This is a genomic window from Bacillus sp. FSL R9-9834, from assembly GCF_038006905.1.
Taxonomy (GTDB): Bacteria; Bacillota; Bacilli; order Bacillales; family Bacillaceae_G; genus Bacillus_A; species Bacillus_A pacificus.
Map to the genome: position 1 here is coordinate 1,727,917 of NZ_JBBOWD010000001.1, position 57,671 is coordinate 1,785,587.

Annotated in this window: 51 protein-coding genes (2 of these 51 only partly in view); 34 read left to right on the forward strand and 17 right to left on the reverse strand. The window is 34.2% G+C overall.

Annotation, left to right across the window (positions count from 1 at the left end; genetic code table 11):
• Positions 1–180: the beginning of a MarR family winged helix-turn-helix transcriptional regulator gene (locus tag MKY00_RS09090; protein WP_016717103.1), read on the reverse strand. 231 nt of this gene lie to the left of the window's left edge; the window shows 180 of its 411 coding nt (coding positions 1–180); its start codon is at positions 178–180; the stop codon falls past the left edge of the window.
• 121 nt (positions 181–301) lie between these two features.
• On the opposite strand from MKY00_RS09090, the gene MKY00_RS09095 reads away from it, so the two are divergent.
• A complete protein-coding gene (locus tag MKY00_RS09095; protein WP_016717104.1) occupies positions 302–1,129 on the forward strand; it encodes a protein phosphatase 2C domain-containing protein in 828 nt (275 codons plus the stop codon).
• Between the two features lie 42 nt (positions 1,130–1,171).
• On the opposite strand, the gene asnB is transcribed toward MKY00_RS09095, so the two are convergent.
• Entirely contained in the window at positions 1,172–2,995 is a 1,824-nt protein-coding gene (gene asnB / locus MKY00_RS09100) for an asparagine synthase (glutamine-hydrolyzing) (protein ID WP_074585823.1), read from the reverse strand.
• A 264-nt stretch (positions 2,996–3,259) separates the two neighbouring features.
• Between asnB and MKY00_RS09105 the strand changes: the two genes are divergently transcribed.
• Both MKY00_RS09105 and MKY00_RS09110 read left to right on the forward strand, forming a co-directional pair.
• Complete coding sequence (locus MKY00_RS09105; protein WP_016717105.1) at positions 3,260–3,826, forward strand: sigma-70 family RNA polymerase sigma factor; 567 nt, start codon at positions 3,260–3,262, stop codon at positions 3,824–3,826.
• Complete coding sequence (locus tag MKY00_RS09110; RefSeq protein ID WP_016717106.1) at positions 3,823–4,923, forward strand: DUF4179 domain-containing protein; 1,101 nt, start codon at positions 3,823–3,825, stop codon at positions 4,921–4,923. Before MKY00_RS09105 ends, MKY00_RS09110 begins: the two co-directional genes overlap by 4 nt.
• Positions 4,924–4,963: 40 nt before the next feature.
• Here the strand turns inward: MKY00_RS09110 and MKY00_RS09115 are convergent, their stop codons facing one another.
• Complete coding sequence (locus MKY00_RS09115) at positions 4,964–6,037, reverse strand: WD40/YVTN/BNR-like repeat-containing protein (RefSeq protein WP_016717107.1); 1,074 nt, start codon at positions 6,035–6,037, stop codon at positions 4,964–4,966.
• Positions 6,038–6,226: 189 nt separating this feature from the next.
• Here MKY00_RS09115 and MKY00_RS09120 point away from each other — a divergent pair, with 189 nt between their 5' ends.
• Positions 6,227–7,126, forward strand: a complete 900-nt coding sequence (locus MKY00_RS09120) for a cation diffusion facilitator family transporter (RefSeq protein WP_074585822.1) — start codon at positions 6,227–6,229, stop codon at positions 7,124–7,126.
• A 193-nt stretch (positions 7,127–7,319) separates the two neighbouring features.
• Positions 7,320–7,490, forward strand: coding sequence for a Fur-regulated basic protein FbpA (gene fbpA, locus MKY00_RS09125; protein ID WP_000098301.1), 171 nt, complete (start codon positions 7,320–7,322; stop codon positions 7,488–7,490).
• 56 nt (positions 7,491–7,546) lie between these two features.
• Here fbpA and MKY00_RS09130 read toward each other — a convergent pair whose 3' ends face one another.
• The 3 genes from MKY00_RS09130 to MKY00_RS09140 form a co-directional block, all read right to left on the reverse strand.
• The gene (locus MKY00_RS09130; RefSeq protein ID WP_029141097.1) at positions 7,547–8,218 is read right to left on the reverse strand and encodes a GntR family transcriptional regulator; all 672 of its coding nucleotides are present in this window, start codon (positions 8,216–8,218) and stop codon (positions 7,547–7,549) included.
• A gap of 16 nt (positions 8,219–8,234) precedes the next feature.
• Positions 8,235–9,200, reverse strand: coding sequence for a DMT family transporter (locus tag MKY00_RS09135; RefSeq protein WP_029141098.1), 966 nt, complete (start codon positions 9,198–9,200; stop codon positions 8,235–8,237).
• A 185-nt stretch (positions 9,201–9,385) separates the two neighbouring features.
• Complete coding sequence (locus tag MKY00_RS09140) at positions 9,386–10,573, reverse strand: GTP-binding protein (RefSeq protein ID WP_000757655.1); 1,188 nt, start codon at positions 10,571–10,573, stop codon at positions 9,386–9,388.
• 183 nt (positions 10,574–10,756) lie between these two features.
• Here MKY00_RS09140 and MKY00_RS09145 point away from each other — a divergent pair, with 183 nt between their 5' ends.
• The 5 genes from MKY00_RS09145 to fumC all read left to right on the forward strand — a co-directional run bounded on the left by MKY00_RS09145 (position 10,757) and on the right by fumC (position 16,884).
• On the forward strand, positions 10,757–11,734 hold the full coding sequence (locus MKY00_RS09145; protein WP_074585821.1) for a permease: 978 nt from the start codon (positions 10,757–10,759) through the stop codon (positions 11,732–11,734).
• Between the two features lie 12 nt (positions 11,735–11,746).
• Positions 11,747–12,619 carry a TIGR03943 family putative permease subunit gene (locus tag MKY00_RS09150; RefSeq protein ID WP_016717110.1) on the forward strand — a complete coding sequence of 291 codons (873 nt, stop codon included), beginning with the start codon at positions 11,747–11,749 and terminating at the stop codon, positions 12,617–12,619.
• A 111-nt stretch (positions 12,620–12,730) separates the two neighbouring features.
• Entirely contained in the window at positions 12,731–13,390 is a 660-nt protein-coding gene (locus tag MKY00_RS09155; RefSeq protein WP_016717111.1) for a class I SAM-dependent methyltransferase, read from the forward strand.
• A 332-nt stretch (positions 13,391–13,722) separates the two neighbouring features.
• Positions 13,723–15,126: a Na+/H+ antiporter NhaC gene (gene nhaC, locus MKY00_RS09160; protein ID WP_000843989.1), complete on the forward strand. Its 1,404-nt coding sequence runs from the start codon at positions 13,723–13,725 to the stop codon at positions 15,124–15,126.
• A 369-nt stretch (positions 15,127–15,495) separates the two neighbouring features.
• The gene (fumC, locus tag MKY00_RS09165) at positions 15,496–16,884 is read left to right on the forward strand and encodes a class II fumarate hydratase (protein WP_000456602.1); all 1,389 of its coding nucleotides are present in this window, start codon (positions 15,496–15,498) and stop codon (positions 16,882–16,884) included.
• 65 nt (positions 16,885–16,949) lie between these two features.
• On the opposite strand, the gene MKY00_RS09170 is transcribed toward fumC, so the two are convergent.
• Positions 16,950–17,372, reverse strand: a complete 423-nt coding sequence (locus MKY00_RS09170) for a PH domain-containing protein (RefSeq protein WP_000669080.1) — start codon at positions 17,370–17,372, stop codon at positions 16,950–16,952.
• Between the two features lie 163 nt (positions 17,373–17,535).
• Here MKY00_RS09170 and MKY00_RS09175 point away from each other — a divergent pair, with 163 nt between their 5' ends.
• Entirely contained in the window at positions 17,536–17,697 is a 162-nt protein-coding gene (locus tag MKY00_RS09175) for a hypothetical protein (protein ID WP_033678361.1), read from the forward strand.
• Positions 17,698–17,733: 36 nt separating this feature from the next.
• On the opposite strand, the gene MKY00_RS09180 is transcribed toward MKY00_RS09175, so the two are convergent.
• Positions 17,734–18,519 carry an MBL fold metallo-hydrolase gene (locus MKY00_RS09180; RefSeq protein ID WP_016717112.1) on the reverse strand — a complete coding sequence of 262 codons (786 nt, stop codon included), beginning with the start codon at positions 18,517–18,519 and terminating at the stop codon, positions 17,734–17,736.
• Between the two features lie 224 nt (positions 18,520–18,743).
• On the opposite strand from MKY00_RS09180, the gene MKY00_RS09185 reads away from it, so the two are divergent.
• Complete coding sequence (locus tag MKY00_RS09185) at positions 18,744–19,508, forward strand: DUF2087 domain-containing protein (RefSeq protein ID WP_016717113.1); 765 nt, start codon at positions 18,744–18,746, stop codon at positions 19,506–19,508.
• A 99-nt stretch (positions 19,509–19,607) separates the two neighbouring features.
• Positions 19,608–21,017 (forward strand): MATE family efflux transporter, encoded by a 1,410-nt coding sequence (locus MKY00_RS09190; protein WP_000804169.1) that lies wholly within the window; start codon positions 19,608–19,610, stop codon positions 21,015–21,017.
• Positions 21,018–21,073: 56 nt separating this feature from the next.
• Here the strand turns inward: MKY00_RS09190 and MKY00_RS09195 are convergent, their stop codons facing one another.
• The gene (locus MKY00_RS09195; RefSeq protein ID WP_000762133.1) at positions 21,074–21,772 is read right to left on the reverse strand and encodes a peptidase E; all 699 of its coding nucleotides are present in this window, start codon (positions 21,770–21,772) and stop codon (positions 21,074–21,076) included.
• A 495-nt stretch (positions 21,773–22,267) separates the two neighbouring features.
• On the opposite strand from MKY00_RS09195, the gene MKY00_RS09200 reads away from it, so the two are divergent.
• From MKY00_RS09200 to MKY00_RS09220, 5 genes are all read left to right on the forward strand, one after another.
• Positions 22,268–22,666: a DUF3942 family protein gene (locus MKY00_RS09200; RefSeq protein WP_014893865.1), complete on the forward strand. Its 399-nt coding sequence runs from the start codon at positions 22,268–22,270 to the stop codon at positions 22,664–22,666.
• A 93-nt stretch (positions 22,667–22,759) separates the two neighbouring features.
• Positions 22,760–23,173 (forward strand): BlaI/MecI/CopY family transcriptional regulator, encoded by a 414-nt coding sequence (locus tag MKY00_RS09205; protein WP_016717115.1) that lies wholly within the window; start codon positions 22,760–22,762, stop codon positions 23,171–23,173.
• Between the two features lie 4 nt (positions 23,174–23,177).
• Entirely contained in the window at positions 23,178–23,990 is an 813-nt protein-coding gene (locus MKY00_RS09210; RefSeq protein WP_014893864.1) for a M56 family metallopeptidase, read from the forward strand.
• 56 nt (positions 23,991–24,046) lie between these two features.
• Positions 24,047–24,601: a TlpA family protein disulfide reductase gene (locus MKY00_RS09215; RefSeq protein ID WP_000734019.1), complete on the forward strand. Its 555-nt coding sequence runs from the start codon at positions 24,047–24,049 to the stop codon at positions 24,599–24,601.
• 18 nt (positions 24,602–24,619) lie between these two features.
• Entirely contained in the window at positions 24,620–25,300 is a 681-nt protein-coding gene (locus MKY00_RS09220) for a prolipoprotein diacylglyceryl transferase family protein (protein ID WP_000454859.1), read from the forward strand.
• A 50-nt stretch (positions 25,301–25,350) separates the two neighbouring features.
• Here MKY00_RS09220 and MKY00_RS09225 read toward each other — a convergent pair whose 3' ends face one another.
• Positions 25,351–25,896 carry a helix-turn-helix domain-containing protein gene (locus tag MKY00_RS09225; RefSeq protein WP_000427640.1) on the reverse strand — a complete coding sequence of 182 codons (546 nt, stop codon included), beginning with the start codon at positions 25,894–25,896 and terminating at the stop codon, positions 25,351–25,353.
• Between the two features lie 265 nt (positions 25,897–26,161).
• Here MKY00_RS09225 and MKY00_RS09230 point away from each other — a divergent pair, with 265 nt between their 5' ends.
• Together MKY00_RS09230 and dsdA are read left to right on the forward strand one after the other, a co-directional pair.
• Positions 26,162–27,715, forward strand: a complete 1,554-nt coding sequence (locus MKY00_RS09230) for an IS200/IS605 family accessory protein TnpB-related protein (RefSeq protein WP_080495925.1) — start codon at positions 26,162–26,164, stop codon at positions 27,713–27,715.
• Between the two features lie 247 nt (positions 27,716–27,962).
• Complete coding sequence (gene dsdA, locus MKY00_RS09235) at positions 27,963–29,303, forward strand: D-serine ammonia-lyase (RefSeq protein WP_016717118.1); 1,341 nt, start codon at positions 27,963–27,965, stop codon at positions 29,301–29,303.
• A gap of 24 nt (positions 29,304–29,327) precedes the next feature.
• Here dsdA and MKY00_RS09240 read toward each other — a convergent pair whose 3' ends face one another.
• Positions 29,328–30,032, reverse strand: a complete 705-nt coding sequence (locus tag MKY00_RS09240) for a CPBP family intramembrane glutamic endopeptidase (RefSeq protein WP_016717119.1) — start codon at positions 30,030–30,032, stop codon at positions 29,328–29,330.
• Between the two features lie 252 nt (positions 30,033–30,284).
• Between MKY00_RS09240 and MKY00_RS09245 the strand changes: the two genes are divergently transcribed.
• Entirely contained in the window at positions 30,285–31,532 is a 1,248-nt protein-coding gene (locus MKY00_RS09245; RefSeq protein WP_016717120.1) for a DUF445 domain-containing protein, read from the forward strand.
• A gap of 31 nt (positions 31,533–31,563) precedes the next feature.
• Here the strand turns inward: MKY00_RS09245 and exsE are convergent, their stop codons facing one another.
• The 4 genes from exsE to MKY00_RS09265 are packed head-to-tail and all read right to left on the reverse strand — an operon-like array spanning position 31,564 to position 34,502.
• Positions 31,564–32,520, reverse strand: a complete 957-nt coding sequence (gene exsE / locus MKY00_RS09250; protein WP_016717121.1) for an exosporium protein ExsE — start codon at positions 32,518–32,520, stop codon at positions 31,564–31,566.
• Positions 32,517–33,587, reverse strand: coding sequence for a hypothetical protein (locus MKY00_RS09255; protein WP_001039094.1), 1,071 nt, complete (start codon positions 33,585–33,587; stop codon positions 32,517–32,519). Before MKY00_RS09255 ends, exsE begins: the two co-directional genes overlap by 4 nt.
• Positions 33,580–34,023 carry a hypothetical protein gene (locus MKY00_RS09260; RefSeq protein WP_016717122.1) on the reverse strand — a complete coding sequence of 148 codons (444 nt, stop codon included), beginning with the start codon at positions 34,021–34,023 and terminating at the stop codon, positions 33,580–33,582. Before MKY00_RS09260 ends, MKY00_RS09255 begins: the two co-directional genes overlap by 8 nt.
• Entirely contained in the window at positions 34,020–34,502 is a 483-nt protein-coding gene (locus MKY00_RS09265; protein ID WP_016717123.1) for an RNA polymerase sigma factor, read from the reverse strand. Before MKY00_RS09265 ends, MKY00_RS09260 begins: the two co-directional genes overlap by 4 nt.
• 283 nt (positions 34,503–34,785) lie before the next feature.
• Between MKY00_RS09265 and MKY00_RS09270 the strand changes: the two genes are divergently transcribed.
• The 5 genes from MKY00_RS09270 to MKY00_RS09290 all read left to right on the forward strand — a co-directional run bounded on the left by MKY00_RS09270 (position 34,786) and on the right by MKY00_RS09290 (position 39,885).
• Positions 34,786–35,424, forward strand: a complete 639-nt coding sequence (locus tag MKY00_RS09270; RefSeq protein WP_000694106.1) for a response regulator transcription factor — start codon at positions 34,786–34,788, stop codon at positions 35,422–35,424.
• Between the two features lie 4 nt (positions 35,425–35,428).
• Positions 35,429–36,529, forward strand: a complete 1,101-nt coding sequence (locus tag MKY00_RS09275) for a sensor histidine kinase (protein WP_016717125.1) — start codon at positions 35,429–35,431, stop codon at positions 36,527–36,529.
• Positions 36,530–36,652: 123 nt separating this feature from the next.
• Positions 36,653–37,591 (forward strand): ABC transporter ATP-binding protein, encoded by a 939-nt coding sequence (locus MKY00_RS09280; RefSeq protein WP_001093843.1) that lies wholly within the window; start codon positions 36,653–36,655, stop codon positions 37,589–37,591.
• Between the two features lie 37 nt (positions 37,592–37,628).
• Positions 37,629–38,738, forward strand: coding sequence for an ABC transporter permease (locus MKY00_RS09285; RefSeq protein WP_016717126.1), 1,110 nt, complete (start codon positions 37,629–37,631; stop codon positions 38,736–38,738).
• Between the two features lies 1 nt (position 38,739).
• On the forward strand, positions 38,740–39,885 hold the full coding sequence (locus MKY00_RS09290; protein WP_016717127.1) for an ABC transporter permease: 1,146 nt from the start codon (positions 38,740–38,742) through the stop codon (positions 39,883–39,885).
• A gap of 44 nt (positions 39,886–39,929) precedes the next feature.
• On the opposite strand, the gene MKY00_RS09295 is transcribed toward MKY00_RS09290, so the two are convergent.
• Entirely contained in the window at positions 39,930–40,868 is a 939-nt protein-coding gene (locus tag MKY00_RS09295; protein WP_016717128.1) for an esterase/lipase family protein, read from the reverse strand.
• Between the two features lie 118 nt (positions 40,869–40,986).
• On the opposite strand from MKY00_RS09295, the gene cls reads away from it, so the two are divergent.
• Positions 40,987–42,198 (forward strand): cardiolipin synthase, encoded by a 1,212-nt coding sequence (gene cls / locus MKY00_RS09300; protein ID WP_016717129.1) that lies wholly within the window; start codon positions 40,987–40,989, stop codon positions 42,196–42,198.
• A gap of 55 nt (positions 42,199–42,253) precedes the next feature.
• Here the strand turns inward: cls and pyrH are convergent, their stop codons facing one another.
• Positions 42,254–42,997 carry a UMP kinase gene (gene pyrH, locus MKY00_RS09305; protein ID WP_001248062.1) on the reverse strand — a complete coding sequence of 248 codons (744 nt, stop codon included), beginning with the start codon at positions 42,995–42,997 and terminating at the stop codon, positions 42,254–42,256.
• Between the two features lie 376 nt (positions 42,998–43,373).
• Here pyrH and MKY00_RS09310 point away from each other — a divergent pair, with 376 nt between their 5' ends.
• The 7 genes from MKY00_RS09310 to MKY00_RS09340 form a co-directional block, all read left to right on the forward strand.
• Positions 43,374–44,645, forward strand: coding sequence for a cation:dicarboxylate symporter family transporter (locus MKY00_RS09310; protein ID WP_000713289.1), 1,272 nt, complete (start codon positions 43,374–43,376; stop codon positions 44,643–44,645).
• A gap of 24 nt (positions 44,646–44,669) precedes the next feature.
• The gene (aspA, locus tag MKY00_RS09315; RefSeq protein WP_016717130.1) at positions 44,670–46,109 is read left to right on the forward strand and encodes an aspartate ammonia-lyase; all 1,440 of its coding nucleotides are present in this window, start codon (positions 44,670–44,672) and stop codon (positions 46,107–46,109) included.
• Between the two features lie 75 nt (positions 46,110–46,184).
• Positions 46,185–47,906, forward strand: coding sequence for an oxaloacetate-decarboxylating malate dehydrogenase (gene malS, locus MKY00_RS09320; RefSeq protein WP_029141100.1), 1,722 nt, complete (start codon positions 46,185–46,187; stop codon positions 47,904–47,906).
• Positions 47,907–47,971: 65 nt separating this feature from the next.
• The gene (locus MKY00_RS09325; protein ID WP_074585764.1) at positions 47,972–49,270 is read left to right on the forward strand and encodes a sensor histidine kinase; all 1,299 of its coding nucleotides are present in this window, start codon (positions 47,972–47,974) and stop codon (positions 49,268–49,270) included.
• Positions 49,271–49,272: 2 nt separating this feature from the next.
• On the forward strand, positions 49,273–50,205 hold the full coding sequence (locus MKY00_RS09330) for a response regulator (RefSeq protein ID WP_016717133.1): 933 nt from the start codon (positions 49,273–49,275) through the stop codon (positions 50,203–50,205).
• A 223-nt stretch (positions 50,206–50,428) separates the two neighbouring features.
• On the forward strand, positions 50,429–54,361 hold the full coding sequence (locus MKY00_RS09335; protein WP_016717134.1) for a choice-of-anchor L domain-containing protein: 3,933 nt from the start codon (positions 50,429–50,431) through the stop codon (positions 54,359–54,361).
• Between the two features lie 50 nt (positions 54,362–54,411).
• Positions 54,412–57,671 carry the 5' portion of an S-layer homology domain-containing protein gene (locus MKY00_RS09340; RefSeq protein ID WP_016717135.1) on the forward strand. The gene runs 370 nt beyond the window's last position, so 3,260 of the gene's 3,630 nt are visible here — the first part of the coding sequence; it begins with the start codon at positions 54,412–54,414; the stop codon falls past the right edge of the window.

Consider the following 57,671-nt stretch of genomic DNA (forward strand, 5'->3'; position numbering starts at 1 on the left):
TACGTGTTCAGATGCTGTGTTATGAGAGAGAGTAAGCTCAGTAGCGACTTTTCCAATTGTTATATCTTTCTCACGAGAAATGATTTGTAAAATACGAATGGCTTGGTGAGAAAGGTTGTCTTCATATTCATATCGTAAGTGATAATAAATGCTCTCCCAATGCTGATTGATGTCTTTCATAATAAATCCTCCTGTTTTTATATCGTATAATAAGATATATTCGTTATTGCAGAAGTAAAATCCTTTTATTTGGATAAAAAATGTTGAAAAAGTTTATTTTTATTGAAATATAAGGTAATCTATGTGTAAAGGTATACATTCAGCAAGAGAGAGGATGATAGCTGTGAATACATTCAAATGGATGAGTCATGAACAGATGTATGTAGATGAAATACATGTTGAAAAATGTGGTCCTCTTTCAGTCGGCGTATATGGGGGAAATCAAGAGAGTGATGCATATGAACGAGGAGATGCGGTGCTTGCTTGGTGGGATCCGGAATTACAATTTGAATTTGTTATGATTTTTGATACACACCACAAAACAAAAAATATTGATTATATAATAGAAGCCATTTCAGAAAGAAAAGAGAAACTAAAGGAGTTATTTTCCTACCCGATACATTTAGCTTTTCATCATACACATATGTACTTATTAGCATTATTTACAGATGAGTTGTTTATTGAAAAATGTGATCAAGATGATGAGGAACTTGCATGCTTAATTTGTTTGCGAAAAGGTGAATTTTTATATTGGTTATCAGTCGGTGATTGTTTCGCATATTTATTCCATTCTGAGAAAACGAAAAATGGTAAAGGGCGATTAAATAAGCGGAAGAATTACGAATATATTGGTAGGAAAAATATTTTTGCAGCAAATACACCTTGTTTTACGTCAGGCGTAAGAGGATTAGAAAAAGGAATGAATCACATCGTAATGGCAACGGACGGTATTTTAGAGTGTGATAAACGAAGGTTTGATGATGACCAATCTTTAATAGAAATATTACACGACGGAAGTTGCTTACAGATTGAGCCAGTATTAACAAATGTATTGCAGTGGAAAGGTAGAGATTGTGCCACAATTATTGGATGGTCCATTGACACTGAAAATAAACGATGTGCTAATTAATATAAAAGGAGTTCAAGGTTTTTATCCTTGAGCTCCTTTTTGTTAAGCAATATGGATGTGATACGTTTTTAACCACTCATTTACTTGAAGCATGTATTCCATAGCACTTCTTGCTTCGAAATTGTTAATTTCTTTATTACTTTGATCGGCAATAGCAAGTAATGTGGAATGATTAATAAGAGAGAAAATAGGATTGTTTTTATTACTACACATGTCGAGTGACAAATGACGGATTGTTTGTAAATAATGTGGGTCTTGTGAAGTTGGATAAGCACTTTTTCTTCTATTCCGTACATCATCAGGTAAAGCAGGCTTTAATGCTCTACGTAAAATGCCTTTTTCAATATTATCAATGCTTTTTATGTTGAAAGGAACGTTCCATAAATATTCAACTAATCTATAATCGCAAAACGGTACACGAACTTCAAATCCTACGGCCATACTCATACGGTCTTTACGGTCAAGTAAGAACGGAAGAAATCTCGTTAAAAATAAATAAAACATTTGACGTTGTTTCGCGGATTTTTTACTTTCGCCTTCAAGAGTAGGTACTTCAAGTATCGCTTCTTGGAATCGTGTATCAATATATTCTTCTAGATTACATTGGTTACTTACTTCATGTAGTAGAAGAGGAGATGTATTTTTCCAATTTGTTAGCCAAGGAAACTTATCTACATATAGTAATTCTTCTTGATGAAACCAAGGGTATCCACCGAATACTTCATCAGCAGATTCGCCAGATAAAGCTACGGTCGCATCTTTTTTCATTTCGCAAAATAGTAAATATAGTGAAGTTTCCATTTCACCAGCACTCGGTAAATCTTTTGCACGGAGAGGAACGAATAAGTGATTTGCTAATTCTTCAGCATTCACAATAATATCATGATGAGATGTCCCTACATGTTCAGAAACGCGTTTTACCCAAGGAGCGTCTAAACCAGTGCGAGCAAATGTCAGTTCGAAATCTTTTGCGCTATTTACAAAGTCAATGGAATACGTATGAAGTGTTTTATTTTCAGCAGCAAATTCTTTTCCCGCTAGTGCAGTAATACCGCTAGAATCTAATCCTCCTGATAACATGCAAACGAGAGGGACATCGGCAATTAATTGTCTTTTTACTGTATCTTGTAAAATAGATAAAATATGTGATGATGTATCTTCTATAGAATCTGTATGGACCTTACTTTTTAAATTCCAATACTTCGTAATTACTTTTTTATCACGTGTAAATGTTATAGAATGTCCGGCACGCACTTCTTTAATATGTTTAAAGATGCCACACCCTGGAGTTCGAAATAAGCCTAATCCAAATATTTCATTTATGCCACCCGCATCAATTTCAGCGGGGACAGATGGATGCGCTAATAATGCTTTTATTTCAGATCCGAAAATAATGCTGTCATTTCTTTCTGTGTAAAAGAGTGGCTTTACGCCTAAATGATCACGTGCTAAAAATAATTGTTGCTTCTGATCATCCCATAAGGCAAAAGCGAAAATTCCATTCAAATGTTGTACGCAGTCTTCTTTCCATTCTAAATAAGCATGTAGTAACACTTCTGTATCTGAATGCGTTTCAAATGTATGACCACATTTCCTAAGTTGCTCTCTAAGCTCACGGAAATTATAAATTTCTCCATTATAAGTAAGAGCATACGTATAATCACCAGTACGAAATGTCTTCGGCTGTGTTCCGCCTTCTGGATCAATTACAATTAAACGCCGGTGTGCAAAGGCCGCACGAGGCGAAAACCAAAATCCTTCAGCATCAGGACCACGATGCTGAATACTATGTGCCATCTTTTCTAAAATAACATGTTCATTGGAAAGGTCCTTATTCCAATTTACCCAACCTGTAATTCCACACATACACATCTCATCTCCTAATTTAAAATAGTAGATTAATGAAATAAAATGTACACTAAGTTAAAGAGTGACTATATAAATAGTGTACTACATGAATCAAATTGCAGACTTGAGAAAATTTTCTTTGAGTGCATAGTTATGTGAGACAATGGCTAAGGGAAAGTATTCCATTACATACAAAAAATAATAAAAAGATGAGAGAAAATATTTTTTTAGACGTTATATAGGGTGTAAAAGCTTTTACAAAAAAATAAGGGGAATCGCTACATGAAATCAAATGAGAAAAATTATATAAAAAGATTACAGAGACAAAAAGAAGATGCGCTAGAATTTGTTGTCGATACATATTTACCACTCATCAAGGGAATCACGCATAAAGTTCTTTTTCCAGTTCAAAATGATGGACTTATAGAGGAATGTGTAAATGATATTTTCCTATCCATTTGGAATAACGCAAATAAGTTTCATGGAGAGCCGAGTGATTTTAAAAAATGGATTGCAGCGATTGCGAAGTTTAAAGCAATTGATTATTACCGGAAGGCAACTAAAAAAGTAGAAATTATTTCGGATGAGTTTCATATTAGTACGGAAAAGTCAGCGGAAGATGAATTAATTGTTATGGAAGATAGAGAAGAATTATTGAAGCTTATTAATCAATTAGAACCGCTAGATCAAAAAGTATTCATTATGAAATATTTACTCGGTATGAAGACAGAGGAAATAGGTGACAAGTTAGGGTTAACCCGGGCAGCGATCGATAATCGAGTGTACCGGGGGAAAAAGAAACTACAACAAAATGCTACGAATATTAGTTTTGGAGGTAGTGCAATATGAAAGACATTTATGAACTATTAAATGATATTGATATAGATGAAAAAGAAATTGAGGAAATTGAGGCTTCTGAAATTGAAAAAGAAAAAGTGAAGCGCAACTTAAAACAATCTATTCGTACGAAGAAAAAGATGAAAAGTTGGAAAAAAGGCGTTGCTGCTGCATCTATTTTAGTAGGATTATCAGTTGCAACGCTCGGTATTGGATTTCCTACATATGCAGGGGGATTGCCAATTGTAGGTGATATATTCCGATTTTTAGATAATGGTAGAACAGGGCTATATGAAAATTATAAAGAGTTTTCGACTGAGTTGAATATGACGCGGGAGAGTAATGGGGTTAAGGTTACCATTAATGATGTAATTTCTGATGGCAGAACATTATCTATAACGTATTCACTGGAAAGTGAGCAAGACTTAGGAGATGATCCTATCATATTAGGCGGATTGGATATAATGGACGCTCATGGTAGTTCAGGAAGTGGAAAAATGACTAAAGTTACTGAAAAAAAGTATGTAGGTATGGTAACAACGACGCACCATGATAGTAATCAAAAGGACAAAGTAAACTTTAGATGGAATATAGAGGGAATAGAGATGCCAGATAGGAAAAAATCAATACAAGGTAATTGGAATTTCGCGTTAACTGTAAAATCAGTGGATAGTAAAGAGAGAACAATTGGTGGGAGTTCGGAAAAAGAAGGTATAAAAGCAAATATGGAAAAGGTCGCAATGTCTCCGGTTTCATTTATTCTTTATTACAATCAAGAAGTTTCTAAGGACGCGAGGAAAGAATGGGATAGTGTAGATGTTGAATTGACGGTTAAGGATGATTTAGGGAATGATTATTCGGGTGAAGGAAATGGGGGAAGTGGCGACGATCCTTACAATATTCGATGGAGTTCTACATTCCAAAAGTTAAACGAAAATGCAACAAAGCTTATCGTTACACCTCGTGTACACTTGCGAGTTCATACACCTGAAAATCATGGTGGAGTAGAGTATGTGAATGGGAAAGAGAAGAAAGTAGAAGTACCGAAAAAAGAAGCGAAGAGTAAAGATATTGTTTTAGATGATATTGTAATTGATTTAAAGAAATAGAAGAGAGACTGCCTAAAACGATTAGGCAGTCTTTTTCTCCTTAAGAACTAGTAACAAGTAAAGCGTGCGGGTGTTGTGTTTTATACTCATCTTTCCACGGAATGTTTAGTTGTTCCCACGATTCGCCGCTATCATTGGATTGAAACACGCCATTGTTATTTAAAGTGTAAAACGTATGTGGTTCTGCTGGATTTGTCGCAAACATTGAAATGACTGTACCGATTGCTGATGGTAGACCTTGCTGTACTTGCTGGAACGGAGTATCTTTCGTTTTACGATAAATATAAGATTCATAAGGAATACGGTGATGAGCGAGGTCAGCGCTTGGTGCGGCAGAAACGAGAATTGTATCACAATCAGCTGGATCGATAGCCATGCTGTATAAATAATGATGTTCAAGTCCTTCGCTGCATGAAATCCAGCTGTTTCCACTGTTATAACTTTCGAGGTATGCGCGATCAGGTCCGCCCATAAATCCGTCACCACATGATGCATAAAGGCGATTTGGAGCTTCAGGGTGCATAAGCAATTGATGAGCATCGATAGGAGCACCGAATTTTTTATCCATCCATGTATGCCCTCTATCATTACTTTGAATAACAGCACCAGCTTCAATTGAAACATGGATTGTATTTGGATTATTTGGATCAACTGTAATCCAGCGTACGTGATGGGTAAACGGTCTGGGCGGGAAAGCCCACGTATAAGAAGATAATAATGATTTCATATTTTTAAGTTCAGTCCACGTTTCACCACCATTTTCCGAACGGAATAAAGCACTAGGTTCTGTTCCTACATAAACGACGCCATATCCGTTAACTTGTTCATTAGAGCTTATCGTAATAGAAGTGATCGAAGAATGTAAAATACCATCTTCTTTTGGGAAATCAAAGTAACGATAAGAATCTCCAATTGGTCTCCATGAATCTCCGCTATCGTCACTTAACCAGAGACCTCGTCCAAAAGTGCCGCAATATATACGATTCTTTTGAAATGGATCAACAGCGATACAGGTAGGTTGCATATTTTGTAAGTGATACGCTGCTTCATAGTTACCATATCGTTCTTTCACTACAACAAGTTCACGTTCCATACAGAGAAATAATCTTTTCAATTTCGTCCCCTCCTTAAAAATTCTTTCCTTAGTAAACAATATGAAAATAAAAAAGAAGTAGTCTTGTTTTTATTTGAGAAAAAGGACTTGTTTGAAAAATAGCGAAGTGTGTATACAGAGGAAGTGGGATAAAGATAGGGAGTTTGTTTCATACTAATGTACAGATATTATCCTTAAAGGAGCCTTAGTATGGGACATTCACATGATCATGGTCATTCAAAAAATAAAAAGGCGTTACTATTCGCATTCTTACTAACAACAAGTTTTATGATTGCTGAAGTTATTGGGGGATTTGTAACAAATAGTTTAGCACTACTATCTGACGCGGGGCATATGCTAAGTGATGCGGTATCGTTAGCTTTAAGTTTACTTGCGTTTAAGCTTGGAGAAAAAACAGCAACAGCTGCGAAAACATATGGATATAAGCGAGTCGAAATGTTAGCGGCATTATGTAACGGTGTCGTTCTTATTGTCATTTCAGTATACATTTTTATTGAAGCAATTCGCCGTTTTAAAGAGCCAGTTGAGATTGCTAGTAATGGGATGCTCATTATTGCTGTACTTGGTCTGCTTATTAATATTTTATCAGCTTGGATATTAATGAGAGGCGGAGATGTGAAGGGCAATTTAAATTTAAGAAGTGCTTTCTTACACGTATTAGGAGATCTATTAGGGTCAGTCGGAGCGATAATTGCTGCGTTACTTATTAAGTTTTTTGGATGGACTGCTGCAGATGCGATTGCTAGTATTCTTGTGTCTATTTTAGTCATTATTAGTGGATGGCGTGTAACACGTGATACGGTCCATATATTAATGGAGGGTGCACCACAACACATAAATGTGGAAGAGGTAAAAAGTACATTATTAAATATTCCGGTTGTAAAAGAAGTTCATGATTTGCACATATGGTCTGTCACATCGGATTTTCAAGTATTAACTTGCCACTTGATTATTAAAGGAAATGAAACACAAAGTGTATTAAAAGAGGCTACGGATGTATTAAAAGAGAAGTTTCATGTAGAACATGTCACCATTCAAGTAGAAATAGATGGTGAATTTAATCATAGTGAGACAACTTGCAAAGTATGAAAGAAAAAGGATAAGAAAAAGTGTCATAACATTTTTCGCACGGCATACATATATATAATGTGGCCACAAATACTTTGTAAGGTAAATATTTCATGAAATTACTTTACTTATAAAGAGTCATCTTTTATAATCAAAAGTGGTAATTGATAAAGATTATCATTTTCAATGATCGTAGAAAGGAGTTTTTTAAAAGATGAGTAGTCAACTCCGTTTTGCTGTTGAAAATCGTAAGAGGCATTTAATTGATGAGTTAATTGGAGCAGGTGTGTTTAAAATTCGTGACCGACAATTATACGAGCTGTCTTTAGAGGAATTGGAAAAAGAGTACGAAGATATGGAAGATTATGCAGATATTCAGGCATAGCTATATATATTAGTAAAAAGAGAGCTGGTTACGATTTTGTGTAGCCAGCTCTCTTTTTATTTCGTAGAAATTATTTTTTGTATTTCTTTCATTGGACGGAGCCAGTTTTGAGACATCATTCGTTCTATTTGTTTTTCGTCCTGCTTTTGCAGTGCTTGAATGATGGAGTGATGTTCTTCAATAGATTGACTTGCTGGAACGAAGTTTTGGAAAAACAAGTATTCAAGACGTAAAACGTGAAGTTGCATATTTTCTAGAAAGGGTTCAATATATTGATTTTTAGCAATAGAAGAAATGGTATTGTGAAATTGTATATCTAGTTGTAAAGCTTGTTTTGTGTTTTGTTTCTCTATAGAGCACTGAAAATCATCATTTATTACAGAAAGTAGTTTCAAATCAGCGTCTGTAATATTTTGAAGTGCTTGTTTTCCTATAATAGAGTGAAGACCAGCCATCGTCTCATAAATGATCGGAATGTCGTCTAACTGAATAGGAGCAATTTTTGTTTTTTGTCCAGGTACCATTTCCACTAATCCAGAAAGCTCTAATATTTGAAGCGCTTCTCTTACAGGTGTTCTGCTTACTCCTAGTGCTTCAGCTAGTTCCCCATCATTAATTTTTTCATTGGGCTTCAGTACACCTTCAATAATCCAATCTTGTAGTTGATTTAAAACGAGTGATTTTGCTGAAACTCTTCCTAGTTTTTTATTATTTTGAGGGATAGGCATAGTGAATTCAATCCTTTCATTGTATATTTTCCTTTTTCTCATGAACAAGCTTTAATTCGGGTTTCCCTTCATCCGGTTTTTGGCTTAAGATAAGCACCATTACAATGACACAAAGGGCCCCTAATAACTGAAAAGATTGAAATGGTACATGTAATATAAGTACAGAAGAAATAATAGCTGCGAGTGGTTCTGTACAACCGAATAATGTCGTTTCTTTCGGGGTTAAGTATCGTATGCTGTCTAAGTATAAATAAAATGCGATGAGTGTTCCGAAAATGATGACAAATGTGATGAGCGGTAAGGTATTTAGTTTTACATATTTCATCGTTGACAATAAAATGAATTCTTTCGTAGTAATAAAGTGTACAATCGTTACACCCATACCCCCAATAATCATGCCCCATCCAACGATAACTGAGGAAGACCATCTATCTAGTAATTCTTTTGAATATAAACTATAAAAAGCAAGAGATAATCCAGATAAAATACCCCAAATAATAGCTGGTGTAGAAACAGCTAAGTTATGAACAGACCCGTTTGTTAGTAAGAGGAAAGTACCTACTAATGAAAGGACAATTGAAATAAAATCAATTTTTGATGGACGAACGTTCCATTTGAAAAGTAAGTATACAGTAATAAATATAGGAGCTAAATATTGCAATAATGTTGCAACGGCAGCATTTCCTTCTTTAATAGAAGCGAAGTACGTGTATTGTACAGCAAGCATACCGAATAGGCCAAACAATATCATTTTAGTAGCATCAGATCTTTGTTTCCATATGCTGAATATTTCTTTTTTTCTCGTTCCGAATGATGAAATAATGAGCAAGATAACGCCCGATATAAGCAATCGAATTGTAACTAACCATTCAGTAGAAACATGTTCATATTGAAAAAGTTGTTGTGCAGCTGTTCCGGATAATCCCCATAAACAAGCACCAATTACAACCATAATGATTCCTTTTAAACGATTTGGATTCATCATGTATTGATTCCTCCTTTCAAAAAATATATTGTATACAATATGTAATATATCACGAAATGAATAAAAAACAAACTGAAAATTCTCGCTTTATGTAAAGCTGTTATTCAGATTAAAGAAGTTTGTTAAATAAGAGAACGATAAAATAGAAAGGCTTTCGTTTACGGAAGCCTTTCTATTTTAAATTATGAAGTGTAAGTAAAAGCTGGAATAGGATCAATGAATGTATCCCAGTTTTGTGCCATTTCTTTTTCTGTTAATAGACAATCATCTAATGATTGTTCAATTAAAGAACGGTTCATATCAATTCCGATAAATACGAGTTCGGTTATTCGATCTCCATATCGCTCGTTCCAGCTTTTCAATACTTCGGGTTCTTCTGTAATAATTTGATTTCTTTCAGTTTCAGGTAATGCCGCTATCCATTCACCGGCTCCTTGAATTGTAATAGAGGAACCCGCTTGAGATAGAAGCCCTATCATATTATTACGTGATGCGAGCCAGAAAAAGCCTTTTGCTCTTACGACATCCACAGGCCATTTTTCTAGCCAATTCATAAGGCGTTCAGGATGGAAAGGATATTTACGGCGATACACAAAGGAATTGATGCCATATTCTTCAGTTTCAGGTGTATGATGTTCACTATTTAATTCTTGTATCCAACCCGCCGATTGACTCGCTTCCTCATAATTGAATAAGTTTGTATTCAAAATTTCTTGCAGTGGTACGTTGCTAAATGAAGTTTCAATAATTTTTGCACTAGGATTTAATTTCTTAAGTAAATGATGGAGCTCTCTCACATCTTCTTTTTCTAGTAGGTCTATCTTATTAAGGAGAATTACATTTGCAAACTCAATTTGATCTATTAATAAATCAATAACTTCCCGAGTATCGTTTTCATCAATTGCCTGCTTACGGTCTAATAAACTTTCACCATCTGCAAAATCATCCCAAAATCTATTTGCATCTACAACAGTAACCATCGTATCGAGGCGACAATTTTTTGTTAAGTCAATGTTCAGAACATCGTCTGTATACGTAAACGTTTGGGCAACTGGAATCGGCTCACTTATACCGGAAGATTCAATAACTATATAGTCAATATCACCGTTTTCCACAAGCCGATTCACTTCTATCATTAAATCCTCTCGTAGTGTGCAACAAATACAGCCATTTTGAATTTCTACTAGTTTTTCCTCCGTACGTGAAAAACCACCTTTTTTGATAAGGGATGCATCAATGTTTACTTCGCTCATATCATTAACGATAACAGCTACTTTTAAGTTGTTCTTATTAGTCAAAATATGATGTAGTAAGGTAGTTTTTCCAGCTCCTAAAAAACCACTTAATACAGTGATAGGTACTTTTTTCATGAAATACTCTCTCCTTTAAATCGTAATGATTACGTTTTATATTAAATGATGGAAAAGAAAAAATCAATAATAAATCATAATGATTACGATTTAAGAATAGAAATAGACTATGAAATTTGTGCTATAGCAGGAAGCTTTTGGACAAGCACTTGTTTACATATAAGTAAAATGGAGGCGAGAAGGATGGTCTTTAATAGGGTTTCAAAAGAATTAATAGGAATAGCTCTTATTGTTATGTTTCTCTTTTTATTATTTTTTGTAGATTTTACAAGTTTAGCAAATTTGCATAAAAGTATGCCAAAAGAATGGTTGAATGTGAATACGGTGTTTTTAAGTATTATATTTGAAGCAATACCATTTATTTTATTAGGGGTAATTGTTTCTTCTCTCATTCAAGTGTTTGTGACAGAAGATATGATTCAAAAAGTAATGCCGAAATCTCCAATTGTTGCAATGGTTCCAGCAGTATTTGTTGGAATTCTTTTTCCAATGTGTGAATGTGTCATTATACCAATTGTAAGAAGGCTCATTCAAAAGGGGTTACCACTTCATGTGGGCATTGTTATTTTGCTAAGTGCACCTATTATGAATCCAGTTGTTCTTTTATCTACTGTATATGCGTTTCAAAAAAATGATTACATTGTATATGCACGCTTTGGGGTAACAATTCTTGTTGCTCTATTCATAGGTTTAATTGTGTATTATCGCTATCGCGAAAGAAATGTTTTAAAAGACGTAGAGGTGTCAGTTCAAAAAAACAAAAAAAAGAGTTGGAAAGATGTTATGAATCACACTGTAGATGAGTTTTTTGATACTGGTAAGTATTTACTGATTGGTGCCTTTTTAGCAAGTGTATTTCAAACATTTTTTGATCGGAATGTACTGGATGCAGTAGCACATAACGAAGTAATTGCCCCAATTATTATGATGGGATTTGGTTATGTTTTATCTATTTGCTCTGCGGCCGATTCGTTTATAGCGGCATCTTTTGGACATGTTTTCTCTGTAAAAGCACTTCTCGCATTTCTTGTGTTTGGACCTATGCTTGATATGAAAAATACATTGATGCTATTTGCTTATTTTCAAAAGAGATTTGTATTCTTTTTGATTGGAATTATTATTTTATCGGTGTACGCAATCGTGCAAATTACAACGTTATAGGAGGTGAGAAACGTGGAGGAAAAGGAACAGAAGGCCTATCATCGCTATATTCGTGGCATTATTTTAATTGGTTTAGCAATGCTCTTATTTAAATTACTTGTAACAGGGAATATTTATAATTTTATCGCTCCAAAAATGATTAAATTTACGTATATAGCTTTTGTAGTGATTTTACTTCTTGGTTCATTACAAGTTTGGGGAGATGAGAGAGAGGAACAAGATGATTGTAATTGTTGTGTGCATCATAGGGAATTGAAGTTAGGGTTAAAAAGATATTTTGTATATGTTTTATTTGTTGTTCTAATTATTAGTGCTTTTTTATTTGGAGGTGTAACAATTGATGGAAGTTTAGCAGGAAAAAGGGGTATGAATCAAAGTGTACAGGCGATAAGTATGGAAAAGAACGAAAAAGAGGGAATACAGGCAAATTCTAATGGGAAAGAACAAGATGAAAGTTCGAATTTAAAAGTGACTGATCAAGCGGAAGAACAATTAGCAAAAAGTATGTTGGGACAACGAAAGATACAAGTAGAGGATAAGGATTATGTTCAAACAATGAGTATAATTGGTCAAGATGTAAAAGGATTTAAAGGGAAGGAAATTACATTCTCAGGGTTTATATATAATGATAAGGATGTGACAGGTGATAAAGCGGTAGTGGCGCGATATGGCATAACTTGTTGTATTGCGGATGCATCAGTCTGGGGGATGATTGTTGCAGGGGAAAACGTAAAAAAGCTCCCACAAGAAACATGGGTGAAAATAACAGGTTTGTTGGACGAAACGACATATAAAGGAACGCTATTTCCACTCGTAAAAGTAAACAAAGTGGAGAAAATCAATAAGCCAACAGACCCATATGTATATGATGCTTTACCCCAATAAAAAGAATAAATTCTTCATATTTTCATGAAATAGAATCATAATCATAACGATAAAAAAATAAAGATAAGAGTAATTTGGTTTGTTAAAAATATGGGTAGAAGGAGATATGCGATGAGCTGGGTTACTCATAAACCAACATTTGAATTTGATAATTATAGCCATTTTATTCGGGCAAATACGGCGTGGATTGGGCATTTAGATTTTGCATATGATTTAGTAAGGTTTGAAAAGCCGGAAGTATTAGTCGAGTTAGGTACACATTTAGGAGCTTCTTTTTTTAGTTTTTGTCAAGGGGTAAAGGATGGGGGATTAGCTACAAAATGTTTTGCTGTAGATACTTGGACGGGAGATGAGCATACAGGTCCATATGGAGAAGGCGTTTATCAAATCGTAGAGAAAGTCGTAAATACGAGTTATCCCAATATAGGTAATTTAATTCGTTCTACTTTCGATGAGGCCGTTGATCAATTTCAAGATGGAACGATAAACTTGTTGCATATTGATGGCTATCATACGTATGAAGCAGTTTCTCATGATTATAAAACATGGTTACCAAAACTTGCGAATAACGGTATTGTCTTATTTCATGATATTGAGGTGAAAGATCGAAACTTCGGTGTGTATAAGTTTTGGGATGAAGTCACAGCAAAGCACCCTCATTTTCAGTTCCAGCATTCATATGGACTCGGCGTATTATTTCCGAAAGGTTGTAGCGATAAGTTTGTGGAAATACTTAAAAATAAAGAAGAAATACAAAATATGTATAAATAAAAGTGGAGCATGCATCATTTGAATGATGCGTGCTTTTTTGTGTGGGGAATAATGATATTCCTTTAAACGGTGAGGATAATAGTAAAAGGTTTTATGTTGGCAAATATTAAAAAAGTTACTCTTTGATTGTTAAATATAAAAAATGTAACATTTTTTATATTTTCCATTGCGAAAAGTAGCATCTACTTTTACAATAGAAAAGGTGTCCAATATATTATACTGGAAAAATAAATCGAAATAATATGAAAATTTTGTTTTGTCTTCGCTAATTGTATATTACATACATGTAAGACGACACACGTCATGTTATCGACTTGTAAGGAGAGAAAAAAATGAAAAGTGTAAGATTACCATCGATGCTAGAAATCATAGTTCTTTTATTACTATTTCTTGCTGTTGTCTTTTCCTTCCAAACGATTTTTGATCTCCCAATTCAATTAGCGCTATTTATTTCATGGTTTTTAGTAATTGCGCTTGGATTAAGATTAGGATTTCGTTATCAAGAATTGCAAGATGCAATTACGAAAGGGATTTCTAACGGATTAGAAGCAATACTGATTTTAGTTGCAGTAGGTGCTTTAATTGGAACATGGATTGCTGGTGGCGTTGTACCAACATTAATCTATTATGGATTAGAATTTATTCACCCTAGCATATTCCTATTAGCAACATTAATTATTTGTTCGATCACTTCTATCGCGACAGGAACATCATGGGGAACAGTTGGAACAGCAGGTATTGCTATGATGGCGATTGGTGAAGGGCTTGGTTTACCACTTCCACTTGTTGCTGGTGCAGTTCTTTCAGGAGCTTATTTCGGCGACAAATTATCACCACTTTCTGATAGTACTGTTCTGGCAGCTTCTATGGCGAAAGTAGATGTTATTGCTCACGTTCGAGCTATGCTCGTATTAGATGTTCCGGCTTATATTATTACTAGTATTATGTTTACTGTAGCTGGTTGGATGTATGGCGGAGATAACGTAGATTTAAATCGAGTAGAGTTTTTAAAAGAAGCTTTATTAAAGCAATTTGATATTAAAATATGGATGCTTGTTCCAGCGGTCATTGTTATTGTTCTATTAGCACTAAAGAGACCGTCTATGCCAACAATTGCAATGGGAGCTTTAATTGGTGCGATTTGGGCAACTCTTTTCCAAGGAATGAACTTTGGAGATGCCATTGGAACAGCGTATAATGGATTCTCAATTCAATCTGGTGTTGAATTTGTGGACAAGTTATTAAACCGTGGTGGAATTAACGGTATGCTTGGATCAGTAGCCGTTATTATTTTCGGTTTAGGATTTGGTGGATTACTTGAAAAACTAGGTGTTTTAAAAGTAATCGTATCAAAATTTGAGAAGAAATTAAATTCTGCAGGTAATGTAACATTGTCTACATTAATCGTGGCATTCTTAGCGAATATATTTGGTTGTGCAATGTACGTATCATTAATTTTAACACCGAAAATTATGGAAGAAAGCTATGATAAATTAAAAATAGACCGACGTGTATTAGCACGTAACTCAGAAGTAGGTGGAACGTTAACTTCAGGTATGGTTCCATGGTCTGATAATGGTATTTTTATGGCTGGTATTTTAGGTGTAGCAACGTTCTCATACGTTCCGTTTATGTGGTTAAGCTTCGTATCGTTAATTTTAGCGGTTATTTACGGATATACAGGCAAATTTATTTGGTATGTTGATGATGCTGAAAAAGGAAAAGAAGCATCATAAATAAAAAATCACCTTCTACGTGTTGTAGAAGGTGATTTTTTATTTTGTAATAGGAGTTGAAGAAGTTATCTCAACCTCATATTTAGCAATTTTTTGTCGTATCTTTTTCTGCTAATTGACGAACAAGTTCATATCCAATTCCTTTATTTGCACCTGTTATGAAAGCATATTTTTTCGTATTGAATTCCTCCAGTAGTGTTATAGTAGGTTACAAAGGAAAGGGTACAGCCTAAACTTAAGTTTAGGCCAAGAGGAATTTTTAAAAATAAGTATAGAATATCTACATATATGAGTGAGAATTCTTATCATTTAAGAGAAAGTCTGTTATTATAAGAAATGTAGGTATTTTATTTTCAAGGGGATGAAAAAATGGAGTACAGAATTGAAAGAGATACAATAGGAGAAATTAAAGTTCCAGCTGATAAATTATGGGCAGCACAAACACAACGTAGTAAAGAAAACTTTCCGATTGGAACAGAGCAAATGCCGCTTGAAATTGTAAAAGCATTTGCCATTTTAAAGAAGAGTGCAGCACTTACTAATAAAAAATTAGGAAAGTTATCAGAAGAAAAAGCAGAAGCAATTGTGACAGCAGCTGACGAAGTGATTGTAGGGAAATGGAATGAACATTTTCCACTTGTCGTATGGCAAACAGGTAGTGGTACTCAGTCAAACATGAATGTGAATGAAGTAATTGCAAACCGAGGGAATCAAATTTTGAAAGAGAAGGGATCTGACGTACATATTCATCCGAATGATGATGTGAACATGTCTCAAAGTTCAAATGATACTTTCCCAACTGCGCTTCATGTAGCATGTGTACTCGCAGTAGAAAATCACGTGTTACCAGCAATTACGAAATTAAAAGAAACGTTAGCAGAAAAAGTAACTGCATTTGAACATATTATAAAAATTGGTCGTACACATTTACAAGATGCGACACCGTTAACATTAGGACAAGAAATTAGTGGATGGCACCGTATGCTTGAAAAAACAGAGCGTATGATTGCAGAGAGCAATACATATATGAAAGAGCTTGCGATTGGTGGTACTGCAGTTGGAACAGGTATAAACGCCCATCCTAAATTTGGTGAGATGGTATCTGAGGAAATTAGCCAATTTACAGGTAAGCAATTTATTTCTGCACCAAATAAATTCCATGCATTAACGAGTCATGATGAAGTTGTATATACGCATGGGGCATTAAAAGCATTAGCAGCGGATTTAATGAAGATCGCTAACGATGTGCGCTGGCTGGCAAGTGGTCCACGTAGTGGGCTAGGAGAAATTATTATTCCAGCAAATGAGCCAGGAAGCTCTATTATGCCAGGAAAAGTAAATCCAACGCAAAGTGAAGCGTTAACGATGGTTGTAGCACAAGTGATGGGAAATGACGCAACAATCGGATTTGCAGCGAGCCAAGGCAATTTTGAGTTAAATGTATTTAAACCTGTTATTGCATATAACTTCTTACAATCTGCTCACTTATTAGCAGATGCAATTGTTTCATTTAATGATAATTGTGCAGTTGGTATTGAAGCAGATGAAGAAGTCATTAAAGAGAATGTGAATCGTTCATTAATGCTTGTTACAGCATTAAACCCGCATATCGGATATGAAAATGCAGCGAAAATTGCGAAGCATGCTCATAAAGAAGGGCTAACTTTAAAAGAAGCAGCGCTGCAATCTGGACTACTAACAGAAGAACAATTTGATGAAATTGTCGATCCGAAAAAAATGATTGCTCCGAAAGAGTAATAAAAACGCCAAGATTCTTCGTTTAGAATCTTGGTTTTTTTTATTACTGTAAGTGCCAAAATATATTATTTGTTAGCAGACATATTCAATATTTTCATATGTGGGCAGTTTTCTTTTAAAAGTGCAATGAATTTTTCTTCTTCTTGTGGTACGAAAGTTGTCACAGAGTCGAATAAATTATAATGGATTTCTAATTGCTGTCTAGTCCATTTCTTTGAATGAAGTTTTTTACCAGAGTATTTAATGTGGCGAATATCTTCAAAGGGAATTTCAGTACGTAGTATGAAACCATGTTTTACGAAAAGAGATGATTCCGTTACGTTGTAGTGAGAGAAATAGAATGAAGAAAGATTCACGATATTTAGCAGCATCATGAGGGTGAAAAAAATAGAATTTTCATTTTGGAAGAATAGCGAAATGAAAAAAATCATGATAAATAATGTAATAAAAATGACGTGAAATGGATTTTTTTTCGCTTTAAATTTCAAGTTAGTCACCTCGGTATACGTGTACTTTAACTAAATTAAATCATAACATCGTAATAAAACGTGTGAATATGCATAATTGCATATTCACACGTTTTATTATTCATGTAAAATTTCTTGATGGGATAAATTCAAAAGAAGTTTTGTAATAGTGGAGTGGCATGAAGTGACTTACAAGAATAGAAAGATAGCGTTAGTCATAATTAGTTGTATGACGGTTATGGGTAGTTGTGCAAAGAAATTTGTTGAGGATGGAAATCGAAAACATATATTTGTAGAGGTAAGTAAGGTTTTAGTAGAGACTGTAAATAGAATATATAAAAAGTAAAAGGTGTTTTCTTATACGGAAACACCTTTTTTTTAGTTAAAATTGAATGCTGAAGTTTTGGAATGTATGAATACCAGTCCCGTGTTTGATCAGCTCTTTATCATTTAAATATTGAATAGCATATTTTACCTCTTTCAATATAACAGGTGAAAGGCCGAGGGTATGATGTGAACCAAAAATTTGTTTAATAGGAAAGACGTTTGTAATTTTATTTAGAGACTGAACTAGATCTACAGGATTTGTAGATGGATAAAATGCAAAAATCGTGCCCTCATAAAGTAAATCTCCCGTAAATAAAAACGCAGTTTCATAATCGTATAGGCAAATATGTCCCGGTGAGTGACCTGGGGTATGTATAATTTGAATCTTCCTATTTCCGATATCAATAATGTCTCCATCTTGTAGTAATTTTGTTGGTGTTCCTTGAAAAGGCTTGAATGTTTCAGGTTGAAATGTTTTAGGTGTAGGTAAAGTGATATCTCGAGCGATGTCATGCCTAATTTGAGTAATAGGAAGTCCTTTTATCCCGTTAATGAGCCAATCTGCTTCTAAAGCATGTACATAGATCTCTTCATAGTGTGAGTGACTACCGATATGATCCCAATGGACATGTGTTGTGACAACAGTAATTGGTAAGGTTGTTAGTTGGTCAGTTATACGCTTCAGATTATCGATACCTAGTCCAGTGTCAATAAGGAGTGCGGTAGTATCGCCTACAAGTAAGAAGGAATGTACTTTCTCCCAATGTCCATATTCACTAATTGCATATGTATTTTGGGCAATTTGTTTAACAGTAAACCAAAGGTCGTCCAGAATATTCATGTTTTGTTTCACATCCTATCGTAATTCATATATTAAATACATTCGCTTTTCGTTGCTTTATGTCCTTTTTAAAGAATATCCAATAGACGTTTTTATAAAAGTTTATAAAATAGGTAAACGAAATATTGAAAAGTTTGTTTTTGTTATGTTAAGATGATGAAGTGGTAATAAACGTTATTAAGATTTGTTTATTTTAAAACAAACATTTTAAAGGAGTGTTTAGTATGAGTGATATTTCAGAGAAGTTTTGGGACGCTTCAGTTGAGGAGTTGAAGAAAGGGTATGTATTTGAAGCGGAAGTAGAGGAATATATTTGTTTAGCGTGTGGAGAAGCGTTTATTAAGGGTGTTATTTATCAAGATAATCAAGTTTTGTATGAAGCAGAGAAGTTTGTACAATTGCATGTGCAAAACGAACATACGTCGATGTTTGATTATTTATTAAATTTAGATAAGAAGTATACAGGTTTAACTGATTTGCAAAAGAAGATGGTTCAGTTTTTCCATATGGGGCTGAATGATAAAGAGATTGTGAAAGAGATGGATGGGGGAAGTACTTCAACCATCCGCAATCATCGGTTTACACTTCGAGAGAAAATGAAGCAAGCGAAAGTGTTTTTAGCGTTAATGGAACTGTCAGAAGAAAAATCAAAAGTACAAACGAAATTTGTACCCATTCATAGAACAGCAACGATGGTAGATGATCGTTACAATATTACAGAAGAAGAAAATGATGAAGTGTTAAAAACGCATTTTACAGAGGGATTAGATGGACCGCTTTCTAAATTTCCAAAAAAGCAAAAGCGTAAATTAATTATATTACGTCATTTAGTGACGAAGTTTGATAGTAATAAAAAGTACACTGAAAAAGAAGTAAATGCTATTATAGAAAGCGTATATCCGGATTTTGTAACTTTGAGAAGATATTTAATCGAATACGGGTTTTTAGATAGAACAGCTGATGGAAGCCAATATTGGGTGAAGTTATAATAACATAGGAAAGAATATGAATAGAAGCACACCATTACAACAAATATACAAAAAGATGGAAGTTGAAAAACAGATTTTTAATAAAAGGAGAAATGAAATTTGAAACCACCTACAAATAACAATAAAGAAGGTGCGGAGTCACATAAGTTAGAAAGTGAGAGTAAACCGATTTGGAAATCGATGTCCATGTTTTTAGTACCGTTACTATTAAGTAATGTACTACAATCAGTTGGACAATTATTCGGTATGGTAGTAGTAGGAAGATGGCTTGGAGTGAATGATTTAGCGGCCATATCGGCATTCTTCCCATTATTTTTCTTACTTGTTTCATTCGTAATTGGTATTGGTTCAGGGAGTTCCATTTTAATTGGTCAGGCGTTTGGGGCAAAAAACGAAGATCGTTTAAAAGCGATTGTTGGTACGACGCTAACATTTACCTTTATTATTGGAGTTGTGTTAGCGATAGTAGGTAGTATTTTTGCAATGGATATTATGCGCCTTATGGGGACGCCAGAAAATATTATTGAAATAAGTGTACATTATGCACGTATTTTATTTATATCGATGCCAATCTTATTTTTATATTTCGCATACACAACGTTTATGAGAGGTACAGGAGATTCTAAAACGCCATTTTACTTTTTAATTGTAAGTACAGCGCTAAATATGATTTTATTACCAATCCTTATTTTTGGATGGTTAGGTGCTCCAAAATTAGATGTGTATGGAGCAGCCTATGCTTCTGTTATATCTACAGTTATTACGTTTATTGTCATGTTAGTGTATTTAAAGAAGAAAAATCACCCGCTACAATTAGATAGTACGGTAAGGAAATATCTTCGAATGGATTGGGGTTTATTAAAGTTATTACTACGACTCGGTATTCCAGCAAGTGTTAATATGATATTAGTTTCATTATCAGAAATTGCGGTAATCGCGTTTGTAAATCGTTACGGTTCGGATGCAACAGCAGCTTATGGCGTTGTGAACCAAGTTGCAAGTTATGTACAAATGCCAGCCGTTAGTCTTGGTATTACAGTCTCCATTTTTGCTGCACAATCAATTGGTGCGAATCAATTTGATCGATTGCAGAAAGTTGTGAAGGCCGGAATTATTATGAACTACGTCATCGGTGGTGTGTTAATATCTCTCATTTACTTGTTCTCAAGAGACATTCTAGCACTATTTTTAACGAGTCAAACTACAATTGAAATTGCTCATAGCCTAGTTATGATCACATTATGGAGTTATTTAATTTTCGGTCATGCGCAAATTATTAGTGCGACAATGCGAGCAAGCGGTACAGTATTATGGCCAACTGTTATTGGCGTCGTATCAATTTGGCTTGTTGAAGTACCTGTAGCGTATTACCTTTCTTACCATACAAGTCTTGGCATAGAAGGGATATGGATTGGATACCCAGCAGCATTTATTGTCAGCTTAATACTACAATATGCATATTATAAGCTTTCATGGCAGAAGAAACGAATTACACGATTAGTGAGTTAAACACTAAAAATGTCCCTAAGTTATTATACTTAGGGACATTTTTTATAAGTGCAGATTTACAAATAGCTTTTTAAAGTAATATCAAAATGTTGTCTAATGAGTTTATTATCACTCATATAAAATTCCCACGCTTTTTCTGGTTCACCGATAATTTCAAAAGATTCTTCTGTAATATATAAGGCGCAATTATCTTCTAGTGCAATGCCTTCTATATTACCTTGATGATTTTGTAAAAAGGAATGGAAGGCGTTCATTCTATTTAATTGATTATAATGTGGACAAAACCTTTTGTTCACAATGCCCCAGCCGTTACTCTCTATATAACCAGAACCTTCATAATCTGAGCGGATACTAGATGTGAACCAACACATAGCACCAGCGCTACACCCTGCAATGAGCGTTCCTTGCTGCAGAGCCAATAGTAATTTTTCATCGAGCTTATGTTCTTTCCATTCTGTAATCATTTGAATATAGTTCCCGCCACCGAGATAAATTAAATCAGCAGACTGAATCATTTCGTCTATTTCATATTTAGAAGGTGTATCGGCTATAATACGTAAAATTTGTACGTCACAGTGTAATTGTTTTTCGAATGTGTCTAAAAATAATTTTATATAGCTTTCATCATCATGACTAGCTGTAGGAATGAATAATACTTTCGGATACTGTTTATTTGTTAATTCTATAAGTCGCTCATTAATAGGCGAGTGATTTGAATCTTGTAAATCACCGCCACCAATGACAGCTAATTTCATAGTAAAGCACCACCTAATCATTTTCGTTATATAAAAATTCGATAGAAGAGAGTTACATTCCTTCTCTTACGTAATGAATAAGTAGAAAATGGGGTTTAAATATATTGGAATAATAAAGGTGATAGTGGCTATATAGGAAAATGAATTAGAAACAGTTTATCCCGCAATAACGGGCAGTAAGACCCCCATCTCAAAATTCAGCGGAAGCAAAGAAGTTAGGCGGGGGATGAACAAACCCCTACTGATTAAAGTTTCACCTTATTGTTATATAATGCTTCTTACTATTGTTTCAAAATATGGAAACAATATGTTTAAATAGATATAACGAAGCATGAATTCATATTGAATGAGTGCCTATCCTTTAAAAAAGAACTGGAAATAATATAGATTTTACAAATGAGTTTTTACTTTTAATAGGAAGTTGTATTACAATATGGTAAAATTATTTCAATATATTTATTTAATATAAAAATACAAAGAGGGAGCGTGAAAAAAGTGGATTTTCGATTTGAATTTACAACGAAGGTGAAAGAATACTTGGATGATGAGAAGGATGAAAAAATAATAAAAGATGGACATAGAGATATCATTTTTCAATATTTATATCCACTAGAGAGTGAAATTGGTATTTATAAAAATCCTAACTTTACTTTTTTTGCATCAGGAAGACGCTCGCATATCGTATTAGAAAACATTGAATTTAAAACAGAGGTAAATGTAAAAAGTAACATCATTGAAATTACAAAAATAGTGGATAATGTCGTTATCCCGTTAGATACTATCGTAGCGAAAGATCGGGAATTGTTTGCACTTGGGCGTAATGAGAAGTTTAGTGTACAAATATTAGAGCAGTATCTGTTTGAAACATTTGGAGAAAAGTTAGGTTTACAGTAAATGGGATTTGGGAGTGGATTTTAGTGTATAGCATTCATAATTGACCTTTTATTTCATTTATACTACAATTCTTAGTGTGAAAGGAGCTATACGATGTTTACTCAAAACTATAAGCTAAATGAACAAGGGCTAAATCATTTCTTTGGACCGCTTGAAGCAAAGATTATGGAGATTGTTTGGTCTAGTGAGGGTATTACGATTAAAGAAGTACAGCAGAAATTAAGTGAAGAATCACCTGTAAATTTTAATACTGTAATGACAGTTATGAACAGGTTAGTAGAGAAATTACACTTAGAAAAGCAGACTATGAAAAGAAGTGGAATATATCGTGCTGTACAAACAAAAGATGAATTCTTATCCAATCAAACGAAGAAAATGACACAGGAATTGATGGGGGAATTTGGTGATTTAGTTGTAAATCATATGCTAGATGAATTAGAGCAAGTTGATCCGACTTTAATAAAAAAGTTAGAAGATAAATTGAGTCAGTTAAAAAAAGAGGATTAATGAAATGAAATGGCAAATGCGTAAAATCGTATTGTTAGCAGTCATTGTTAGTTCCCTCTTTTTTAGTATGTTAGTGTATTACGTTACATATCCATTTCTGTTTCAAAATAAGGCGTTCTTTCTTTCGAATTTTTGCTTGTTTCAGTTAGAAAAACATATGAAAGAATTATCATTCATTCGTATTATAATCGCTGGATTTCTACTACTTACTGTGTTTATTGTTTGCAAAAGAATGTGGCGACAATTTTTTGATACTAAAAGGTTACAAAAAGTACTTATTCCCTTCGTTCGAAAAGGAAAACAAATATATATATTGCCGACTGCGGAAGTTGCGGCATTTACAATTGGGTTATTTCGTCCGAAAGTTGTCGTGTCAGAAGGGATGCTTCAAACTTTTTCAGCTGAAGAAATGGATGCGATTATTTTTCATGAAGAATATCATCAAAACAATCGAGACCCATTAAAATTATTTTGTTTTACGTTATTAGCAGAAGGAATGATATACATCCCGATATTAAAAGGGCTATTGCAGCGCTATCATGTGTATCAAGAGTTAGCTGCAGATAAGTATGCAATGCGGAAAATGAAATCTAAATTCGAGTTAGGAAGCGCATTATTAAAATTAATTAAAATAAAGACAATGGAAAATCGATGTGTTACAGCTTCATTTGCAAAAACAGCAATAAATTTACGAATTGAGCAAGTGTTACATGAAAAAGTTGTTAAGCTCAATATGCCGTTACATACGAATTCGGTATATGTAACAGTAGGTTTATTTTGTATGTCGGTTGTACTGATTGTCGGAGAGTGCATATAGCCTCTTTTTTTTAAGTATTAACACTACTTTATGTAGTGTGTTTAGGAGGAAGAAAAGTGAAGAAACTAATTGTGATTATACTAGCCGGAGCACTAATTTGGGCCGGAGTGAACTTTTATAATACAAAGAAAGAAGAAAAGGAAAGAAAAGAAAAACAAGCGGAGTTACAAAAAACAGAAGTATTACCACAAGTAGGATTTAAAGCACCAAACATAACGTTAAAAGGACTAGACGGGAAGTTGTATTCGTTACATGATGCAAAGGGAAAACCGTATCTTATTAATTTTTGGGCATCATGGTGTGGTCCATGTGAAATGGAGGCACCTGACTTAGTTCGTATGTATGATAAATATAAAAAGGATGTTGAAATCTTTGCGGTAAATGCAACAATCGGAGATCCAGTGCAAGAAGCGAGCGCTTTTGCGGATCGTCACGGATTTAAGTTTCCTGTTTTACTAGATATGGACGGAGTAGCTGGATTAGACTATAAAGTATTTTCTTTACCAACGACGTTTTTTGTTAATAAAGATGGCATTATCGTAGAGCAAGTACGAGGCGTATTACCTCCAGATCAATTAGAAGAGAAATTTAAGAAATTAATTGAGAGTTAAAGAGGGGATTTTGTATTAATGGAGTGGATCGTGAGGTTACAACCCGTATCTCTTATAATTGGAAGTCTATTTGGATTTATGTTGATGAAACGAAAGATGAAGAAACAAAGTGTACCATATGAAAAAATGATGGATGCAGTAACAAATGCTTTTCTTATCATCGTATTTTTATGGAAATTTGCACCGGCAATTTTAAATCCAGTATGGGCTATTAGGTCGCCACTGCAAGCATTATTAGCTATAGGAAGTATGAAACATATTATAGTAGGATGCATAATTGCAAGTGTATACATTGTTTGGAAAAGTAAAAAGGAGCAATTTTCACTTCGCATTTTACTTGATACATTGCCTATTGGACTATGTATGAGTATTGTTTTCTATTTTCTATTCCACCACAAAATAGGAGTACAAACGACACTGCCTTGGGGTGTGAAAGTATATGAATCTAAATTTTTATATCACCCCGTTTTTGTATACGAGATCATCCTTGCCCTGTGTCTATTGGGCTTATTATGGATGAAAAATGAAAGGCTCGGAAATGGAAAGAACATAAGTGTTTTTCTAATAGTTGAGGGTGTTGCTCATATTATTCTTTCGCTTATTAGTGAACAGAATTCGATTTTATTTGGTTTATCGATGCAGCAAATACTCAGTTTTTGTGTTCTGAGTTTAGGGATTTTGTTCGTGCCGAAAAAATAAAAATAGCCATGTACGGAGGAATCCGCACGTGGCTATTTTTATTACATCTATTAAAAAATCGGTGGAGTAACAGAAAATAAAACAATCGCATTTTTCTCAAATTGATTTACCCATTTATGTTTTAAATAAGCGGGTATTTTTACACTATCACCCGTTTCTAATATGTATTCTTCTTCATTTAAATGTAATGTGATTTTCCCTTCTAATACAAATGCTAATTCTTCACCCTTATGTTCTAGTACATTTTCTGATGAAGCTGTATTCGGCGGGACAGTCATAATCGCTGTTGCTAAATTTCCTGTGAAATCAGGTGATAGCATTTCATATGATAAATTATCGATAATCATTTTTTTACGTTTATGAGAGCGTACAATTAAATCGTCTGTATTTGTATCTTCAAGTAAAAAGCTAAATGTTGGAACATCAAGCGCTTTAGCGAGAACTTTTAATGTTTGGATAGAAGGGTTAGCAGATCCGCGTTCAATTTGACTTAACATAGATGGTGTAATATCGGCCATCTTTGCTAGTTCTTTACTCGTTAAACCTTTTTCCTTTCTTTGTTTTTCAATTTTTTTACCAATATCTATATTTTCCATAATGAAAATCTCCTTACTGATCATTAAATTATATTTAAATAAATTAAATTAAAATTAACTAAAGTGGATAATTTATGTTAAACTATATTAAAATTAATTTAATTATAATTTATTAAATCGCAAGCTACAAGGTGATGAGGAGGTAATAACAGTAAATAAGAATCTATAAAAAACTATAAAAAACTATAAAAATTTACAATTACAGGTTTTATATTTTACAGAATTCAACCTATAATATTTTCAGGTGATGAAAAGGGGGAAAAGGATGAAAACAACACGTACTTGTAAAATCAATTCTATTACAAAAGAACAAATGGAAGCTTTAATTACTTTGATCCGTACGTTCGAAAGTGCAAAACGATATAGTTTTAATCGTTTAATTGAAGGAGAAAGCGAGAAAGAATTGATTAAAAAACTACAACTTAAATATTTGTTAAACAAACGCTTTTGTGAAGATGCAGTTTTGCAAGTACAAACCATCCTTTCCTCCCAAAAAGAACTTCTTCCTGTTTACCTAGAAAACAATCAAAAAAAATTAGAAAAAACATTACAAAAAAAAGATGATTATGAAAGTGGCAGGAAAAACCCAAAAAAAGTTTCATTAGAAATGTGTCTAATTGGATTAAGAAAAAGACAACAAAAATTAGAACAAAAAATTGAAATGTATGAAACACATATTAAAAATGGAACATTACCTCCTATTATTTTTGGTGGACGGAAAAATTTCTATGAAAGAATGAAAGGTAAGATATCCAATCAAGAATGGAAAGATTTACGTACAAGGCAATTATATTCTCGCGGAGATAAAAGTAAAAAAGGGAATTTGAACATGCGCATTACAGTTGATGATTGTGGGCAAGGATGGTTAGAAATTGCAAATTCATTAGGACGAACAAATGGAAAAACAAAAAGCCCACGAATCAAAGTTCCGATTATTATTCCATATCGTTTTTATCATGAAATCACAAATGTTGTTATGGGAGAACAAATCGGTGTAAATCCAAAAGGAAAACCGATTATAGATCATCAAAAATATAGTGTAGAAATTATTCGCAAACAAAATGATTTTTATGTAAACATTACGTTTGATGAAACGGAAATAGGTCGTGTATTAGATTTTAAAGAAACACCACAATCTGATTTAATTGCAGGGATCGATGTGAATCCGGATCGAATTGCAATTAGTTTATGTACAAAACAAGGTAATTTTAAGGGTTCGAAGATCTTTTACTTACACAATCTTGATACATTTTCAACAAACAAACGCACAACAGTAATCGGACAAATCGTACAACAAATCAAAAAATGGTTAATAGAAAACAATGTAGGTGGTATTATTTTAGAGGATTTGAAATTCCGACAGTCTCATGATACTGATAAATACAGCAATCGTAAATTTCATCAATTTACGTATAAAAAAATGTTGGATAGTTTAATTCGTATGGCTCTTCGTAACGGATTTTCTGTCAAAACAGTAAATCCTGCCTATACAAGTGTGATCGGAAAATTAAAATATAGTAAAAAGTTTGGTATTAGTGTTCACGAAACCGCTGCGTTCACAATCGTAAGACGTGGATTAGGTTTCCAAGAAAGATTACCTAAAGAAGTTGTTCTATTATTAAAAAACAAAATTACAACAAAACTCCGTATTTTTGTCGCTTCAATGGAAGAAAGCGAAAAGGATACGAATACGAAAAAAGTATATAAAAAATGGCTACAAACGATTAAAACATGGAAAGATCATCACAATTGGAAATTGTGGAGTATTCTTCACAAAACTGTTTATATGAGCAATCAACAATTATTATTTAAAATTTAAATATAGAAGGGGGGTACTGGTTTATTTCTTATAACCTCTTGCATACTACTGACTTGGATGAATGGTAGTATGCAAGAAAAGACCGTTCCTAACAGGAACCTGCCGTCATTCTTTCACAATAGGTGGATGAAAAGGTCACAAATCTTACGGACAGGAAAAAGGTGAGATTCCTTTTCGGTAGTTGGCATTTGACTTGGTTCGCCAACAATTTATAGATTTTTATAAGAATTTTAAACCAGGAAGAGGAATGAAGGAAATAGAGAAATTAAAAGAGGAATATCCACTATTAAATAAATTGATTGAAACAGAAGAAGTGTTTTGGGTGAATCCGAACATGGAAAAGTATGAAACGGCAATAAAAGATTCGCCACTCAGTGAAGAGAATGTAAAAGATGCGAAGGAGAGGTTAAAGCGTTTTGCATCATACATTGCGAAAGTTTTTCCTGAAACGAAAGAGACGAAAGGCATAATTGAATCACCTTTATTGAAAATCCCTTCTATGAAACAAGCTTTAGAGAAAAATTACGAGCAACCTATTTTAGGAGAATTATTATTAAAATGTGATAGTCATCTCCCGATATCAGGATCAATTAAAGCTAGAGGCGGCATTTATGAAGTGTTGAAACATGCTGAACAATTAGCTTTGCAGCACGGTATGTTAACAGAAGAAGATGATTATTCCATTTTAGATAGTGATACATGTAGAGAGTTTTTTGCCAAATATTCAATTGCAGTCGGTTCAACAGGAAATTTAGGGCTAAGCATTGGGATTATGAGTGCGAAACTAGGTTTTAACGTAACGGTTCATATGTCAGCAGATGCGAAACAATGGAAAAAAGATTTATTAAGAAGCAAAGGTGTAAATGTTATTGAATATGAAGCTGATTACAGTAAAGCTGTAGAAGAAGGAAGAAGGCAAGCAGATGCAGATCCTAGCTGTTATTTTGTAGATGATGAAAACTCACATGATTTATTTTTAGGATACGCAGTAGCAGCCTCGCGTTTACAAAAACAATTAGAAGAGTTAGAGATTGTAGTGGATGAAGAACATCCTTTATTCGTTTATCTACCATGCGGAGTAGGGGGCGGACCTGGCGGAGTCGCATTTGGTTTAAAGTTATTGTATAAAGACAACGTACACTGTTTCTTTGCCGAGCCTACGCATTCTCCATGCATGTTACTCGGTTTAATGACAGGACTTCATGATAAAATTGCCGTTCAAGATATCGGGATTGATAATGTAACAGACGCGGACGGACTAGCGGTAGGAAGACCGTCTGGATTTGTCGGTAAAACGATAGAACCATTTTTGAGTGGAAATTACACAGTAAGTGATGAAGAGTTATATAGATTATTAAAAGAACTAGCTGATACGGAAAATATTTATTTAGAGCCTTCTGCATTAGCTGGTATGATAGGACCAGTGAAAGTATGTACAGAAGATGGGTATTTACAAAAACAACAGTTAACAGAGAAGATGAAGAAAGGTACTCATATTGTGTGGGGAACGGGAGGTAGTATGGTTCCAGAAGATGTGATGGATGGGTATTATAAAAAAGGTGAGGCATTTACGTTAAACCAAAAATGAGGCTGTAAATAGCCTCATTTTTATTTATCCCACTTTATAGGGCATATCTAAAAAAGCATGAATGAATATGGGGAGGAGTAAATTATTATTACGAGTGTAAATAAAAGCATAAAGCAAATGTCCGGCCAGACCAGCTCCTACCCAATCCCCAATTCCTTGAGAGGTGTCACCTAAAATAATCGGCATAAATGAATGGGCAATACCAAAGCATGCACATGTAAGAAATGTACCCCAAAATTTACCTAGTAGCACAACTAATCTTGGCCAAAGATATCCTCTAAATATAATTTCCTCTTCAAAACCGATATTAATTAAATAGTAGTAAAGGAAATAAAGCATTTCTAATTGAAATCCATTTATTTTTTCGTATTTATATACGTATATAAACAAAAGAAAAGCTCCGATTAAGAGAGAAGATTTCAATCCTTTTTTTCTAAAACCAATACTTGATAACGTTTGTTTCGATCTTTTAAGAATAATAAATAATAGAATTACGATAGGTATTTGGTGCAAAGTAATTCCTAAAACAGCATAAAGACGCGGATGTGAGATTGGAAAGTATGAATTTTTCATTAATGGAGAATACCAAAAGTTCATTAGAAAATAAAAGTATGCTAAATAAATAGCGATAAAGAAAATAGCGATTAGGCCATCTTTTTTGTTTAAAAACTGAAATATTTCACCTTGAAATATACTTCTTTTTAAAGTAGATAATTTGCTAGAGAACATTTTTAATCGTTCCTATCTATTATAATATTATATAGATAGTTTAACATAGAGAACTCTACAGAGGGTGTTATCATTTTGAAAAAAATGTAAAAATTAATTTGAATGATTATAAAGTGTGTGAAAGCAATACTTGTATTATTATAAATTCTTTGTTATTTTCGCATTAGTTCATTATAGTATAGATATAAAGAACTAATATCAAATAAATACAACAAAAAGCTTTATTTTACATAATAAGAGGATGTGTATACGATGTCATTACAGACTAAATATATAGCGGGTATTTCGCTTGGGGTTATGGGGGTAGGTTTTGCGGCTTCTATTCCTTTTCAAGGGTCGGTAGCTGGTGAGATTATTCAAGGTGGATTTGAAGCTGGGTTAGTTGGTGGACTTGCGGATTGGTTCGCAGTTACAGCTTTATTCCGTCATCCGATGGGAATTCCAATTCCGCATACAGCTTTGTTACCTAAAAACCGTAAACGAGTAACGAAAGGGCTCATCAATACGTTAGAAAATGAGTGGCTAACGAAAGAAAGTATTACGAATAAAGTAAAAGAAATGCAACTAGCACAAATGGTGCTGCAAATTGCAGAGAGAGAAATGCAGTCTAATGCTGTGAAAAAAGGGATTGTAACGATTGCTGAGAAGGCGATTGTTTCAATAGATACGGAAAAATTAGCGGTTATTATTGAAAAAGAATTAAAAACGTATTTGCATACAATGAATACAAGTAACATCTTACAAGTGCTTGTTGATCAATTAGTTGTGCAAGAATATGATGAGAAGACACTTGATTACATTTTAGTAAAAGTGAAAGATTGGACAGCGCAAGATGAAGCACGTTACCAGCTCGGAAGTTTAGGTATGAAGGCGATGGAAAATATAAAAGTAGATGGATTTTTACAGTTTACATTGAAGTCGTTTATGAATATTGTAGATGAAGATAAAATTGGCGGCATTTTGCAGAAATTCATTATTAGCAATATTAACAGCTTACAAGATGCGGATAATAGCACGAGACAGCTTATATTAGCAAAAATTCGTCAAGAAATTATAAATGTAAAAGAAAATGAAGCGTTACTACAAGAATTAGAAAATTGGAAAGAAAAATGGATTTCAAATTGGAATGCTACTGACAAAATTAAAGAGATGTTGGAACAAGCGCAGCAAAAAGCAGTTGCCTTTGTAAACAATGAAGAATTTGCGGATAAGTATGTTATTCCATTTTTGCAAAAACAAATGAATAAAATAAAAGATGACGAAGTGATTGTTCAAAAAATAGAAGATTGGTTACAAAAACAAGTTGTGAAGCTTGTTGAGAATAACCATTCGAAAATCGGAAAGCTTGTGCAAGAAAATCTTGATAAGTTAGATGATAAAACGTTAATTGAAATGATTGAAAATAACGTCGGTAAAGATTTACAATGGATCCGAGTAAACGGAGCTGTTTGCGGATTTATGATTGGCTTAGTGTTAGAGGGAATTAAAGCGATTATATGAGAAAAACCTTCCACAATTGTGGAAGGTTTTTTTATTTTTCAATAACACTCATATTTAAATTGTAAGCTTTCTCAATGCTTAATTTGTACGTTCCATTTCCAGTTTTAATCGAATTTTTATACCAATGTTCTTGTTCGTTTAATTCTGGATTTTCTTCTGAAGTATTCTCTTCTTTTTTCGTTAAATCTTCAACTTGTTCCCAGGGTGTGTTTCCGTGGGATTCTTTTTTGTTTGTTATGGCGATTAAAGATACATCGCTTTCTTTCGTTAAATGAACAGATACATTTGAACTTTCCTGTACAAACCAATTATTTTGTAATTGACCTGGATAAAGGGATAGTTCGTTATTTGAAGCACGAACTTCTACATTTTTATTTTGTGGAAGAACGAGTGTCGGTTTGACCTGTGGTGCGGAATTCCATAACGTATGTTGAACTGGTAATGATTTTAAAGTGATATACATTGTTTCCCCGGCTGTTTGAACGGAAAGAAAATCTTCTTGTTTTAAATTAAGTTTTTCATTAGCTTTCGTCGTCATTTCATATGTTCCAAGAAGATGAATTTGATTTGTATCATTTCCCTCTATTGTTAGAGGGTACTGTCCTGCATCCACTACAATTTTTTTGATAGATTCAGGTATATTAAGTTGTCCACTTGGAATATTACTCGTTTGGCGAGTGGTATGAATAGAATGACGAACTTCATCTAGCAATCCAGTTGATAATAAACAGTAAAAAGCAATTCCGACGCTTCCTAAAACACCGATAAAGAAAATACTAAAAATATCATATTTAATAAATGATTGTTCCTTCTTAGAAAATAGAAGGTAAAGTAAAATTTCCACGCCAAGTATAATAAGTAAAACAGGCCACCATGCTGTTAAGGAATCTAATACCTCAGTACCTTTTATAACTGAAAATAGTAAGAAGCAACCTAATGCAATAATAGAAAGCCCCATTGAAAATGTTCCAACGCGCCATGTTCTCATTCTTTCGTACCACCTTTATTTTCTTTATTTCCAAGTAACAATTTAAAGCCGCCACCAATTAAGAGGAGTGCAACGATAGATGTTTGGAAATAGCGATAATACAGCTCGCTAAGATGAATGTTAAATATAGTTGCGAAGTAATCATTCAAAATAGGAAGGACTGTTTGATCTAATAAATAATAACCCCCGAGTGTAATTAACCCGATACCGATCCATCTTTGATGATTGATAAAATAATCAATGATAGGTTCGTCATGTACACGTTCTTTTCCATACTTTGCAGTTTGCTGTAAAGCGTCAAAGAAGCTATAGAACCAAATGATTGGTACTAAAAATAAAAACGCTGAAAGTCTTAATAAGTCAAGTAAATAGATGGAAAGTAAAAAGGCTGCCATAAGCTGGAGGCCTCGTCGCTGTAAGCCTAAATACATATGTCCCGCTCCAGGAAACATCGCTAAAATAGAAGCGAATGTTTTACTTTTCTTTCCTTGTTCACGGTGCTCTTCAAAATCTTCAAAAATAGTGCGGTCAACTAATTGCTCACCACGTTCTTTTTTCTGGAGTTGCTGAACAACATCGAAGAAATTATAAATCCATAAAACAGGTAACGTCACGAGAAAGATAAGGAAACTTTCTTGAGATGTTAAAAGGGCAACGAAAATGATCATACTTCCGATTCCTGTACAAGCTACTAAAAATGTAAGTCCACGTTGCATAAGCCCTAATTGAAAATGACCAAGTCCAGGGATGATGGAAAGAAGAATGATATAAAATCGTTCGCTCTCTTTAGAGGACTCTGTTAATTCTCCGGTTGCTTGTTTTTTCGATTGGTTAATAATCGTGATAACTAAATCTAGTAAGTTGACCACCCATAACACGGCTAGTAAAAATAGAGAAAGAAAAGCAATATCACGCGCTCCCAATGCTATTGTACAAAATGCTGCAAAGATAAATAGAAATACAGCCCCTCCGCTATATAAAATAAACCGTCCAAATTTCTTTAAATATAAATGTCCAAGCCCAGGAATTAGCCCTAATACAAGTGCTAAAAAGGGGTTTTTATTCATGCTTTGAACCTCCGTCCTTTTTTGATGTGTCTACCGATTTGTTTACAATTTGTTGTGAGATAGAAGACTCGTTATGTTTTGAAGATTTCTCGAAATTTGATGTCGCTGTGAAAATATATTGGAATAAACCACTTACCATAAAAATAATTGTAGCTGCGGTTGCAATTATGTAGTGAATAATCGTTCGCTTTAATGAGTTTGTTTTTATATTTTCATTAGGTTGTAGCGTTTTAAAATTAATTTGCGTCATAACTTCGTTCGTAAATGAATCATCATTTATCATCGGAAGGTTTTCCTGTTGTTCATCAATACTTTCCATATAAAGCGCTAAACAATGATCACATTCATAAAGATGTTCTTCCATAGATTCACGTTCATTACTTTCTATAACATCTAATGTATAATTGCGCCAATCTTCTTTTGAATAATGCATCATAGAAACTCTTCCTCCTTCCAATGTTTTTTAATCCATTTTCTTGCCCGATACAGTTTCATTTCGACTGTTTTCACTTCGATATTTTCCTGCAAAGCAATTTCGTGATAACTTTTTTCTTCTAAGTAATGTGCGAGAACGACATCACGGTAATTATGGGGAAGTTCTCTCAGTTTTTGAGCAATGAGTAATTTTTGTTCTTTCGTCAATAATAAATCCTCAATATTTTGAGAGGATTTTATATTTTCCTCAGTTTCTTTACATAAGGAGAGTTCTTCGTTTTCTCTAGCTTTTTTTCTCTTATAATCAATAGCGTGATTGGTGGCAATACGCGCCATCCACGTTTTTAATCCGCGAAATTGATAATTTGGGAGAGAGGCGTGAATTTTTACGAATACTTCTTGTGTAACATCTTTCGTATCTTCTTCATGTCTTAAAATAGAAAAGATAACTTGGAAAATATAGTGACGATATGTTTGCACAAGGATACGAAAAGCATGTTCGCTTCCTTGCTGTGCTTTTTCAATTAATTGTTTTTCCTCAATGGGTCTCTCCCTCCTTTTTGACGCAGTCTATTATATAGACGTAAAGAATGATAAGTCACCCTACACATTTTGTAAAAAAAGAATAATATATTTTTTGCAGGTGAGCTAGATGAAAAAAGGTGTGAAAAAATGGTAAAGAGAAGTATATAATGAGCAAGTAGGAAATGTTACAGGGAGAAAGGATGTGAGTGTTAGTAGGGAAAGGTCCATACTAACAAACATGAAAATTAAAATATTAATAGCAGATGATAATTCTTTTATTAGAGAAGGCATGAAAATTATTTTAAATACATATGAAGAGTTCGAAGTAGTAGATACAGTAAATGATGGGAAAGAAGCAGTGGAATATTGCAAAAAGAACGACGTTGATATCGCCCTTTTAGATGTTCGCATGCCAAATATGAACGGGGTAGAGGCGACAAAATTCATTTGCGAAGAGACGAAAACGAAACCGCTAATTTTAACGACGTTCGATGATGATGAATATATTTTGGACGCAGTGAAGAACGGGGCGAAAGGTTATTTATTAAAAAATAATGATCCAGAGCGTATTCGTGATGCGATAAAAGGAGTATATAACGGTCAAACAGTTATGCAAGATGTAGTTCTAGATAAAATTAAGTCTAATTTAATGGAAAGTAAAGAGGAAGAATGTAAAATAGATAAAAGTCTTTTTACTGAAAGAGAGCTGAGTATTATCGCATTAATTGCAAAAGGCTTTTCGAATAAAGAAATATCGAAGCAACTTTTCATATCAGAAGGAACAATTGCAAATTATATTACGTCAGTTTTAGGGAAAACTGGACTGGAACATCGTACACAAATTGCGATTTATTATTTAACAGGGAAAGTAGATTAAAGATATGGAATTTTGGTTAATTGTAAGTAAATTAATTGTATTTATATATATCGTGTTTAGTTACATTTATTTAAATGTTGCAAACTTACCATGGATTATACTGACTTTGCTTTTATATCTTTCTGTAAACGTGCTAATCTCTATATGTAAAAAAGATACGCACAAAAACATATTAACTTCTGTATCGATTGGCTTAGTTATGTTATTTACATGGAAGATTCATCCGTTCTTTATTTTGTTTTTACCATTGAACTTATATGAAATTATATTCCGTTATATAGAGAAGAAATGGCAACTCTTTCTCATTATGATGATTCCTATTATCTTTACAAATGAAAGTATTAGAATGACATATGGATTAATTGTTGCATTTTCCTTTCTCGTATTAACGATGGCAGAACGGTATATATTACGCGTATTAAAGCTTGAATCACAAAATGATCAGATGCGAAAAGATATGCAACGGCTGACGAAAAGCTTAAATGAAAATAAAGAGTATATAAGGCAATCAGAGTACACATTTAAGTTAGAAGAGAGAAATCGACTTTCTCAAGAAATTCATGATAAAATTGGCCATTCGATGACAGGTGCACTCATTCAAATGGAAGCAGCAAAGAGATTAATGGCGATAGATAAAGAAAAATCTGCTGAGTTATTACAAAATGCAATTCATATTTCGAAAGATGGAATTGAAAGCATTCGGATTACATTAAAAAATATGAAGCCACCAACTGAGCAAATTGGTATTCATCGTATGAAATTATTCATAGAGGAATTTGCCGGTAAGCATGATGTGAATATTCCTTTCGTTTATAAAGGGAACTTAGATATGATTTCTCCTATACAGTGGAAGATTATCGGTGAAAATGTCACGGAAGCATTAACAAATGCGATGAAATATGCTGATGCGACAGTCATTTCAATCGATATTCATGTACTTAACAAGATGGTAAAGGTACAAGTGAAGGATAATGGAAAAGGTGCAATGCTTGTTAAAAAAGGTCTCGGTATTATGGGGATGGAGGAACGAACGGCATCTGTAAATGGTAAAATTATTGTAGATGGAACAAGTGGTTTTTCAGTAACAATGTTGCTGCCGATATGAGAATGAATCATCTCATATGAAAAAAGTGAATAATCTCATGTGAAAAGAATGAACTTCTGCACTGAGCAGGTTCATTCTTTTTGTTTATACTAAAAGCAGAGAAACCGAAATAGGGGTGAAACGATGAATACTTTAGAAATTAAAAATTTAACGAAAAAATTTGGTGATTTCATCGCAGTTGATAATATGTCTTTATCTATTAAAGAAGGAGAAATATTTGGCTTTTTAGGATCGAATGGTGCTGGTAAAAGTACAACGATAAATATGGTTGCTGGCTTGCTAAGAAGTAATGAAGGTGAAATTAGCATACTAGGAAAAAATATAAAGAAACATAATCGATTTGCGAAGATGAATATCGGTATCGTTCCGCAAGATATTGCGATTTATGAAGAGCTAACTGCCTATGAAAATGTGAAATTCTTTGCTGGATTGTATGGGTTAAGGGGTGCTGAGTTAAAAGCGAGAGTGGAGGAAGCACTTCAATTTGTAGGGCTTAGCGATAAATATAAAAGTTATCCGAAAAACTTTTCAGGCGGGATGAAACGAAGGCTGAATATTGCTTGTGCGATTGCTCATAGACCGAAGTTAATTATTATGGATGAGCCGACAGTTGGAATTGATCCACAGTCAAGAAACTATATTCTCCAGTCTGTTCGGAAATTAAATGAAATGGGAAGCACGATTATTTATACGAGTCACTACATGGAAGAGGTAGAAGAGATTTGTACGAAAATCGCAATTGTTGATCACGGTAAAGTAATTGCAGAGGGCACGAAAGAACAGTTAAAAGCGATTATTACGGATACGAAAGACATTTGGATTGAAGTGAAGTCAGTAGAAAATTTAGATGTAGAACAGTTAAAAGAAATAAATGGAGTGAAAGCTGTTCAAATTGATGAGAATGTAATTAAAGTAAACTCGGATGCAGGGTTAAACAATTTAAATAAAATTATTCAGCACTTCATTAATCATGACATTGAAATTCGTTCGTTAGAGGAGCAGGCTCCAAACTTAGAAACAGTATTCCTTACGTTGACTGGAAGAAACTTACGAGATAAATAAAAGGTAAATGAAGAAAAGGTAAAGGGAGGTTCATCCATTGAACATCTTCAATATTGCAATTATGCATATGAAAAGAGATTTCAGAGACGTAAGAACTTTAGTTTTTATGTTAGCTTTTCCGATTGTGCTTATGCTTGTATTAGGTACAGCATTAACAAACGCATTTAATAGTGATAGTCATTCAATTAAAGATATACAGGTGCTATATAAAGATGAAGCGAGTAGCACGTTTTCTCAAGCATTTGAAGCATTTGTGAAAGAAGCTGATAAATCGGGTATTCATTTTAAAAAAGCTTCTGAAGGTATAGATGGGAAGGAAGCAGTGAAGCAAAATAAATATGCTGCTTATGTAGAATTAAATAAAGATGGCGCAAAATTGTACGGAAGTGACAAAAGTAGTATTGAGGGAAGTATTGTGGAAGGCATGCTTACAACGTTTGTTGATAAGTACAATGTAGCAGCCGAAGTTGCAAAAGTAGATCCTAGTAAGGTGAGCGCAGTTATTTCAAATGGAAATCATAATGATTATATAAAAGAAACATCTTTACAAGCTGCGAAAAAGCCAGGTTCTATGGATTACTATGCAGTTGTAATGACGACGATGATTGCGCTATATGCAGCGATGGGAGCCAGTTCTTTAATTCGAGGAGAACGAATACGTAAAACAGGAGATCGTCTCATTGCTGCGCCTATAAGTAAGGCTGAAATATTCATTGGAAAAATACTTGGGAGCCTAGTAGCAAATGCTCTGTGCATATTGCTTGTCATGTTATTTAGTAAATTTGTTTTTCAAGCGAATTGGGGCGACCATCTTGGAATTATATTTATTATTTTATTAACACAGGTTTTTCTAGCAATTAGCTTCGGTTTAGGGATCGGATATATTACGAAAACAGCTGAAGCATCGAGAGCAATTATTATGGTAGTCGTGCAATTAGCTTCTATTTTTGGTGGTGCATATTTCGTAGTAGAAGAAAATTTCGTTACGAATTTATCACCATTAACGTGGGCAAATACAGCTGTTATGAAAATTATCTACGCGAATGATGTTGGGGCAGCACTGCCGGTAATAGGTTTAAACCTTGGAATTTCGGCACTCTTTTTATTAATTGCAATTATTGCATTACGTAGACGGGAGGGGCTATAGTATGAAAGATATTTTATGGCTCATACAAAAAACGTTATCTGTACTTTTGAAAAATAAAAAAAGTTTATTTATTATTATTAGCTTGCCAATAATAGGAACGCTCATCGCCTTTTCGGAATACGGAAATGTAGGGCAAGGAACGTTAAATATCGGGGTTATAAATAAAGAAAATCAACCTATAGCAAATGATACAGTGAAATTTTTAGAAGGATTAAAGCATGTAAATGTAAGTAAGATTAAAGATTCTGAAGTAGAAGATAAACTCACTTCAAAAAAACTTGATGGTGTTATTACATTAGATTCTGGTTTTTCCGAAAGTGTTCGAGAAGGGAAACCTGATCATATTGAAATTTCATCGATTAAAGGTGATCAAGTAACAGGATTTATAAGGTCCTATTTATATAATTATATTGATAATATAGCAGCGATTAGTAAAGTTGCAGGAACAGATCAAAGCACATTTGATACTATGTACGCAGGGTATCAAAAAAGTGCATTTAAAATGAAAACTGAAACATTAGAAGATACTTCGAAAAATAAAGATATGACAACCCAAACGATAGGTTACCTTATTATGTTTATGTTGTTTTCAGCAGCGAATTTATCGGGTCATATTTTAAAAGAAAAAGAGAATAGAACATATTTTAGACTCTTATCAACACCGATAGACGGAAAGAAGTTCATATTATCTAATGTTGGGGTAAATATGATGATACTAACAGTACAAATTCTAATTACAACTTTATTCCTAACGAATGTTTTTCATACGAATATCAATATGCCTTTCATAGTGATGTTGGGCGTACTCATGTTATTTGCTTTAATAGCAATTGGAATATCATTAGTCCTTGTCGCTTTTTCGAAAAACTCAGCGTCAGCAAATGCAATGCAAAATATGATTATTGTACCGACATGTTTACTGGCTGGATGTTATTTCCCGTATGACATTATGCCAAAAGCGGTACAAAAAGTAGCTAATTTCCTTCCGCAGCGCTGGTTATTAGACACGATAGCAAAACTACAGCAAGGAATTCCATTCGCTGAGTTGTATTTAAATATTTTCATTTTATTCGCTTTTGCAATTGCATTCTTCTTAATTGCGATTTATAAATTTGGAAGAAATAATGATGCGAGGAACTTTGTTTAACAAAAAAAGGTGTGGCGTAGTGCTCACCTTTTTTGTTTTGTAATTTAGAGTATCTTTTGTAATATAGGAATGCTTTTGTAGAGCACTTCGTTATGTGAAGCATGCACAACACATTTATTTCCCTCTAGGAGAAAAACGCTATGTAAAATAGCGTTCCCGTCACCATGTTTTGTAAGCATATCACCGACGACTTTGCCGTCTGTCCATTTCAGACTAGAATATGAAGGAACGACTTGTAAATATTGAATGGTTTCCTCTCCATCTCCAGCAATGAGTGTAGTTTCAATATTTCTTTTTTGTATCATAAATCTATTTTTATTTAAATTATCGAGGAAAGGGTTTTTCGTTTTCATTTTACTATAAGGAATAAATGTAATTGAAGATCCAGATTTTATAAATAAATAATTCCCGTAATCTTTACACGGAATAACATCTTGTAATCCTGGAAAGTAAAGATGTATCGCCTCAACTGTATTCATGTTATATAAGGTGCTTAAGTAGTTAATGTATTGTTCCATATAAAAATGAACGATATTTATTTTAGAAGAGGCATGGACAGGGAGACTACCTCCAGTCCAATAACTATAATTTGCCGGAGATCCAGCGCTTGGTGTACAGAGTATGATAAGTTGATTTACATCATTTTTATATTCTTCACTTTGAACGTAAGAACGTCCAAGAAGTCCTCCCATACTATGACAGATTAGATTTAGTTTATCGCGCCCTGTAATTTTTTTAGCATAAGCAATCGTTTGTAATAAATATTTTTGTGTAGAAAAAATAATCCGCTGACGCCAGTCATAAAAACAAATAAATAGGTTTTTATTTCGTTCATAGCCCATACTTTCTAACATCAAAATAAATGGCTCATAAACAAATGCAGATAGTCCGAAGCTCCAATCACCAGTACCCGGAATAATAATATTATTCATTGAACCGAAAAGTCCAGGGACAAAAACAATAGGTGTTTTTCCTTTTCTCATATTCTTCGCTCCTTTACCTGTTTAACATCGATGAAAATGAAGAAATACATTCCGTATGAAAATATATTTAAATGAAACACTACAGAGTAGAATGTAATTTGAGCGGAAGGAAATTAAAATGATTAAAAAAATATTGCGAGTTACTTCTATTATTGTTGCTATTGTTGTTTTTATTTTAATTTGCATGCATATCGATGTTACCTTAGGTAGAAAAATGGAAGCCGGGAAAAACATGCCGACAGAGTATGCACTTCATTATAGTGACTTTCAATTATATGTAGAAGGGAAGTCATTTTATAAACAGTTATTTACTGATATAAGAGAGGCGAAGAGATCTATTTATACGTACTTTTTTATTTTGTCAGATGATAAAAGTAGCCATACTTTTTTAAATTTATTAAAAGAGAAGGCAAAAGAAGGAGTAAACGTCTATTTATCAGTGGATCGGATTAATGATTTATCATTTGAAAGAAAGATGATAAGTGAATTGCGGGAAAGTGGTGTACATTTTACATATAGTAGAAAACCTGAATTACCATTCGGGTTTTATTCACTTCACCATCGTAATCATCGCCGTATTACGACGATTGATGGAGAGATTGGTTATACGGGTGGTTTTAATATAGGGGATGAGTACTTAGGAAAAGATAAACGATTTGGATATTGGCGTGACTATCATGTGCGACTTAAAGGAGAAGGAGCAAAAGATTTAGAAGAACAATTCGCTTTAGATTGGAAACGAGATACGAAAGAAGAGATAAAAAGAAGTACGAATAAAGCGAGTAAAGGGAATACATTACATACGATGGCTAGTTACAATGGACATCACGTCGCTGAAAAATATATAGAATTAATAAAAGAAGCAAAGCATTCAATTGTCATTACAACACCTTACTTTATAGCCAAAAATAAAGAAGTAATGAATGCTTTAATGGAAGCAAAAAAACGTGGAGTTACTGTAAAAATACTTTGGTCATATAAACCAGATATTCCTCTTATTAAAGAGGCGGCGTATCCGTATATTCGCCAAGCTGTTAATAATGGAATTAAAGTATATGGTTATAAAAAAGGGATGTTTCATGGCAAATTAATGCTTATTGATAATGAACTAACTGTTATTGGTACGACAAATTTTACTTCGCGAAGTTTCAATATAAATGATGAAATGAATTTGTATATTCATGGTGGTTCAATTGTAGGACAAGTTAATGAGGCGTTAACGGAGGATTTTCATAATTCAAAAGAAATGACGAAAGAATTTTTTGAGAAGTTATCGTTTTGGGAGCGTTGTAAGGAAAAGTTGGGGGGATTGGCTGATTTTTATTTCTAAAGTTTAAAGAAAGGGAGTCTTTTATAGACACCCCTTTTTTATGATTAATAATTAATTATTTTTCATGCACGAGCAATGAGGCATCATCATTAATCAACGTCCCCACATGTTCACCTAAGCAAATTCTTTTCATTACTCCAGGCTCATCAAAGTTAAAGACGTGTGCTGGTAAATTATAATCACGGGCAAGCAATAAAGCGGCTTGATCCATTACTTGTATGTTTTGCCTAACAATATCGTTATAGTTTAGTTTTTTGTACATTTTTGCTGCTTTATTATGTTTTGGATCACTAGTAAAGACGCCATCTACTCCTTGTTTTGCGACTAATATAGCATCACTATTCATTTCAATAGCCCTTTGAACACTTGGGTAATCTGTCGTAACGAACGGTTGCCCGTTACCACCTCCAAAAATAACGATATACCCGTTATCTAAATGGTGGATTGCACGTAGGCGAATGTATGGTTCAGCTACAGCATTAAACGGGATGGAAGTCATAACGCGCACTTCTGTATTTGTTTTACTTGTTAAAACACCGCGTAGCATTAAGCTGTTAATGATTGTACCTAACGTACCGATATTGTCAGCTTCTACACGATCGATTCCCCATTCTTCCGCTAGATGACCTCTAAAAATGTTCCCGCCTCCAATGACGATAGATACCTCAATACCTAAATCAACGATGGATAAAATTTCGTTTGCGATATGTTCTAATCGTTTGGAGTTAAAGCTATTTCCGGTTTGATCGGCAAGTGCACCGCCGCTTAATTTAATTAAGACACGTTTATATGGCCTCATAACAATTCCCCCTATATAGATCGCAATAAAAAAGGAACAAAGGCGAATGCCTTTGTTCCTTTTTAAGAAAATGAAAAAGAAAAGAAGAAGATAGAACGAATTTTTGCACATAATTTTTCATATCATCCACTCCTTTTCATTTTGATTTGTTGTAAGTATATATCTTTTTGATTATACGAAACAATCTGATTACTTATCAAGTATATTTTATAGTTTTTTAACAAAATGGTGTCAATGAAAAAAAGAAGAAAAATATTTGAATTTTTTGTGACGAACTTGTAGGTTTTTGTATGATTTTGTAGGTTCGCTTATAAGATGTGTGAGTAGCTTTTATAAATTCAAATTGAAAGCGTTCGCATGAAGGGGATGAACATAAATGAAAAAATTCGGATTGGCAACACAAATTTTTGTCGCGCTTGTTTTAGGGATTGTAGTAGGGGCAGTCTTTTATGGCAATAAAACGGCGATTTCTTATATTACACCAATTGGGGATATATTTATTCACTTAATTAAGATGATTGTAGTACCAATTGTTATTTCAGCATTAATTGTTGCAGTAGCTGGTGTAGGCGATATGAAGAAGCTTGGGAAACTAGGCGGGAAGACAATTCTTTATTTCGAAATCATTACGACAATCGCTATTTTAATGGGGTTACTTGCGGCGAATATATTCCAGCCGGGTACTGGCGTTGATATGAATAACTTACAGCAAAGTGATATTTCTTCTTATAAACAAACAGCAGATGCTACAGAGAAGCAAGGATTCGCTGAGACGATTGTTCATATCGTACCGAAAAACGTATTTGAATCGATTGCACAAGGTGACTTATTACCGATTATTTTCTTCTCAGTATTATTCGGTTTAGGAGTCGCAGCAATTGGGGAAAAAGGAAAGCCTGTTTTTAACTTCTTTGAAGGTGTACTCGAAGCGATGTTTTGGGTTACAAATCAAGTTATGAAATTTGCACCATTTGGTGTATTCGCATTAATTGCTGTTACGGTTGCAAAATTTGGTGTAGCAACACTACTTCCTTTAGGAAAACTAGTGCTAGCTGTATACGTAACTGTTATACTATTCGTTGTGATTGTATTAGGTATAAATGCAAGAATGGTTGGCGTAAACATTTTTACGTTAATGAAAATTTTAAAAGAAGAACTTATTCTTTCATTTACGACAGCAAGTTCAGAAGCTGTTTTACCTAATATAATGAGAAAAATGGAAGAGTTCGGTTGTCCAAAGGCAGTTGCCTCTTTCGTAATTCCGACAGGTTATACATTTAACTTGACTGGATCGGCTATTTATCAAGCGTTAGCGGCATTATTTGTTGCACAAATGTACGGTGTGCACATGTCACTGACAGAGCAAATAACGTTATTATTCGTTCTCATGTTAACATCCAAAGGTATGGCGGGAGTTCCAGGTGCATCGTTCGTTGTTGTATTAGCAACGTTAGGTTCAATGGGGTTACCACTAGAAGGTATCGCGTTAATTGCGGGGATTGACCGCATTTTAGATATGATTCGCTCATCTGTCAATGTATTAGGGAATGCATTAGCGGCCATTGTTATGTCGAAGTGGGAAGGCGAATTCGATAATGAGAAAGCAAAACAATATGTAGAAACAGTCAAAGAAACAAAAGCAGCATAAGAAATCGTTAAGGAGTGAATAAGTATGGCAACATTAACTGAAGTTAAAAATGGTGTTCGAATTGAAAAAGATTTTTTAGGTGAAAAAGAAGTACCAAACTATGCATACTACGGTGTACAAACAATGCGTGCAGTTGAAAACTTCCCAATTACAGGATACAAAATTCATGAAGGTTTAATTAGAGCGTTCGCAGTTGTAAAAAAAGCTGCAGCACTTGCGAATACAGATGTAGGAAGATTGGAATTGAACAAGGGTGGCGCAATCGCAGAAGCTGCTCAAGAAATTCTTGACGGGAAATGGCATGATCATTTCATCGTAGACCCAATCCAAGGCGGAGCAGGTACTTCAATGAACATGAATGCAAATGAAGTCATTGCCAATCGTGCTCTTGAATTATTAGGAATGGAAAAGGGAGACTATCATTATATTAGTCCAAATAGTCATGTAAACATGGCGCAATCCACAAACGATGCATTCCCAACGGCGATTCATATCGCTACATTAAACGCATTAGAAGGTTTATTACAAACGATGGGCTATATGCACGATGTATTTGAATTAAAAGCAGAACAGTTCGATCATGTGATTAAAATGGGTCGTACACATTTACAAGACGCTGTGCCAATTCGTCTTGGGCAAGAATTTAAAGCGTACTCGCGTGTGCTTGAACGTGATATGAAACGAATTCAGCAATCACGTCAACACTTATATGAAGTGAACATGGGAGCAACTGCAGTTGGTACAGGCTTAAATGCAGATCCAGAATATATTCAAGCTGTTGTAAAACATTTAGCTGCAATTAGTGAACTACCACTTGTTGGTGCGGAAGACTTAGTAGATGCAACGCAAAATACGGATGCATATACAGAAGTATCAGCAGCACTGAAAGTATGTATGATGAATATGTCTAAAATTGCGAATGACCTTCGCTTAATGGCATCAGGTCCACGTGTTGGTTTAACAGAAATTATGTTACCGGCTCGTCAACCAGGTTCATCTATTATGCCAGGGAAAGTAAACCCTGTTATGCCAGAGGTAATTAATCAAATTGCGTTCCAAGTAATTGGTAATGACCATACAATTTGTCTTGCTTCAGAAGCAGGTCAATTAGAATTGAACGTTATGGAACCAGTACTAGTTTTCAACTTACTTCAATCAATTAGCATTATGAATAACGGTTTCCGTGCCTTTACAGATAATTGCTTAAAAGGAATTGAAGCGAATGAAGATCGCTTAAAAGAGTATGTTGAGAAGAGTGTAGGAATTATTACAGCCGTGAACCCTCATATCGGTTATGAAGCAGCAGCTCGCGTTGCGAAAGAAGCAATCGCGACAGGGCAATCCGTTCGAGAACTTTGTGTGAAAAATGGTGTACTGTCACAAGAAGACTTAGAATTAATTCTAGATCCATTCGAAATGACGCACCCAGGGATTGCAGGAGCAACTCTTTTAAAGAAAAATTAACAGAAGAGGGGGGACAAGCCCCTCTTTTTTGTTTACAATATAGAAATGCTATATATGAATAGAGGTAGGGATGTTATGAGTAAGTTTACAGTAGCTTCTAATGGTTCATTAGAAACGACATTAAGAGGAGTAGAAGTATTATCAACACCACTTTTAAATAAAGGGGTTGCTTTCACGCAAGAAGAAAGAGAAGAATTAGGTTTAAAAGGGTTATTACCGCCAGCAGTTTTAACATTGGAAGAACAAGCACGCCGCGCATACGAACAATTTTGTTCTCAGCCGGATGATTTATTAAAGAATGTATACTTAACAGCGTTACATGATCGAAATGAAGTATTATTTTATCGTATTTTAACAGATCATTTACGCGAAATGTTACCAATCGTATATACACCAACTGTTGGTGTAGCGATTCAAAGATATAGTCATGAATATCGTAAACCACGTGGTGTGTATTTATCAATTAACGATCCGTCAGGTATTGAAGAAGCGTTCGCCAATATTGGTGCAACAGCAGAAAATATTGATTTAGTCGTTGTAACTGATGGGGAAGGTATACTTGGAATTGGTGACTGGGGCGTTGGTGGTATTAACATCGCCATCGGAAAATTAGCTGTTTATACGGCCGCGGTTGGAATCGATCCTAGTCGCGTATTACCGGTAATTTTAGATGTAGGTACAAATCGTGAGGAACTATTAAACAATCCATTTTATATTGGAAATCGTCACCCTCGTATAACAGGTGAAGCTTACGATGAGTTTATTGATACATTTGTACAAGCGGTAAATAAACAATTCCCGAAAGCACTTTTACATTGGGAAGACTTTAGCTCTCGAAATGCACGAAAAATTTTAGATAAATATCGTCATGATATTTGTACGTTTAATGATGATATTCAAGGTACAGGTGCAGTTTCACTTGCTGCTGTGCTATCGGCAGTGAAAGCTTCGGGTGTACCGCTAAGTGAACACCGCGTTGTTGTATTTGGTGCTGGTACGGCTGGAATCGGTATCGCAGATCAAGTTAGAGATGCAATGGTCCGCGTAGGTGTATCAGAAGAAGAATCGTATAAGCGTTTCTGGTGTATTGATCGCAACGGATTAGTTACAGATAATACAGATAATATGAAAGATCTTCTTGATTTCCAAATGCCGTATGCAAGAAAAGAAGCGGAAGTAAGTGAGTGGAAGCAAAATGGTGTAATCGGACTTGCTGAAGTTGTGAAACATGTAAAACCGACAATTTTAATCGGTACATCAACTGTTGCAGGCGCATTTAAAGAAGAGATTGTTAAAGAAATGGCTTCTCACGTAGAAAGACCAATCATTTTACCGATGTCGAACCCGACGCCACTTGCTGAAGCAAAACCAGCCGATTTAATCAAGTGGACAGAAGGAAGAGCGTTAGTTGCAACAGGAAGTCCATTTGAACCAGTTACATACAACGGTGTAACGTATGTGATTGGACAATCAAATAATGCACTTATTTTCCCAGGTCTTGGTCTAGGAACAATTGTCGTACGTGCAAGCGTCATGACGGATGGCATGTTCGCAGCAGCTGCTGAAGCAGTTGCAAGTATGGTGGATACAAGTCAGCCAGGAGCACCTATTTTACCAGAAGTTGAAGAGTTACGTAATATCTCGGAAATGGTAGCAATTGAAGTAGCGAAAGTTGCTGTTGCAGAAGGTGTTGCTAGAGAGAACTTAAGTGATAACGATATCAAGATTGCAGTGAAAGAAGCAATCTGGGAGCCTGAGTATCGCCAAATAAAAGCGGTAGAAAAGGTTAGAATATAGAAATAAAGCCCGTTTATAAATATAAGCGGGCTTTCACTTTTATTATTGAAAAAAGAATATAGGAAGTGGCACCTTTGAATTGGAATCAATTATGGAAGAAAGACATATCCCTTTTAATTATATTAATGGTTGTTGTTCCGATTGCTGGAGAGCTTAATTTTCATCCGTTTAATGATACGTTTCGTGTTAGCTTTGGTACGCCGGTATTCTTCTTTTTATTACTATTTTTAAGAAGAATACCAGCAGGAGTTGCAGGTATTGTTGTTGGTATATGTGTAGTCTTATTCCGCGTATGTCTTGACTGGGTCATGCAAGGTTCATTTCATATGACAGAATCATTTTATTTGCGCTATCCTGTGTTTTTTTATTATTTTATTTATGGAAGTCTTTTTTCACTCTGTAGGGTGAATAAGTTTCATCAGAGACCAATTATTATTGGATGTCTTGGAATTTCAATTGAAATTGTTGCAAGTATGTCGGAACTTGCGTTTTATCACATGTTAGTACTAGGTACAACAATAACAATTTCTGAAGTAAATAAACTCATCATTATTGCTATTTTTCGTAGCTTTTTTGCACTTGGCTTTTTAAATATGATGAATTTATATGAAACGAAATTAAAAGAATCACAAGTGCGAAAAGAAAATGAAAAAATGTTAATGCACTTATCCAATTTATATGTAGAATCTGTTCATTTGAAAAAAACGTTACAAAATGCAGAATTAATTACACAAGAAGCGTATCAATTATATCGGAATTTACAAGTAAGCGATCATTCGAATGGTAAAACAGCATTGAAAATAGCAGGAGAAGTGCATGAAATAAAAAAAGATAATCAAAGGATTTTTGCAGGATTATCTAAACTGTTATTAGATAAAAATGTGGCTGAGTACGTAGAAGGTCATGAGCTTACAGAAATGATTGTAAGAATAAATGAAAAGTATGCTGAAATGCTAGGGAAAGATATACGTTTCTCTAAACATATAGAAGGCGAGCATGCTGCATATCACGTGTATACAGTGCTATCAATTTTTAATAACTTAGTTGCGAATGCAGTTGAAGCAATTGATGATAGAGGCCTCATTCGTATTAAGTTATATAAACGAGAGCAACATGTAATCTTTGAAGTAATTGACGATGGCCCTGGTATTGCGCAAAAGTATAAGAAATTAGTATTTAAGCCCGGGTTTACTTCAAAGTATGATCAAACAGGAACACCGTCCACAGGTATTGGACTTTCTTACATATATGAAATGGTAACAGAGCTCGGCGGAGAAGTAAGGTTAGAAGACAATGAAAATGGGAACGGGTGTAAGTTTATCGTTTGTTTACCGGAGTGCAGTTTAAAGCGGGAAGGGGAATAGGTTTGTTTTATTATATTGTAGATGATGATGAAGTTTTCCGTTCGATGCTTTCGCAAATTATTGAGGATGGCGATCTTGGGGAAGTAATTGGAGAATCGGAAGATGGAGCTTTTGTTGAAGCAGAACAGCTAAATTATAAAAAAGTGGATATTTTATTTATTGATTTACTCATGCCGATGAGAGACGGTATTGAAACAGTTCGTCATATAGCGTCTTCATTTACTGGGAAAATTATTATGATTTCTCAAGTTGAATCGAAACAGCTCATTGGTGAGGCATATACACTTGGTGTAGAATATTATATTACAAAACCACTAAACAAAATAGAAGTAGTATCTGTTGTACGAAAAGTGATAGAGCGTATTCGTTTGGAACGCTCTATATATGACATTCAAAAATCATTAAATAATGTGTTTCAGTGGGAAAAGCCTCAAATGCGTAGTGAAACAGTGCAAGAAGAGAAAAAGATATCAGATTCAGGACGCTTCTTACTAGCAGAACTCGGTATTGCGGGAGAGAACGGAAGTAAAGATTTACTTAGTATGCTGGAATATTTATATGGACAAGAAAAGGCGCAAACATTTGAATTTGGATTTCCTGCGTTAAAAGATATTTTCCACCAAATTACACTGAAAAAATTAGGGGAACTAGCTTCAGATGCAGATATAGAGAAGGAGAAAAAAGCATCTGAACAACGTGTAAGAAGAGCGATTTATCAATCATTGAATCATTTAGCTTCCCTTGGATTAACAGACTTTTCAAATCCGAAATTTGAAAGTTATGCTCCGAAGTTTTTTGATTTCACTGTAGTTAGAAAACGGATGACAGAAATGACAAAGGATGGGGTAGCGACTTCTGGACATATACGAATTAATACGAAAAAATTTATTCAAGTGTTGTATTTTGAAGCGAAACGGTTGATGGAGATAGAGTGAAAAAATACGATATAGGGTATGATTAGTAACAAACCAAATCTTACATAGATTTGGTTTGTTTTATGTCGAAAAGTATTTTTGGAATAAATGAACAATTTGTGAAAAATGCTATTGAATTTGATAATAGGAATAGATTAATATATTTATGAGTTTCCAATAAAATGCAAAGGAAGGAGTCAATAAAAGAGACGCTTGTATTTGAAAAAAGAAAGGGGATAAGTAGTTGGGAGGAAAATATAAGCAGTTTAAAAACGGTTTAACAGTTTGTATGATTGCTATTTTATGTTTACAGTTACCAGGTTTTTATGTAAAAGCAAATGGGGAAGAAACAATTAAAGAAGACAGAAAATTTGAAATCAAAAGCGTACAAGAGGCTGGTAAGAGTAATAACCCAGACATTTCAGTATCCACATTAGATGATAATGTGAAAGCAGAACAGCTAGCGAAAAAACTCATTGGTGACGGAGTGGAAATTCGAAATGTGAAATATAAAGGTGCAAATCAAGCAGCCGGCACAGTGCAAGCGAAGCAAAATATTTTTGGAATTGAAGATGGCGTTATATTAAGTACAGGTAATGCGAAAGGTATTATAGGACCTAATAAGTATAAAAGTTATACACAGATTAATAATCAACCTGGTGATAGTGATGTAGAGAAATTGCTAGGGAATAGAACGAAAACATTTGATGCGAGTGCTTTAGAGTTTGAGTTTAAGCCATTGAAAGAAAGAATGAACGTGCAGTATGTACTAGCTTCAGATGAGTATGAAGAATTTTCGAATTATAGTGATGTGGTAGGGGTGTTTATTAACGAGAGAAATATAGCTCTTGCAGATAGCTGGGCCCCAGTGTCAACTTCAACCATTAACAAGTGGGTTAATAGAGATAATAACTATATTTCAAATACAAACGGTTCTAGAAATACGGAAATGGATGGGATGACTAAAGTATTAGATGCTAAATCATATGTAAAAGCTAACGATTGGAATAAGTTGAAGTTAGTAATTGCAGATGGAAAAGATAATGGGGTAGATTCGAATGTACTTATTAAGCCAATTGCATTTGAAGATATACCCTCCCCAGTAGAGTATGATGATGTTGCTATGCAGAGGAGAGATGTAGTAGATATAAGTGCAGATAAATCAAAATTTATAGTGGGATTTGTAAGACATGGTAAAGGTAATAAGGAATTGAGTATAGACTGGAAAGTAACTCTTCCTAAAAATGCTACAAGTTCAGCAGAAGTGAAAAATCAAGGGAAGGTAATTTTTGGGGAAGATGAGTTTGAGAAAACGATAGAAATAGAAGTAAATAAACAAGATCGTGATTTACAATTTTCTTTTTCAGGAAAGAGAAGTGACACAGCAAGTTGGCAACGTACAGTTGGTATATTTATGGATAGAATAATAATGACTCCTGAACGAGTTAAATTGAAATTTGGAGAAGAACAAGTTTATAAAGTTATAGCTAAATATAGAGATGAAACAGAAGAAGATATTACTGATAAAATTAAATTAGAGGCTAATAAACACGAAATTGTAGAAGTTAATTCAGGAAATAAAATAATCGGACGACAACCTGGTGTAACAAGTGTAACTGCACAGTATGGAGATATGTTTGGTTGGAGTACTGTAGAGGTAGAAAAAATATTAAAAGATATTGAATTAGAAAGAGATAATTATATATTAGTGGATAAGGCTAAAGGGCAAATTTTAGTAAGGGGTGTATATGAAGGGGGATTAAAGGAAGAGATAAAAGGGGGATTAAATGTCACAAGTTCAAATGAAAAAGCGGTACGAATACTAGATTCGAGAACGTTTGAAGCAGTTGGTGAAGGAGATGCAGTTCTTACAGTAGAGTATGGTGGATTTAAGAAAAATATTAATGTAACGGTGAAAAAATCGAATCGTAAATTGACGCAAATGCATTTCTATCCGGCCTACGAAAATCGTAGCCGAGTTATGACAGAAGGAAGTAAAACACAATTAACTCTTTTGGCGCGATATGATGATGGGTATGTAGAAGAGGTTACTAAGGTTGCTGAAATGGTGTCTGCAAATCCAAAAGTTGCTGGAATTGAATTTGAAAATGGAGAGATGTATTTAGTTGGAAACGGAGTGGGAGAAACAGTTATAAAAGTATCATATAAAGATTTTAAATTTGAAGAGAAAATAAAAGTAGACAAAAGAGTAGAAGAATTATTAATAAATAAAAGTCAAATTAATTTAAAGGAAGGTGCTAAAGAGACGATTGTTGTAAAAGCAAAATATAATGATGGTGAAAAAGATGTCACAGATCAAACAACCTTTTGGATAAATGATGGAAATATAGCTAAAATTGCAGGTGATGGAGAGATTAGAGGACTCAAACAAGGGCAATCAACTCTTGTAGCAAATTATAAAGATCTTGAGGTACGTGTTCCAATATATATCGAAAACGGCCTGAAAGACATTGAATTTGAAACATCAAATTTAACATTATCTATTAACGGTACGAAAAAATTACAAGTAACAGGAGTTTATGAAGAGGATTACCGCTCATCAATTAATAATGAAGCGACATTTTCTAGTAACAACGATAATGTGAAAGTTGATAAGTTCGGAAATATTGTAGCGCAAAAAGAAGGAGAATCTATTATTACAGTATCTGTAAGAGATATGAAAAAGGAAGTGAAAGTAAAAGTAGAGAATCCACTTGTTGCATTACAAGTTGGTACGGAGAAAATTGCATTAAAAACGAAAGAAGCATATGAATTAAAAGTTACAGGTTTATATGAAGATGGTTCGCTGAAAGACGTTACAAAAAGTGCGAATTTTAAATCTTCTAATCCGTCTGTAGTAGCAGTAGATGCTTCTGGGAAGCTGGTAGCTCAAGATAAAAAAGGAAATGCAACTGTTACGATAACGAAAGATAAACAGAGTTTGAATATTCCTGTTGAAGTAACAGAGAAAGAGACTGGCTTATTACTAGAAGTACAAGATGGAAGTGGACGCGGAATAGATAATGTTAGCGTCGTTTTAGAAGATTCAAAAAAGAAAACACAAAAGTTAATAACAGGTAGCAATGGTACTTTGTCGTTAAAACCACAAGAAGGTGCTTATAAAGTATACGTTTATAAAAAAGGCTATAAACCAGTTGCTGTAGACGTAGTTGTAAAGAATGATGAGCGGACGAAGCAAAAAGTCACATTAGAACCTTCGCAGTTATTTGATGGAAAAATGAACGTAACTCAAATGTCGAAAGAAGAAATAGAGAAGGCTGGTATTGATGTCAATCATCCAGATAATCGCCACGTGTATAAGTTTGAACTGCATTTGAAAATAGATAATGAGGATAAAAAAGTTGATTACATTATTAATAATGTAGGTAAAGTTATACAAGGTGATTTACACGTATCGATCGGTAGTGGTGCAAGTGAGGTTAATGTGTACCCAGTTGTTATTCAAAATGAACGTTTCCAAGAAAAAGAAGCGCCTCCTGCAGTTGGATATATGGTAGTCCCAGGGAAAGTAAGTTGGCTGAAAGAGTTCTTTAAAGTGGAAGTGATGATTCAAAGTTTCGCAGACGAACCATTTGAATTAACGAATACAAATGTATCACTAAATTTACCAGAAGGATTAAGTTTAGCTCCGATTTCCGAAAAACAAAGTGACACAATCCATTTAGGAACGATAGGTGGAAATGAGGTTAAGAAAGCTGAGTGGTATATTCGTGGAGATAAAAAAGGTGAATATCATTTGAATGCTAATTTCTCATCTACACTATATCCGTTTGATGAGCCACTTTCTGCCGGGTTTAAAACAGCTAAGCCAATTGAAGTGTACGGGGAAGACGGAGTGAAGATGCATATTAAAGTAGATAAAAAAGCATATAGAGGTCTTCCGTATGTAGTTAGGGTAGGGATTGAAAATAAATCGCCAAACGTTATTTATGATTTACAAGTAGAGTTAAATGAAGAAGAAAAGAAAAACTTTGTTTATACACCAGGAACAGAGTTGAAGCGAGTTGTAAATTCTATTCCGTCAGGGGAAACGGTATGGCTTGATTATTTATTGCTACCTAAAATTTCAGGAGATTTAAATATTGGAAAATCATTCATTAAAAAGGTTGGAGACGGTATAAACATAGAGACTGTTCTTTCTACAATTGATGAATAATTCGATGCGGTTATCTTTATTTCATTTTGAATGCAAAAGGGGAATACGGGATGAAAAATTGGCTTAAAAAAATAGCTCAATTGAGTATACTGTTTGTACTATTTATAACATTGATATTTGATGGTGCAATAGCGTACGCTGCTAACGAGGTAAATAAAAAAACAAATCAGTTTCATAGTGCAGTTGAGAATACAAATGAGCTTGTATTCAAAGATGTACCACCTTCTTATTGGGCGTATAAAGATATAAAGAGATTAAAAGAGTTGAAGATTGTATCTGGAAAGGGAGATGGGCTGTTTGGTCCAGAAGATCGCTTAACGCGAGAACAATTTTTGTCGATGGTCGTGTTACAGCAAGGATATAAGATTGTAAAAGATCAAGAGACATTTAAAGATGTGCCGAAAAGTAAGTGGTCAAATCAATACATTGAAACTGCAATAAAAGAAGAGATTATTGAAAAGAAGGAATACGGAGATAACTTTAAGCCAGAGCAAGAAATTCCAAGGGAAGAAATGGCGATTATTATCGCAAAGGTTTTAAAGTTAAAAGAGGTAGATGAAGAAATAAAATTTGGAGATAAAGGTGAATTTACGAAAAATCCTAAATTGATAGCTGCATTAGTAAATGCAAAAATCATTTCAGGATATCCTGATGGAACGTTCAAACCGAAACAAACATTGACGAGAGCCGAGTCGACAGCAGTCATCGTTAAATTACTTGATTATGGATATGTATTTGATGATGTACCACCTTCCTACTGGGCGTATAAAGATATAAAGAGATTAAAAGAGTTGAAGATTGTATCTGGTAAAGGGAATGGAATCTTTGGTCCAGAAGATCGATTGACGAGAGAACAATTTTTGTCGATGATCGTGTTACAGCAAGGATATAAGATTGTAAAAGATCAAGAGACGTTTAAAGATGTACCGAAAAGTAAGTGGTCAAATCAGTATATCGAAACAGCGATAAAAGAAGGAATTATTGAAAAGAAAGAATATGGAGATAGCTTCAAACCAGAGCAAGAAATTCCAAGGGAAGAAATGGCGATCATTATCGCAAAAGTGTTGAAGTTAAAGGAAGTAAATGAAGAAATAAAATTTGAAGATAAAGGTGAATTTACGAAAAATCCTAAATTGATAGCTGCATTAATAAATGCAAAAATCATTTCAGGATATCCAGATGGGAAGTTTAAACCGAAACAAACGTTAACGAGAGCTGAGTCAACAGCAGTCGTTAGTAAAGTGATTGATTACAAAAAAGATGAGCCAACTACTGGAGATGGTGATACCGGTGGCAGTACGGGTAACGGAGGAGACGGTGAAAAAGCAAGTATCGTATACAAAAAGAACGTATATGAAGTGAAAGAACAATATAAGGATGACATAGTACAAACTCAAACAGATACTTTCACATTCAAAAAGGAAGCAGCAAAATTACAAGAATTGAAAAATGATAACATTTTAATTTTGCCACCAATTCCAAATAACCCACTTGGGGTTGTTATTAAAATCATCTCTATAACGGATGGAAGTGATGGGGAGAAGGTTGTAAAAGCAGTGCAACCAGATGCTAAAGAAGTAATTGAAAAAATAGATGTGAAAGAAAAGGTATCGGTTACGAGAGACAATGCAAAACCCGTTTATTTAGCAGAAGGTGTAACGCTGGAAGAAAAGCAGTCAGCTCCTTTAAATCCTTTTCAACAGAAAATTAATGGGGAGAAAGAAAAAAATCAATACGCTTTACAGGGACCAGAGCATTTTTTACAACGTGCACTTGCTGAGTATGACGCTGATAAAGAAGTATTCAGTATGAATACTGATATTAAAGTAACCGGTAAAGAGTTAGGAATTAATGATGATCTAACCTTTGCACTAAACGGTCAAATGAAAATTAAAGATGTAGATTTTGATGTGGAGTATAAAGATGCAACTAATTTGGACGATTTAAAATTTATTCTTAAAAGTGAGGTTGAGAATAACTTAAAATACACTTTTAATTACTCGCACTGTTTCGGAGGAAAAGTAGCTTGTGATAAAAAAAATGCCGAAACACTAACATTTGAAGAATGGAAAGAAATTATTGATAAAAAAGGTCTCTCACTGAAACCATTTAAGAAAACTTTGTTTATGGTTCACGTGCCGAACCCTACTATTCCAGCTTTAGGTTTAATGGTAGAAGGTTCGATTATAGTTAAAGCAGATTTATCAATAGGTGTAGAAATAGATGTGAAGCAAACAGATTCGTATAGAACGGGAATTGAAAACGGTAAAATTGTAGATGAACATAAGCGAATTGGTCCTAACCTTAATTTTAAAGGGGAAGCAAAAATTGAGGGGAAAGCAGGTGCTGAAATTAGAGGTGGTTTAACACTTGCGAATATAATTTTAATAGGGGCTAATTTAGAAGGTGGATTGAAATTAGAAGCGTTGGCAAGAGCGTCGTGGGGCATAAAAGACGTTAACTCTAATAATTTGAATACGCTTGAAAGTATTTGCGCAAAAGGAGCACTTGGATATTATGTCCAAGCAGGTTTAGAGGCGAGTATAATTCATGCTGACATTTTTTCTATCAAGAAATCGTTAATAGATATAAATGAAGAGATCAAGAAAATAAGTAATTGTGAAAAGTATGATTTACAATCAGCGCAAGATTATTTATTACTTGAAGAGGGAGAAGAAACAAATTTAAAAGTAGTAAAAAGAATCTTTGATGAAGATCAATTAACGATGAAAGTAGAGAAAGTATCGAAGGATCAGGAAATACGAGTATCAAGTAAAAATACAGATGTAGTAGAAGCAAAACGAAAAGATGCCAATGATTTTTCAGTTCATACAAAATCAGGTGCAAAAGAAAAACAGAAAGTAGACCTATTATTTGAGTTAGTGGAAGATGGGAAAGTACTTTCAGAAATAAAAGTTCCGGTCTATATTGTGAAGCCAACAAAGCTACAAGTAGATCCTGAAAAAACATTTGTGATGAAAAAGCAAAAAGAACAATTGCAAGTACGTTTAGCGATACCTGTGCCGGTAGAAGTAATTGAGCAACGTGAAGTATTAGGATTGCCGATTGAGCAGTACCGCTATAAAAAAGTAACACAACCAAGCCTACTTACTTTCAAAAGTTCAAAAGATTTCGTTATCGTGAATGAACTCGGAGAAGTGACAGTAAAGGATGATGCGAAAATCGGAGATACGACTGAAATTAATGTCGCTTATAAAGGGTTGACAGGTAAGGTGAGTGCTCAAGTTTCGGGAAGTGAGGAAGATAAGCAAGCGCTATCAGGTTTATCTTTACCAAGTGCTCAGCAATT

What these genes read in the sequence shown, in the direction of transcription:
- MKY00_RS09095 (WP_016717104.1), top strand. Translation starts at nt 302, where the DNA reads ATGTGTAAAGGTATACATTCAGCAAGAGAGAGGATGATAGCTGTGAAT.
- asnB (WP_074585823.1), bottom strand. Translation starts at nt 2,995, where the DNA reads ATGTGTGGAATTACAGGTTGGGTAAATTGGAATAAGGACCTTTCCAAT.
- MKY00_RS09105 (WP_016717105.1), top strand. Translation starts at nt 3,260, where the DNA reads ATGAAATCAAATGAGAAAAATTATATAAAAAGATTACAGAGACAAAAA.
- MKY00_RS09110 (WP_016717106.1), top strand. Translation starts at nt 3,823, where the DNA reads ATGAAAGACATTTATGAACTATTAAATGATATTGATATAGATGAAAAA.
- MKY00_RS09120 (WP_074585822.1), top strand. Translation starts at nt 6,227, where the DNA reads ATGGGACATTCACATGATCATGGTCATTCAAAAAATAAAAAGGCGTTA.
- fbpA (WP_000098301.1), top strand. Translation starts at nt 7,320, where the DNA reads ATGAGTAGTCAACTCCGTTTTGCTGTTGAAAATCGTAAGAGGCATTTA.
- MKY00_RS09130 (WP_029141097.1), bottom strand. Translation starts at nt 8,218, where the DNA reads ATGCCTATCCCTCAAAATAATAAAAAACTAGGAAGAGTTTCAGCAAAA.
- MKY00_RS09135 (WP_029141098.1), bottom strand. Translation starts at nt 9,200, where the DNA reads ATGAATCCAAATCGTTTAAAAGGAATCATTATGGTTGTAATTGGTGCT.
- MKY00_RS09140 (WP_000757655.1), bottom strand. Translation starts at nt 10,573, where the DNA reads ATGAAAAAAGTACCTATCACTGTATTAAGTGGTTTTTTAGGAGCTGGA.
- MKY00_RS09145 (WP_074585821.1), top strand. Translation starts at nt 10,757, where the DNA reads ATGGTCTTTAATAGGGTTTCAAAAGAATTAATAGGAATAGCTCTTATT.
- MKY00_RS09155 (WP_016717111.1), top strand. Translation starts at nt 12,731, where the DNA reads ATGAGCTGGGTTACTCATAAACCAACATTTGAATTTGATAATTATAGC.
- nhaC (WP_000843989.1), top strand. Translation starts at nt 13,723, where the DNA reads ATGAAAAGTGTAAGATTACCATCGATGCTAGAAATCATAGTTCTTTTA.
- fumC (WP_000456602.1), top strand. Translation starts at nt 15,496, where the DNA reads ATGGAGTACAGAATTGAAAGAGATACAATAGGAGAAATTAAAGTTCCA.
- MKY00_RS09180 (WP_016717112.1), bottom strand. Translation starts at nt 18,519, where the DNA reads ATGAATATTCTGGACGACCTTTGGTTTACTGTTAAACAAATTGCCCAA.
- MKY00_RS09185 (WP_016717113.1), top strand. Translation starts at nt 18,744, where the DNA reads ATGAGTGATATTTCAGAGAAGTTTTGGGACGCTTCAGTTGAGGAGTTG.
- MKY00_RS09195 (WP_000762133.1), bottom strand. Translation starts at nt 21,772, where the DNA reads ATGAAATTAGCTGTCATTGGTGGCGGTGATTTACAAGATTCAAATCAC.
- MKY00_RS09205 (WP_016717115.1), top strand. Translation starts at nt 22,760, where the DNA reads ATGTTTACTCAAAACTATAAGCTAAATGAACAAGGGCTAAATCATTTC.
- MKY00_RS09210 (WP_014893864.1), top strand. Translation starts at nt 23,178, where the DNA reads ATGAAATGGCAAATGCGTAAAATCGTATTGTTAGCAGTCATTGTTAGT.
- MKY00_RS09220 (WP_000454859.1), top strand. Translation starts at nt 24,620, where the DNA reads ATGGAGTGGATCGTGAGGTTACAACCCGTATCTCTTATAATTGGAAGT.
- MKY00_RS09225 (WP_000427640.1), bottom strand. Translation starts at nt 25,896, where the DNA reads ATGGAAAATATAGATATTGGTAAAAAAATTGAAAAACAAAGAAAGGAA.
- MKY00_RS09230 (WP_080495925.1), top strand. Translation starts at nt 26,162, where the DNA reads ATGAAAACAACACGTACTTGTAAAATCAATTCTATTACAAAAGAACAA.
- dsdA (WP_016717118.1), top strand. Translation starts at nt 27,963, where the DNA reads ATGAAGGAAATAGAGAAATTAAAAGAGGAATATCCACTATTAAATAAA.
- MKY00_RS09240 (WP_016717119.1), bottom strand. Translation starts at nt 30,032, where the DNA reads ATGTTCTCTAGCAAATTATCTACTTTAAAAAGAAGTATATTTCAAGGT.
- MKY00_RS09245 (WP_016717120.1), top strand. Translation starts at nt 30,285, where the DNA reads ATGTCATTACAGACTAAATATATAGCGGGTATTTCGCTTGGGGTTATG.
- exsE (WP_016717121.1), bottom strand. Translation starts at nt 32,520, where the DNA reads ATGAGAACATGGCGCGTTGGAACATTTTCAATGGGGCTTTCTATTATT.
- MKY00_RS09255 (WP_001039094.1), bottom strand. Translation starts at nt 33,587, where the DNA reads ATGAATAAAAACCCCTTTTTAGCACTTGTATTAGGGCTAATTCCTGGG.
- MKY00_RS09260 (WP_016717122.1), bottom strand. Translation starts at nt 34,023, where the DNA reads ATGATGCATTATTCAAAAGAAGATTGGCGCAATTATACATTAGATGTT.
- MKY00_RS09270 (WP_000694106.1), top strand. Translation starts at nt 34,786, where the DNA reads ATGAAAATTAAAATATTAATAGCAGATGATAATTCTTTTATTAGAGAA.
- MKY00_RS09275 (WP_016717125.1), top strand. Translation starts at nt 35,429, where the DNA reads ATGGAATTTTGGTTAATTGTAAGTAAATTAATTGTATTTATATATATC.
- MKY00_RS09280 (WP_001093843.1), top strand. Translation starts at nt 36,653, where the DNA reads ATGAATACTTTAGAAATTAAAAATTTAACGAAAAAATTTGGTGATTTC.
- MKY00_RS09290 (WP_016717127.1), top strand. Translation starts at nt 38,740, where the DNA reads ATGAAAGATATTTTATGGCTCATACAAAAAACGTTATCTGTACTTTTG.
- MKY00_RS09295 (WP_016717128.1), bottom strand. Translation starts at nt 40,868, where the DNA reads ATGAGAAAAGGAAAAACACCTATTGTTTTTGTCCCTGGACTTTTCGGT.
- cls (WP_016717129.1), top strand. Translation starts at nt 40,987, where the DNA reads ATGATTAAAAAAATATTGCGAGTTACTTCTATTATTGTTGCTATTGTT.
- pyrH (WP_001248062.1), bottom strand. Translation starts at nt 42,997, where the DNA reads ATGAGGCCATATAAACGTGTCTTAATTAAATTAAGCGGCGGTGCACTT.
- MKY00_RS09310 (WP_000713289.1), top strand. Translation starts at nt 43,374, where the DNA reads ATGAAAAAATTCGGATTGGCAACACAAATTTTTGTCGCGCTTGTTTTA.
- aspA (WP_016717130.1), top strand. Translation starts at nt 44,670, where the DNA reads ATGGCAACATTAACTGAAGTTAAAAATGGTGTTCGAATTGAAAAAGAT.
- malS (WP_029141100.1), top strand. Translation starts at nt 46,185, where the DNA reads ATGAGTAAGTTTACAGTAGCTTCTAATGGTTCATTAGAAACGACATTA.